At 69.3% G+C, this 44,428-nt stretch carries 40 protein-coding genes, 5 pseudogenes and 1 other annotated feature; of the genes and pseudogenes, 17 read left to right on the top strand and 28 right to left on the bottom strand.

Annotated elements, in window-relative coordinates; all coding sequences use genetic code 11:
- Positions 1 to 126: 126 nt before the first annotated feature.
- From istB to BN11_RS24925, 5 genes and pseudogenes are all read right to left on the bottom strand, one after another.
- The gene (gene istB, locus BN11_RS00915) at positions 127 to 921 is read right to left on the bottom strand and encodes an IS21-like element helper ATPase IstB (protein WP_201329189.1); all 795 of its coding nucleotides are present in this window, start codon (positions 919 to 921) and stop codon (positions 127 to 129) included.
- Positions 921 to 2,441 carry an IS21 family transposase gene (gene istA / locus BN11_RS00910; protein WP_048693240.1) on the bottom strand — a complete coding sequence of 507 codons (1,521 nt, stop codon included), beginning with the start codon at positions 2,439 to 2,441 and terminating at the stop codon, positions 921 to 923. Before istA ends, istB begins: the two co-directional genes overlap by 1 nt.
- Before the next feature lie 134 nt (positions 2,442 to 2,575).
- Positions 2,576 to 3,403 (bottom strand): IS110 family transposase, encoded by an 828-nt coding sequence (locus BN11_RS00905; RefSeq protein WP_053083954.1) that lies wholly within the window; start codon positions 3,401 to 3,403, stop codon positions 2,576 to 2,578.
- Between the two features lie 277 nt (positions 3,404 to 3,680).
- Positions 3,681 to 4,390, bottom strand: a pseudogene (locus BN11_RS24930) (IS3 family transposase); the annotation flags it as partial.
- Positions 4,014 to 4,145 (bottom strand) — a sequence feature (AL1L pseudoknot). Its footprint overlaps the pseudogene before it by 132 nt.
- A gap of 54 nt (positions 4,391 to 4,444) precedes the next feature.
- Positions 4,445 to 5,128, bottom strand: a complete 684-nt coding sequence (locus BN11_RS24925) for an alpha/beta fold hydrolase (RefSeq protein WP_053083952.1) — start codon at positions 5,126 to 5,128, stop codon at positions 4,445 to 4,447.
- On the opposite strand from BN11_RS24925, the pseudogene BN11_RS25740 reads away from it, so the two are divergent.
- Positions 5,010 to 6,383: pseudogene (locus BN11_RS25740) on the top strand (VWA domain-containing protein); the annotation flags it as partial. The gene BN11_RS24925 and the pseudogene BN11_RS25740 overlap by 119 nt on opposite strands.
- A gap of 41 nt (positions 6,384 to 6,424) precedes the next feature.
- Positions 6,425 to 7,237 carry a vWA domain-containing protein gene (locus BN11_RS00885; protein WP_083433427.1) on the top strand — a complete coding sequence of 271 codons (813 nt, stop codon included), beginning with the start codon at positions 6,425 to 6,427 and terminating at the stop codon, positions 7,235 to 7,237.
- A 121-nt stretch (positions 7,238 to 7,358) separates the two neighbouring features.
- On the opposite strand, the gene BN11_RS00880 is transcribed toward BN11_RS00885, so the two are convergent.
- Positions 7,359 to 7,730 carry a DUF2255 family protein gene (locus BN11_RS00880; protein ID WP_048693230.1) on the bottom strand — a complete coding sequence of 124 codons (372 nt, stop codon included), beginning with the start codon at positions 7,728 to 7,730 and terminating at the stop codon, positions 7,359 to 7,361.
- Positions 7,731 to 7,749: 19 nt separating this feature from the next.
- Here BN11_RS00880 and BN11_RS24915 point away from each other — a divergent pair, with 19 nt between their 5' ends.
- From BN11_RS24915 to BN11_RS00865, 3 genes and pseudogenes are all read left to right on the top strand, one after another.
- Complete coding sequence (locus BN11_RS24915; RefSeq protein WP_157043913.1) at positions 7,750 to 8,430, top strand: hypothetical protein; 681 nt, start codon at positions 7,750 to 7,752, stop codon at positions 8,428 to 8,430.
- 649 nt (positions 8,431 to 9,079) lie between these two features.
- Positions 9,080 to 9,685, top strand: a pseudogene (locus BN11_RS00870) (MmyB family transcriptional regulator).
- A 124-nt stretch (positions 9,686 to 9,809) separates the two neighbouring features.
- Positions 9,810 to 10,229, top strand: a complete 420-nt coding sequence (locus BN11_RS00865; protein WP_327152824.1) for a (R)-mandelonitrile lyase — start codon at positions 9,810 to 9,812, stop codon at positions 10,227 to 10,229.
- A 6-nt stretch (positions 10,230 to 10,235) separates the two neighbouring features.
- Here the strand turns inward: BN11_RS00865 and BN11_RS00860 are convergent, their stop codons facing one another.
- Positions 10,236 to 11,222, bottom strand: coding sequence for a YihY/virulence factor BrkB family protein (locus BN11_RS00860; RefSeq protein WP_048693220.1), 987 nt, complete (start codon positions 11,220 to 11,222; stop codon positions 10,236 to 10,238).
- A 92-nt stretch (positions 11,223 to 11,314) separates the two neighbouring features.
- Here BN11_RS00860 and BN11_RS00855 point away from each other — a divergent pair, with 92 nt between their 5' ends.
- The gene (locus BN11_RS00855) at positions 11,315 to 12,202 is read left to right on the top strand and encodes an aldo/keto reductase (protein ID WP_048693217.1); all 888 of its coding nucleotides are present in this window, start codon (positions 11,315 to 11,317) and stop codon (positions 12,200 to 12,202) included.
- A gap of 113 nt (positions 12,203 to 12,315) precedes the next feature.
- On the opposite strand, the gene BN11_RS00850 is transcribed toward BN11_RS00855, so the two are convergent.
- From BN11_RS00850 to BN11_RS00840, 3 genes are read right to left on the bottom strand one after another with little or no spacing between them, the layout of a single operon-like run.
- Positions 12,316 to 12,555, bottom strand: coding sequence for a helix-hairpin-helix domain-containing protein (locus BN11_RS00850; RefSeq protein WP_048693215.1), 240 nt, complete (start codon positions 12,553 to 12,555; stop codon positions 12,316 to 12,318).
- Positions 12,556 to 12,610: 55 nt separating this feature from the next.
- Entirely contained in the window at positions 12,611 to 13,642 is a 1,032-nt protein-coding gene (locus BN11_RS00845) for a pyridoxamine 5'-phosphate oxidase family protein (RefSeq protein ID WP_048693211.1), read from the bottom strand.
- Between the two features lie 11 nt (positions 13,643 to 13,653).
- On the bottom strand, positions 13,654 to 14,484 hold the full coding sequence (locus BN11_RS00840; protein WP_048693209.1) for a siderophore-interacting protein: 831 nt from the start codon (positions 14,482 to 14,484) through the stop codon (positions 13,654 to 13,656).
- A 157-nt stretch (positions 14,485 to 14,641) separates the two neighbouring features.
- On the opposite strand from BN11_RS00840, the gene BN11_RS00835 reads away from it, so the two are divergent.
- Genes BN11_RS00835 through BN11_RS00815 form a run of 5 tightly spaced genes read left to right on the top strand, consistent with a single transcriptional unit; the run spans position 14,642 to position 19,503 of the window.
- Complete coding sequence (locus BN11_RS00835) at positions 14,642 to 15,700, top strand: iron-siderophore ABC transporter substrate-binding protein (protein WP_048700535.1); 1,059 nt, start codon at positions 14,642 to 14,644, stop codon at positions 15,698 to 15,700.
- A complete protein-coding gene (locus BN11_RS00830) occupies positions 15,697 to 16,749 on the top strand; it encodes a FecCD family ABC transporter permease (RefSeq protein WP_048693206.1) in 1,053 nt (350 codons plus the stop codon). Before BN11_RS00835 ends, BN11_RS00830 begins: the two co-directional genes overlap by 4 nt.
- The gene (locus BN11_RS00825; protein ID WP_053083951.1) at positions 16,746 to 17,819 is read left to right on the top strand and encodes a FecCD family ABC transporter permease; all 1,074 of its coding nucleotides are present in this window, start codon (positions 16,746 to 16,748) and stop codon (positions 17,817 to 17,819) included. Before BN11_RS00830 ends, BN11_RS00825 begins: the two co-directional genes overlap by 4 nt.
- Complete coding sequence (locus tag BN11_RS00820) at positions 17,816 to 18,643, top strand: ABC transporter ATP-binding protein (protein ID WP_048693204.1); 828 nt, start codon at positions 17,816 to 17,818, stop codon at positions 18,641 to 18,643. Before BN11_RS00825 ends, BN11_RS00820 begins: the two co-directional genes overlap by 4 nt.
- 8 nt (positions 18,644 to 18,651) lie before the next feature.
- The gene (locus BN11_RS00815) at positions 18,652 to 19,503 is read left to right on the top strand and encodes a siderophore-interacting protein (protein ID WP_048693199.1); all 852 of its coding nucleotides are present in this window, start codon (positions 18,652 to 18,654) and stop codon (positions 19,501 to 19,503) included.
- A 63-nt stretch (positions 19,504 to 19,566) separates the two neighbouring features.
- Here BN11_RS00815 and BN11_RS00810 read toward each other — a convergent pair whose 3' ends face one another.
- From BN11_RS00810 to BN11_RS00795, 4 genes are all read right to left on the bottom strand, one after another.
- Positions 19,567 to 19,974, bottom strand: coding sequence for a PIN domain-containing protein (locus BN11_RS00810; RefSeq protein ID WP_048693196.1), 408 nt, complete (start codon positions 19,972 to 19,974; stop codon positions 19,567 to 19,569).
- A complete protein-coding gene (locus BN11_RS00805) occupies positions 19,971 to 20,183 on the bottom strand; it encodes a ribbon-helix-helix domain-containing protein (RefSeq protein WP_048693194.1) in 213 nt (70 codons plus the stop codon). The genes BN11_RS00810 and BN11_RS00805 overlap by 4 nt, the downstream gene beginning before the upstream one ends.
- 261 nt (positions 20,184 to 20,444) lie before the next feature.
- A complete protein-coding gene (locus BN11_RS24910) occupies positions 20,445 to 21,032 on the bottom strand; it encodes a S1C family serine protease (protein ID WP_235435314.1) in 588 nt (195 codons plus the stop codon).
- Positions 21,033 to 21,406: 374 nt separating this feature from the next.
- On the bottom strand, positions 21,407 to 21,745 hold the full coding sequence (locus BN11_RS00795) for a hypothetical protein (protein WP_048693191.1): 339 nt from the start codon (positions 21,743 to 21,745) through the stop codon (positions 21,407 to 21,409).
- A 70-nt stretch (positions 21,746 to 21,815) separates the two neighbouring features.
- Between BN11_RS00795 and BN11_RS25980 the strand changes: the two genes are divergently transcribed.
- Together BN11_RS25980 and BN11_RS24545 are read left to right on the top strand one after the other, a co-directional pair.
- Complete coding sequence (locus BN11_RS25980; RefSeq protein WP_407667953.1) at positions 21,816 to 21,944, top strand: winged helix-turn-helix transcriptional regulator; 129 nt, start codon at positions 21,816 to 21,818, stop codon at positions 21,942 to 21,944.
- A gap of 86 nt (positions 21,945 to 22,030) precedes the next feature.
- Positions 22,031 to 22,435, top strand: a complete 405-nt coding sequence (locus tag BN11_RS24545) for a hypothetical protein (protein WP_201329187.1) — start codon at positions 22,031 to 22,033, stop codon at positions 22,433 to 22,435.
- A gap of 89 nt (positions 22,436 to 22,524) precedes the next feature.
- Here BN11_RS24545 and BN11_RS00785 read toward each other — a convergent pair whose 3' ends face one another.
- The 5 genes from BN11_RS00785 to BN11_RS00765 form a co-directional block, all read right to left on the bottom strand.
- Positions 22,525 to 22,875 (bottom strand): hypothetical protein, encoded by a 351-nt coding sequence (locus tag BN11_RS00785; RefSeq protein WP_048693187.1) that lies wholly within the window; start codon positions 22,873 to 22,875, stop codon positions 22,525 to 22,527.
- 247 nt (positions 22,876 to 23,122) lie between these two features.
- Entirely contained in the window at positions 23,123 to 23,821 is a 699-nt protein-coding gene (locus BN11_RS00780; protein ID WP_157043910.1) for a hypothetical protein, read from the bottom strand.
- Positions 23,818 to 24,705: an NAD(P)H-binding protein gene (locus BN11_RS00775; RefSeq protein WP_048693182.1), complete on the bottom strand. Its 888-nt coding sequence runs from the start codon at positions 24,703 to 24,705 to the stop codon at positions 23,818 to 23,820. The genes BN11_RS00780 and BN11_RS00775 overlap by 4 nt, the downstream gene beginning before the upstream one ends.
- Complete coding sequence (locus BN11_RS00770) at positions 24,702 to 26,114, bottom strand: FAD-binding oxidoreductase (protein WP_048693179.1); 1,413 nt, start codon at positions 26,112 to 26,114, stop codon at positions 24,702 to 24,704. Before BN11_RS00770 ends, BN11_RS00775 begins: the two co-directional genes overlap by 4 nt.
- Complete coding sequence (locus BN11_RS00765; protein ID WP_012834365.1) at positions 26,114 to 26,398, bottom strand: PQ-loop domain-containing transporter; 285 nt, start codon at positions 26,396 to 26,398, stop codon at positions 26,114 to 26,116. The genes BN11_RS00770 and BN11_RS00765 overlap by 1 nt, the downstream gene beginning before the upstream one ends.
- An 85-nt stretch (positions 26,399 to 26,483) precedes the next feature.
- Between BN11_RS00765 and BN11_RS00760 the strand changes: the two genes are divergently transcribed.
- The 3 genes from BN11_RS00760 to BN11_RS00745 all read left to right on the top strand — a co-directional run bounded on the left by BN11_RS00760 (position 26,484) and on the right by BN11_RS00745 (position 29,339).
- On the top strand, positions 26,484 to 27,200 hold the full coding sequence (locus tag BN11_RS00760; RefSeq protein WP_012834364.1) for a TetR/AcrR family transcriptional regulator: 717 nt from the start codon (positions 26,484 to 26,486) through the stop codon (positions 27,198 to 27,200).
- A complete protein-coding gene (locus tag BN11_RS00755; RefSeq protein ID WP_048693173.1) occupies positions 27,197 to 28,192 on the top strand; it encodes a serine hydrolase domain-containing protein in 996 nt (331 codons plus the stop codon). Before BN11_RS00760 ends, BN11_RS00755 begins: the two co-directional genes overlap by 4 nt.
- Positions 28,193 to 28,874: 682 nt before the next feature.
- Positions 28,875 to 29,339 (top strand): hypothetical protein, encoded by a 465-nt coding sequence (locus BN11_RS00745; protein WP_048693167.1) that lies wholly within the window; start codon positions 28,875 to 28,877, stop codon positions 29,337 to 29,339.
- Positions 29,340 to 29,430: 91 nt separating this feature from the next.
- Here BN11_RS00745 and BN11_RS00740 read toward each other — a convergent pair whose 3' ends face one another.
- The 6 genes and pseudogenes from BN11_RS00740 to BN11_RS25735 all read right to left on the bottom strand — a co-directional run bounded on the left by BN11_RS00740 (position 29,431) and on the right by BN11_RS25735 (position 38,293).
- On the bottom strand, positions 29,431 to 29,907 hold the full coding sequence (locus BN11_RS00740) for a calcium-binding protein (RefSeq protein WP_083433426.1): 477 nt from the start codon (positions 29,905 to 29,907) through the stop codon (positions 29,431 to 29,433).
- A 59-nt stretch (positions 29,908 to 29,966) separates the two neighbouring features.
- Positions 29,967 to 30,296 (bottom strand): annotated as a pseudogene (locus tag BN11_RS00735) (AfsR/SARP family transcriptional regulator); the annotation flags it as partial.
- 164 nt (positions 30,297 to 30,460) lie between these two features.
- Positions 30,461 to 32,953 carry a hypothetical protein gene (locus tag BN11_RS24905; protein WP_235435313.1) on the bottom strand — a complete coding sequence of 831 codons (2,493 nt, stop codon included), beginning with the start codon at positions 32,951 to 32,953 and terminating at the stop codon, positions 30,461 to 30,463.
- Positions 32,954 to 33,429: 476 nt separating this feature from the next.
- Positions 33,430 to 33,630, bottom strand: a complete 201-nt coding sequence (locus BN11_RS25975; RefSeq protein ID WP_407667952.1) for a hypothetical protein — start codon at positions 33,628 to 33,630, stop codon at positions 33,430 to 33,432.
- Between the two features lie 707 nt (positions 33,631 to 34,337).
- Entirely contained in the window at positions 34,338 to 34,469 is a 132-nt protein-coding gene (locus BN11_RS25540) for a glycosyltransferase (RefSeq protein ID WP_268807064.1), read from the bottom strand.
- An 875-nt stretch (positions 34,470 to 35,344) separates the two neighbouring features.
- Positions 35,345 to 38,293, bottom strand: coding sequence for a helix-turn-helix transcriptional regulator (locus BN11_RS25735; RefSeq protein WP_162213131.1), 2,949 nt, complete (start codon positions 38,291 to 38,293; stop codon positions 35,345 to 35,347).
- A 157-nt stretch (positions 38,294 to 38,450) separates the two neighbouring features.
- Here BN11_RS25735 and BN11_RS00715 point away from each other — a divergent pair, with 157 nt between their 5' ends.
- Entirely contained in the window at positions 38,451 to 39,236 is a 786-nt protein-coding gene (locus BN11_RS00715) for a calcium-binding protein (protein WP_157043907.1), read from the top strand.
- A 415-nt stretch (positions 39,237 to 39,651) separates the two neighbouring features.
- Here the strand turns inward: BN11_RS00715 and BN11_RS00710 are convergent, their stop codons facing one another.
- The 3 genes and pseudogenes from BN11_RS00710 to BN11_RS00700 form a co-directional block, all read right to left on the bottom strand.
- On the bottom strand, positions 39,652 to 40,959 hold the full coding sequence (locus tag BN11_RS00710) for a hemolysin family protein (protein WP_048700529.1): 1,308 nt from the start codon (positions 40,957 to 40,959) through the stop codon (positions 39,652 to 39,654).
- 157 nt (positions 40,960 to 41,116) lie between these two features.
- A complete protein-coding gene (locus tag BN11_RS00705) occupies positions 41,117 to 43,843 on the bottom strand; it encodes a multicopper oxidase domain-containing protein (RefSeq protein ID WP_235435312.1) in 2,727 nt (908 codons plus the stop codon).
- A pseudogene (locus BN11_RS00700) lies at positions 43,840 to 44,428 on the bottom strand (hypothetical protein); the annotation flags it as partial. The pseudogene BN11_RS00700 and the gene BN11_RS00705, both read right to left, overlap by 4 nt.

The raw sequence follows: 44,428 nt of genomic DNA, 5'->3' as shown, positions 1-44,428 counted from the left end.
TGTCAAGGGACAGCAGGAACTGCCCAGTGGCGGACATGAAACCTGCCCGCTGACGGTCACGGGAACTGCCCGGTGGTGGCCATGGGATCTGCCCAAGGGGCTGCGGCCACTACCGACCAGGGGCATTCAGTTCAACGGGCTCACCCCTTGGCCGGCGAGTGCCTGGGTGAGTCGCACGCTGTCGCCGCTGGTCTGGCAGACGTGGGCGTGGTGCAGGAGCCGGTCGACGGTAGCGGTGGCCAGTGTCTTGGGCATCAGCTCGTCGAACCCGGACGGGTGCAGGTTCGAGCTGATCGCGACCGAGCGCTTCTCGTAGGCGGCGTCGACGAGCCGGTACAGGCCCTCGGCGGCGTCGACGGCAACCGGTAGCAGCCCGATGTCATCGACGATGACCAAGTCGGCTCGCAGGACGCGGGCGATGGCCTTGGTGACTGTGTCGTCGGCGCGATGGCGGCGCAGCAGGCCGCCGAGGTCTTCCAAGGTGAACCAGGCGACCTTCAGCCCCTGCTCAACGGCAAGTTGTCCGAGTGCTTCCAGCAGGAACGTCTTTCCGGTGCCCGACGGCCCGCACACGACGAGGTTCTCCCGGCGGTGGACCCATTCCAGGGTGCGCAGCGCCTGCTGGGTCGGCGCCGGGATCGAGCAGACCTCGGGCTGCCAGGCATCGAAGGTTTTCCCGGTCGGGAACCCCGCGACCGCCCGCCTGGTCGCTAGTGCGGAGCGTTCCCGACCGGCGACCTCCTCGGCGAACAGCGCCTTGAGCACCTCAGCCGGTTCCCAGCGCTGAGCCTTCGCGGTCGCGACCACCTCGGGTGCGTGGCGACGGATGTGGGGCAGCCGCAACCGACGCAGCAGATCCTCCAGGTCCGCCGGCAGCGCCGGCGCGGACCCAGCCGCCATCGTGGTGCTCCTGGTCGTCATCAGAGCGCCTCGTCTTTGCTGTGCTGGCCGAGTCGTGCCCAGGCGCTGGTGCCCTGGGTCAGCGAGCGATCCTCGCTGGCCCGGTGTTCGCCCGCCTTCGGTGCTCGGGCGTGGTGGTCCAGGATCGAGGACAGGTCGGCTTCGGCGAACCGGCCGTGCACGGCGGCGTGGCCCAGTGCCCAGTCGACCTCGACGGGGTCGAACAGCTTGGCCAGGGCGAGCGCTTCGGTCATCTTGACCCGCATCCGCGGCGTGCCCGCGGCGGCTGCCTCGATCAGCCACAGCCGGGCGCCCTCACCCAGGTCGAGGAACTCCGACTCGGCAGCGTTCCTGGCACGGGGTCGACGGTCCAGCGGTCCCTCGGGCTGGGGTGGGAAGTGGGCGTCGTAGATCTTCGGTGTCCCGGGGGTGGCCCGGTAGTGGCGGGCGATCTCGACAGGGCCGTCGGCGCCGACGTGGACAATCACGACCTGCTCCTCAGCGCCGACACCGTGGACCCGCACCCACACCGTGGCACCGAGCAGCTGATGTGGAACCGAGTACTGGCCGGACTCGAACGTCACCATCGGCGTGTTCACCGGCACCTGTCGAGTGGTGCCGAACGCGACCGTGTGCGGTGTCAGGGCGACCGGGTGGAGTCGGGCGCGCTCCTCGGCGAGCATCTCGACCGGCGGCCGCTTGGTGATCCGGTGCGGGCGGGTGTTGACCTTCTCGCAGAACGCCACACAGGCGGCCTCGAGCTCGGCGAACGAGTCGTAGGCCTCGCGCAGGTTGGTGTCCTTGGGGACGAGGTCGGCCTTGCTGATCTTCACCGACGCCTCGGTGCCGCCCTTGGATGCCGGGTCGGCCGGCACGCAGGTATGCACGCTCATCGAGTAGTGCTCGGCCAACGCGACCAGCTGCGGGTTGCGGACCGGGATCCCGGCGATGTGCTCGACCGTGACGGTCTTCTCGTTGTCGGTCAGCACGTAGGTCGGCACCCCGCCGAGTCGCCGGAACGTGACGTCGAGTGCGGCGAAGACGCTGGGCATGGTCTTGTCCCGCAGCGGCAGCACAACCCGGAACCGGGACCAGGCCAGCCAGGCGACGAACAGGACCGTCTTGACGCCGTCGACGACCGGGCCGTCGCCGTAGTCGTACTGCAGCCACATCCCCGGCTCGGTGATCCAAGGTCGGTGCACCCGCACCCGCCCGGCCCGGTAGGACTGCTTCACGGTCGCGACCGCGCGGCGGGAAGTGCGCTCCGAGCCGGTGTAGCCCAGCGCCACGAGCTTGTCGTGGGCCACGTCGGCGCGGACCTTGCCCTTGGACCGCTCCACCCACTCCTCGACCTTGGGCAGGTACTCATCGATCAGCATCGGCCGACGCGCGGCCTGATCCAGCTCACCGCCGGCGGCACGCCGCTCGACGTAGTGCTTGACCGTGTGGTGGGAGCAGCCAGCCAGCTCCCCAGCATCACGCAACGACCCAGTCAGGTCGTAGGCATTCAAGATTTCCATGATCTCCTCGGCAGACTTCAACTCATCCCTTCCTCGGGAGCGAACGGGCGCATCAGCACCGCTCATCGCACCCGAGGAAAGGGCCTCAACCGCGGACCGCGGCGAGGCAGACGACGTCGTGTCGGGCAGACCCCATGACCGTCAGTGGGCAGTTCTCATGTCCGCCAGCGGGCAGCTTCGTGGCCGTCTCCGGGCAGTTTCTCGTGGCCGCCGACAAGTAGGGCATCGACCGAGGACCGCATTGACGAGATGATCTCGAGCAGTCCTCGTGTCGCCAGCCCGAGGGCTTCCTCGACGGCCGGGGGTTGCCGCAACGTGGGAGCCTTCAATGCGGTCAGGGCGTGGTCGACCAGTGCGGGGTCGTTGCGGCGTCCACACTTGCGCAGTAGCGCCTCGACGCGACGTCGGGTGAGCCTGGAGCCCGCTGCGGGAGTGGGTGCTGCACCGAGGATGGTCGTGGCGGCGTGATGTGTCAGTTTCGGGAACGCCTTCAACGCTTGGGGATAGAACTCCAGCAGGACCGAACGCAGCCGGCTGGTCGTCTGGTGCAGCGCCCAGATGGCCTCCTGATGCTGGCGCGCCAGCGCCTTGATCGCCAAGGCGAGATCTGTGTTCCGCGGCAGCGGCCGATGCATGTGCTGGTCGGTGCGCAGGATGTGCGCCAATACGGCCGCGTCCCCCGCGTCGGACTTGCTCCCCGCTTGGACGTGCCGCTCCCGATATCGAGCCATGGCTCGAGGATTGATCGGATAGACGGTGAAGCCGGCACCGGCCAAGGCGACGACGAGCAGGTTCTTGTCCGTCTCGATCGCTACGGCCGTCTGTTCCGGGCTGCCGCCATTCGTCGTGATCAACTCGACCAGCGCCGTGTACCCGGCCACATCTGCACCGATCCGGGCGCGGGCGAGGACCTTGCCCTGCTCGTCCACCAGAGCGATGTCGTGATGGTCCTCGGCCCAGTCGATCCCGCAGGTGATGCTCATGCTTCCTCCTTCGTCGGATTCTTCGTGGCGGAGCTCTGGGCAGCGGCGGCGACCTAATGGAAGCGCTCAAGGCGCGGCATCTCACAAGCCGTGGACTGCCCAGCTGGCCGGCAGGGTCACCGTCTACGTTGAGACCTCGGTCGAGTCGATGAAGCCAAGAAGAGTGATCACCTGCAAGCAGCTCACCACCTGAGACTGCGACCGGATCGGTGAAATCTCAGGGACCCCTGCCGACCAGCACCGCTCGTGTCGCATCGACAGAACGGCCTTCCCATTAGGAAAAGTCGGCGACCCATAGCTGGTCGATCCTGGTGGGGTCCTCCCAGCCGCGTTTGACCAGATCCGGATGCCTCGGCGCCGCCTGGTCACCACGGGTGGTGACCGTGGTGTGTCGGCCGCGGACCACGCCGCGGATCCCGGCGATCCGCATCAGCCGGGCGACCTGGTCTCGGCCGACGTCAAGGCCGGCGCGGCGGGCCGCTTTCCACAGCTTCCGTGCCCCGTAGACGCCCCAATTCTCGCGCCAGAGCGTGACGAGCGCGTTGACCAGGTACGCCTCCTCCACGGCGGCATCCGAGACCGGAGTCGCCTTGTGCGCGTGATACGTGGACGGCGCGATCGTGATGCCGTGCTCGGTCAGCACGGCACAGATCGGCATGGGCGCCGAACTGACCCCGATAGGCGTCGATATAGGCCACGATCACTTGAGTCGGCGGTCGAGCTCCGCCTGAGCGAAAACGCGGCACTGGTGCGAAGGATGTCGTTCGCGCGTTCGAGTTCGGCGACCCGCTTCTTCAATGCCCGGACCTCGTCGGAGTCGATCCCGCGGACCGTGGCGATCGGGGCCCGAGTGCCATCACGACGTTCCTCGTCCTCAATCCAGTTCCGCAGCGTCGCCGGGTTCAGATCGAGCAGCGCCCCGACATGCCGCCGCGCGCCCAGCTTCGAATCCGCACCCTCCGCCAGACGATCGCGATACATCCGCATCGCCCGCTCCCGGCATCAACCGTGTTGCACGCACCCTCTGAACCCGCCCGGTCATTACGGCGTGTCGCGCACTCTCGACGGGGGTGTGTGTCGATGGGGGGCCAGTGCGAAGTCGCGGATGAGGGCGGCCAGCCGCTCGGGCTGGTCCTCGGGGATCAGCGTAGCGCTGTCCTCGACGACCTCGAGGCGGGAGATGGGATAGAGCGCCGCGAGACGGGGGCCTTGGGCGGTGGGCATCATGGTGTCCTGGGCAGCCCCGACGACCAGGACCGGCCGGACGAAGCGCCGCATCCGCTCGAACCACGACAGCAGGGTGGCCCGGTCGGGCGCGCCCGTCGCGAACTTCGCGAAGTCCCGGCGCACGCCCTTGTCCCGGCGGGCGGGACCGAACCAGTCGTGGAACAGGTCGTCCGGGATGCCGCGGCGGCTCATCGCGGCATACCCGAAGGGCAGCCTGCGGAAGGTGCGCGAGCGCATGAGGGCGACCAGGGCCCACATCCCCGCGGGGATCCGCGCACCGAGCTCGAGGAGCTTGGCCGGCCCGGGCGGGAAGTTGTCGAATGCCTCACATGCGGCGAGCACGAGCCGCCCGACTCGCTCGTCCCGGCCCTCGGAGATGATGAATTGCCCTCCGCCCCAATCGTTCAGCACGAGCGTGACGTCCTCGAGCCCGGCGGCGTCGAGTCGCGAGATATTGAAGAGATTGAGGTCATCCTCGTTTTTGGCGATCAGGGGCATCGAGCAGGGTCGTGGTCGAGGATGTGCCGCCCTTGCGCGACGTCACGATCCTTGGGACCCAGTCCGGCACCTTTGCGATTCCCGGAGTGGCGATGGCCCCGAGCAGCGGGCTTCGACGACGTCACCGGTCACTAGGGTGAACCGGCGAGGATCGGGTTCGTCAGGTCCGGACGGCAGGTCCGACGAGCGCCGGCCGGGGTCGCCGGCCGGTCGGTCGGGGCGCTGCGGTGACGCTGCCGCGGCGGTGGCACCGGTCACGGTCAGGGCGGCCACTGCCAGGGTCACGATGCGTCGCGCGGCCTTGCCTCGCATGGGTGCCTCCGTGGACTTGGGGGATGTCCACGCCAACGCTGGCAGGGGTGCGGTGCTTGGCGCGAGAGGGTCTGACCGGCGAGGTCGCGCCGTGGCGCACATGCGCCACCGCCACTGTGTGCGAGTCACGAACCGGTTACCGAAGGGAACGGCGGGGCGGGTGGCGTGCGTCGCAGCTGGCATGAACACACGATCCGCAGCGACGCTGGTCTTGGCCGGCTTGGTCCTGGCCGGCTGTTCGGCAGGGCTCGGCCCCGAGGGCGACCGCGTGAATGCCCGCTCCTACTACGACGACTATCAGGAAGCGGAGGCTGACGGCGCCAACAACTACTCGGTCGGCGCGGCGGCTCCCAGCGCGACGGGACAGGCCGCGGGCGCGGCTTCACCGCATCCCGCCGATGCCGGCAAACGCTACGGCTGGCCGGGAGTCACGGATGACAACACGTTCACCGACGAGGGATCGAGCCGCTGGACCCCGGTGCGCACCAGGCCACAGTCGACGTTCGCTCTGGATGTCGACACCGGCTCCTACCAGGTGGCGAGGACCTTCCTGCGGGACGGATATCGCCCTCCGGCAGAGTCGATTCGGGTCGAGGAGTGGATCAACGCGTTCGACTACGGCGACCCCGCTCCGATTGGCAAGGACGCAGTGAGGGTGGGGGCGGAGTCCGGCGTCTCGCCGTATGGCGCGCCCGGCACCGCCCTGGTGCGGATCGGTGTCAGCACGCGCACCGCGACGACGGCGCAGGGCCCGACGCACGTCACCTTCGTCGTCGACACCTCGGGTTCGATGGACATCCGCGAACGCTTGGGCCTCGTCCAGTCCTCGCTGGCTCTCCTCGTCAACAATCTCGAGCCGGAGGACACCATCGCGATCGTCGAGTACGGCAGCGAGGCGCGCCGCGTGCTGCCCCCGACGAAGGTCCGCGACAGCGACCGCATCGTCGCCGCGACGACAAGCTGCGCCCGAGTGGCAGCACCAATATGGAGGCCGGACTCGAGCTCGGCTATCGACAGGCCGAGGCGGCATACGACCCCGACGGCGTCAATGCCGTCGTCCTCGCCTCCGACGGCGTGGCGAATGTCGGTGTCACAGAATCGAGCACGCTCACGGACACGATCAAGCAGGCCAGCTCGAAAGGGATCCATCTCGTGACGGTGGGCTATGGGATGGGCAACTACAACGACACCCTCATGGAGCAACTAGCCGACCACGGTGACGGCTTCTATTCCTATGTCGACGACTTCACCGAGGCGCAGCGGCTGTTCGTCGACGAGTTGACGCCGACGCTCACGGTCGTGGCCTCCGATGCCAAGGCACAGGTCAGCTTCGATCCGGAGTTCGTCGGCAGCTATCGCCTGATCGGCTACGAGAACCGCGGACTCCACAACGACGACTACACCGACGATGCCGTCGACGCCGGTGAGCTGGGCGCTGGTCACGCGGTGTCCGCGCTGTATGAAATCAAGCCCGCCAACGCCGCGCCGGCGGCCGGCACGGTCGTCGGGACCGCTGGAATCCGTTGGGCGACAACCGATGGCGGCAAGGGCAAGGAAGTGCGGGCGGACATATCCTGGCCGCAGGCCGGGCAACAGTCGCCCAGTCTGCGTCTCGCTGCGCTCGTGGCCGCCACCGCCGAGTACCTCCGCGGCGAGGCGACCGGAGAGGACGCTGACCTGGAAGCACTGCGAGCGGATGCCCGGGCACTCGCGGCTGCCGACGTCAGCGGGGCCCGCCAGATCGAGCAGTTCCTGGCCGACGCAGCGAGCATCGATCCCTCGCGGGTGGGAGGCTGATCACAGGATTCGTGCGCGAGCGCAGCGTGACCCGGAGGAGACGCAGAGGCACGCGGCGACCGTGCGCACGACGGCGTCGGTCGGTCGTCGATCGTCGGGAAAGCTTCTCTCCGTTGGTTTTTCAGGCAGGACGGACTTCGAGGGTCGCCGACCGGGGGCCGTCCTCGAGGAGGTGATCGACGATGGAGGCATAGCGGCCGTACTTGCTGCGGAATGCCGCGTCGACCGCCGGCAGGTCCGTCTCGTCCGCGGCGACGAAGGTCACGTCCCGCGCGGTGCCGCGTGCTTCGAGCCGGCCGGTGCCGGTCGCGATCGCCCAGCGGAACCAGTCGGCGCCGCGGCCGTTGGTGGAACGGATGAAGATGCGTTCGTCGACGGGCACGACCCAGATGATGCGCGGCCGGCGGAAGGTGCCGTCCCGGCGCTGCGTGACGACGTGCACCACTTCGGGTGCCGTCAGGGCGCGATGGTCAGCGGGTGGCCAGGTCGTCATGGGTCTGATTCTTTCTCGTGTGGGCGATGGTGACCATTGTTGCGAGGAGGGCGAGCACGACATATCCCGCGGTGAGCGTCGGCAGGGTGATGACCCGAGTGAGTTGTCCAGCAACGAGGCTGGCGACCATCGCCCCGGCGTAGCTGGCGACGAAGACGGCGGTGAGGATCGAGGCACGCGCGGCCGGGCGGACCCGCCGATCATCGCGCGCACCGTGGCGCTCATGGCGATGCCCTGCGCCGCACCCGCGATGGCTGAACAGATCAGGAACGGCACGACGGTCCCCGCCACCAGCGCGGCGAGCAGCCCGAGCAACGCGAGCGTGAAGGCGATCATGCCGAGCCGCTGTGCGGCCGCCGCGGCCAACCGGCCACCGATCGGTGCGCCGATGATGCTCGGAGCCATGTATGGAGGAGAAAACCAACGCCACGACAACGGCATTCGACGTATGGAGTTGCTCGGCGGTGACCGCGGGCCCGAAGGCCTGGAACCATCCGCCCACCGCCCAGGTCGCGGTGACGATGCATGCCATGACTGGCACCTGTGCCCGGCTGCGCCGGGGCAGGTGGATGCGCGGACGGAGCGACGCGCCAAGCCCCGGGCGACGAGTCCCGGTCTCCGCGACGGCCAGGATGAATCCCAGGCAGACGACCAGGAGCGCGGTCATCACGACATAGACGACGATGCGCGCGTTCGGTGAGGTCTCCACCACCGCACCGGACACCAGCGCCCCGAGGGTCAAACCCAGCATCGGCGCCTTGCTTACGACCACCGATGCGAGCCACACAGGACGCTCGGGCGCCGAGTCGGCGACATAGGCCATGAGAGCAGCAAGGCCAGCCCGTCAGCGAGAGATCTGCATTGGTCAAGCCGTCGTGGGCTCGATAGGTGTTGTAGAGCGGGATCGGCGAGACCGGCGCGGCGAAGGCGACGACGAGGCTGACCGCGGCTGCCACGAAGGTGAACCAGCTGCGCGGGCGGACGGCCGTGGCATCGCGCGTCATGGCCGCATCTCCTCGGTCGAATGCTGTGGGCACTCATCCACCATGGACCGGCAGGGTGACTCAAAGAAGGCCGAGTGAGGTGGGCTCCTGGCACCCCCTTCCCGGACCAGCTTCTTCGGTGTGAGCCGCGCGCAAGCCCAACAGGACGTCAAGGAGTTCTTCGTCTCCCGCCGCGCCCGCCGCGCCCCAGGCGACGTCGGCCTGCCCGACCTCGGCGGCCTCCGTCGGGTGCCCGGCCTGCGTCGGCAGGAGGTCGCCGATCCGGCGGCCGTGAGTCTCGACTACGACACCCAACTGGAGCGCGGACATGTGCGCGGGGCATCCGATGTCGTCCTCACCGCGCTCATGGACGCGCTGCGGCTCAGCGCGATCGAACGCGGCTACTTTCTCGACCTCGTGCGCCAGGTCAACGCGTCCGGTCGCTCGCCACGGCATGGTGCCCGCGCTGACATGCCGCCCGGCCTGCAGCAGATGGCCGACGCCATGGCGGGGGTGACGGTCCTCGTTCGCAATCACCGGATGGATGTCATCGGCGGCAACGCCCGCGCCAAGGCCCTGTACGCGCCGGTGTATGCCGAACCGTCGCCCAATCTGTCGAGGCACGTCTTCCTCGATCCGGCCGCTCGGACCTTCTCACCGGACCGGGAGCGCATGGCGGACATCAACGTGGGCACGCTTCCCCTGGCCCTTGCCCGCTATCCGTACGATGCCGACCTCATCGCGCTGGTCGACGAATTGGCAGCGGCAAATGCCGACTTCCGGTAGCGGTGGCCCCAACACCCTGTGATGCAATTCGGCTCGGGCACAAAGGTTTTCGAGCATCCCACGGTCGGACGACTGGCATTGCAGCACGAACAGCTGCGGCTCGTGGCCGATGTCACGCTGGTCGTCAACGTCTACAGCGCGGCGCCGGGCAGCATCGACGCGCAACAGTTCGCCGCGCTGGGCTGACAGGTCGGGGGGTGCCACTGGCCCACCCCACGGGGGTTGAGCGGAAGGTGCACCGGCAGTCACAGTGGTGAGTGAGCGGCATACCTCTGCAGCGACCCTGACCCCACCCGAAGGAGCCTCACTCATGGCCATGGAGAAGCGCGGCATACCCACCACCACCCGCGGCCCGGCTGACTGGTTCACCGGCGATGTCCACGTCGAGAACTTCGCCACCGGCGCCGACGCCTCGCGCCTCGTCGCCGCCCACGTCCGGTTCACGCCGGGCGCCCGGACCAACTGGCACAGCCACGGGCTGGGCCAGACCCTGCACTGCACGTCGGGGACCGGCTTCGTCGTCACCCGCGACGGCGTCGTCCAGGTGCTGCGACCCGGCGAGACCGTGTGGACCCCTCCCGGCGAGGAGCACTGGCACGGCGCAACTCCGGACACGATGCTGTGCCACGACGCCTTGCTCGTCGCTCCCGAAACGGGGGATGCCACAACGTGGTTGGAGCCGGTGACCGACGAGCAGTATGCCGCCGCCCACCGCGCGTTGGACAGCTGAGCCGTGTCAGTCGTCGAGGTCGTCGTCCGGCGGGTCGCCCCGGCGCCCGAACTCGACGTGGATGCGTTCGTAGCTCTTGCTGCGCATGGCCCGCGCCTGCGCGGCATACGCCTGCTTGTCGGCCTCGGTGAGGTCGACATTGTCGGTGAACGGGGTGAGCAGGGCCCGCGGATAGAGCCGGCGTGCGTGGACGACGTTGACCTCGGCGCTGAGCACGACGACGACGGAGATCAGATAGATGAAGGCCAGCAGACCGATGACCAGGGCGAAGATGCCGTTCGTCGCGGAAGCGCCTTTCACCACCCGGCCGACGAAGACGACACCGAACGTCTGCAACAACTGCCACGCGAGTGTCGTGATGATCGCCCCCGCCACCTGATGACGACGCGCCGTGCCGCGCACGCCGATGCGGAAGCAGAGCATCACGATGCCCGTATTGATGACGAGCGTGAGCAAAGTCGTGGCGACCTTGGTCCACACACCCCAACCCGTCGTCGCGGCGGCGAACGTCGACACGACTGTCGTGGCGATGGCCGCGAGTCCAGCCGTGAGGATGAGCATCCCCGACCTCAGCCGCGCGAGGAACGGATTCGGACGGCTGTTGCGCGGGACCGCCCAGACCGTGTTCATGGTGTACTGCAACGCATTCCCGGCGCCCAGGGCACCGTAGATCGCCAGCGCCGACCCGATGGCCACACCGGCCGCACCACCGGAGAGCGAGCGCGGGTCCCCGAGCTGGTCGCCGATCACGGGGAACTGGCTCAGCGCGGAGTTGAGGACGTCCTCCTGCCATTCGGGGTGGTTGCGCAGCAGGATCGACAGCACGGTCGACAGCAGCAGCAACACGGGGAAGAACGACAGGAACGCGTAGTACGTCAGCAGGGCCGCCAGGTAGCCGCCGGCGTCGTCGAAGAACTTGTAGATCACCGCGAGCGGGAAACCGAAGACCGGGTGCCGGCGCTGCAGGCGGTCCACCCAGTCCACGACACCCATGGCGCAATCATGCCCGTAGGGTGGCTGGAGTCTTGACTCCGCGTCGCACACGAGCGGTCCGCAATGCCGCACCGACTCCTGAGAGGACCATCATGACCACCCCCACCTTCTCCCTCAACAACGGCGTTACGATCCCGGTGATCGGGCTGGGCGTCTTCCAGACCCCACCGGAGGAGACCGTCGCCGCCGTCAGGGCGGCGCTCGAGACGGGCTACCGGATGATCGACACGGCTGCGGCCTACGGCAACGAGCGCGAGGTCGGCGAGGCCTTGGCGCAAAGCGGAATCGAGCGCGAGGACCTCTTCCTCGAGACCAAGGTCTGGGTCACCGACTACGGCCGGGACGAGACCCTGCACGCCTTCGAGAAGGCCATCGGCAAACTCGGGGTCGAACGGCTCGATCTGCTCATCCTTCACCAACCCGACATCGGCAACTTCGAGAAGACGGTGGCCGCCTACGGCGCGTTGGAGGAATTGCTCGCCGATGGCCGGGTGCGGGCCATCGGCATCAGCAACTTCACCCCCGCCCTCCTCGACCGGCTGCTCGCCGAGACCGAGGTCGTTCCGGCGATCAACCAGATCGAACTGCACCCCTACTTCACCCAGGTGGCGAGCCGGGAGGCGAACGCGGCCCACGGCATACTCACCCAGGCGTGGTCCCCCATCGGCGGGATCTCTGCCTACCGGGGGACCAGCGCTGCGACGCCGACGTTCACCAACCCGACTCTCGTCGAGATCGGGGAGCGCCACGGCAAGACCACCGCGCAGGTGATGTTGCGCTGGCACATCCAGCGCGGGACGCAAGTCATTCCGAAATCAACACGGCCGCAACGCATTGCGGAGAACTTCGACGTCTTCGACTTCGACCTGGAGCAGGACGAACTCGCGATGATCGACGGCCTCGACACCGGCGCACGTGGGGGGCCCGACCCCGAGCAGCCGCAGCCCAGCTTCCACTCCTTCAACATTCCGGAGGCGTGACCACTTCCTCGGATCGACGCCGATGGTCGTTGCACTCCTGGCGTTACCGGCAGTAGGTAAGACGCTCTGGCGGTTATGACACCCAAACCGTCGTACCTATCTGGCGAAAGGCGTCAGCGGGTCGCGTCGTTCCGCACCGATGTACAGCCGACAACCGGGTCGTCATCGGCGGAAGCCCAGTCGTGGTCTGCCATCGCACTCCGAAGAGCGCCGATCGCCTTGGGGTCCATGCCATGCAACGCCAACACCGACCGCATCGGTATGCCGTCCAGCTCCTGCAAATGGGAGTATCCGGCCCCCTCCAGGGCGCGTAACGCCGGGGCACCGGTGCGTGGGAAGGGAATCTGCGGCATGTCGAGTCATGCTGCCATAGACGGACCGGAGCGCCGCTGCCACGTGCGAGCGCCGTCAGTAGAGGTTCTGGACGTAGTCCGCCTGCAATCCCGCGGCCAGGTCGGGCTCGTGCAGGGCGGGAATGGGTGCCTCCTTCGCGGACGCGATCGTGGCGTTGACGTGGTCGGTCCAGATCCGGCTCGCGCGGGGCAACGATCCCTGGGGCACGTGCTGCTTCGGATCCCACAGCCGCGCGGCACCGATCGCCGAACTCCGCTGGGCGAGAGCCGATTCGACCCGAACGCGCATGACGGCGACCGGAGTGTTGCCGCGCACCTCGAATATCGCCCGCAGGTCCGGATCGTCATCGACGACGGCGGTTCCCGTCACCTCGACGACTGTCTCCTCGCCAGGCATCAGGGCCAGGACGGAGACCTCGGGGCGCTCCAGGATGTTGTGGAAGGTGTCGCGGCGCATATTGCCCGGACGGTCCGGTATGCCGATCTCTCCGTTCCCGAGCAAGCGCACCAGACCGCTCGGGTCGCCCTTGGGGCTGATGTCTGCGCGGCCGGCGCCGTCCGCCGTGGCGATCGTGGCGAAGGGCGCGCGGGTGAGGAGACCGGACACGACGGGGTCGGCAAGCCCCGACCTCAGTACGCTGGATTGTGTTGTGCCGCTTCGTTCAATCGTCGCCTCGTGCTCGACCAGCGGGGACCACAGGCGCGACCGGAGAACGCACTTGGCGCAGTGCAGGAAGGCTTCCTCGACGATGAGGGTGTCAGCGTCGAGCCGGCCGTTGACGCGCAGGGTCTCGCCCCAGCCGGCGACGAACGCGACGAGCCCGGCAGGACGGCCATACCCGGCATGCGGCAGGCCGGGCAACTGCAGCCGGCCCGGCTCGAGGGTGTGGAAGACCCCGGCGGGTCCCCCGATGGTGTGGGACGAGAGCCGGCCCGCTTCGGAGAGGACGCCAAGGACACCGAAGGTGCTCAGCGACAACACATCCAGGCAGTGCCCATCCAGCTGCGAGATCGATTTCAGCATCGCGGTGGCAGGTCGCTTCCCGACCGCGGACTCGAGGGCGTCGAGGGTCTCCAGGCGCGTCATACGAATCGACGCTAGTGCGCCGCACCCGCCTTCCAATAGCCACAGAAGCTGATGTCCCCCTTGTCGATGCCCTGGGAGACCCAGTGGCGGCGAGCTCCGGTGGCCAGGTCCGACTCGCCGGCGGCCCAGGCGTAGCTCGGCGCTGTCGGTGGCGGAAGGGAGCGCAGCCGGGCGAGCGCAGCGGCACCGGGCCGGCTGGCCGGTGTCTGCCGAACGACCCAATGAACCACCACCCGCTCGGGAGCGTCCAGCGGCTGCCGGTCCTCCTCGGTCGGCACCTCGATCACGGCCAAACCGGCCGTCCCGCGCGGCAGGTCACGCAGGATTCCCGCGGCGGCCGGCAGGCCGGACTCGTCGGCCGCAAGCCTGACCGTCGCCCCCTCCGGCGCGGCGAACATGGTGCCCTCGTTGATGATCGCCACCTCGTCACCGACCGCACACTCTCGGGCCCAGATCGACGCCGGGCCTGCGGTGCCCTCGTCGGCGCAGCCGTGGGCAACGAGGTCGACATCGAGTTCCGGGCCGTCCGGCCCGGAGGGTCGGAACGCGCGGACGGTGTAGTTGCGGATGAGCGGCCGCCGGCTCGCGGGCGCGAGCATGAAGCGGGCATAACTCGCCTCCGTCAGCGAATCCGGGACATGTTGGAGGGACGCCCCGGCTGGAGCCAGGAACAGCCGGAACCACTGGTCGAAACCCATGTGCTCCCAGGCGTGAAGTCCGTTGCCGCCCAATGTGACCCGGGACATGTGCGGAGTGACAGCGGCACGTGACCGAACGGTCAGCCGGATCGCTCGGGAGTGCTCGGGCTTGCGGCGGTGATCCGCGGCGCTGCGGCGGGTCATGGTGCTCCATCCGGGATATCGCGGGTGTCGGGGACTTCGGCGCTGGGCTACATTGGCGCCGACCGTCATCTCAGCTTAGGTTAGCCTTACCTAATTAGCCTACTGGAGGAGATCGTTCGTGTTCCCGTCCCGCCCGCTGACTCGTGTGGCCACGCTGATGCTCGTTGGGGTGCTGGCCGCGTGTGGCGCCTCGTCCGAAAACACCGCCTCCACTGGTGCCGCGGAAGCCACCAGCGGGGGTGCGGCGACCGCACCCTCGACCACGGCATCGGGATCGTCGTCGGCGAAGTCCGAGGCAGCAGCCTTCCCGGTCACCATCAAGCACGCCTTCGGCGAGACCACCATTGCGGCAAAGCCCGAGCGCGTCGCGACGGTCGCCTGGGCCAACCATGAGGTGCCTTTGGCCCTCGGCGTCGTTCCGGCCGGGATGGCCAAGGCCACGTGGGGCGACGACGATGGCGACGGCATACTGCCGTGGGTCGAGGACAAACTCACCGAACTCGGGGGCGAGACCCCGGCGCTCTTCGACGAGACCGACGGCATCGACTTCGAAGGGGTCGCGAACACAAACCCCGACGTCATCTTGGCGTCGTATTCCGGTCTCTCCCAAGAGGATTACGACCAGCTCAGCGAGATCGCGCCGGTCGTCGCCTATCCCGAGACGGCCTGGACGACGTCCATGGACGAGATGATCACCATGAACGCCGAGGCGATCGGCATGAAGGGCGAGGGCGAACAGCTCGTCGCCGACCTGACGACCCAGGTCACCGCTTCCGCCGCGGAACACCCTGCGCTGCAAGGCAAGACGGCCCTCTTCGCCTGGGTCGATCCCAAGGACATGAGCAAGATCGGCTATTACACGACGGGTGACCCGCGCGCTGCCCTGCTCGAGCAGGTGGGCCTCGACACCGCTCAGGTCGTCAAGGACAACGCCGATGCGACGAACTTCTTCCAGGAAATCAGCGCCGAAGAGGTCGACAAGCTCGCCGACGTCGACATCATCGTCACCTATGGCGACGACACGGGCGAGCTTCTCAAGACGCTTCAGGGCAACGACCTGCTCGCCACGATCCCGGCGGTCAAGAACGGCGCCGTCGTCTCGCTCGTCGACAACACCCCGCTGGCCGCCGCTGCCAACCCGTCGCCGCTCGATATCCCCTGGGGGCTGAACGACTACCTCGACCTCCTAGACGCGGCCGCCGCGAAGGCCCCGTGAGACAGGCACTCTGCGCGCCGGGCCCGCCGGCGTCGAGGGTCGCCGAGCAGCGGCCCGCAGCCGGTTCGCGCCTGGGATGGCTGCTGATCTCCCTCGTCGTCCTGCTGGTCCTGGCCGCCTTGTCCGTGACTTTGGGGGCACGTCATGTCGCGGTGAGCGATGTCGTGGCCGCCTTGGGTGGGGACACCGGAACGGTCTCGCGCGCAGCAGTTTCCACGCGCATTCCTCGCACCGTCCTGGCGCTTGTGGCCGGCGCCGCCCTGGGTGTCTCGGGTGCGGTGATGCAGGGCCTGACCCGCAACCCGCTTGCCGACCCCGGGATGCTCGGCATCACCCCCGGCGCCTCGCTGGCCGTGGTCGGGTGCATCGCCTTCGTGGGGATGACCTCGCCCATCGCCACTGTCTGGGTCGCAATTGCCGGAGCAGCCGTCACCGCCGTGATCGTCTACCTCCTCGGGTCGATGGGACGCGGCGGCGCGACGCCGCTGAAGCTCTCTCTCGCCGGTGCCGCCGTCACCGCGTCCATCAGCTCGCTGATCAGCGCCATCCTCCTGCCGCGTGCGGACGTGATGAACTCCTTCCGGTTCTGGCAGATCGGTGGCGTCGGCGGGGCGGATTTCGCGCGGATCGGGATGGTCGCGCCCTTCTTGGCCGCCGGATTCTTCCTCTCCATGGCCGTGACACGCGGGCTGAATGCCCTCGCGCTCGGAGACGACGTGGCGGCCGGGCTCGGTGAGCACGTCGGCCTCCTCCGGTCGCTCGCCGGCATCGGGGCCGTCCTGCTGTGCGGAGCAGCGACCGCGGTGGCCGGGCCGATCGCCTTCGTCGGACTCGTCGTGCCACACTCCTGCCGGCTGTTGACCGGCGGCGATCACCGTTGGCTCGTGCCCTTCTCCGCGGTTGCCGGTGGCGGCTTGCTGGTGGTCGCCGACATCGTCGGACGGGTCGCCGGCCGGCCCGCGGAGATCGACGCGGGCATCGTCACCGCCATTATCGGGGCCCCCGTCTTCATCGCCATCGTGCGGCGGCAGAAGGGACGTGCGCCGTGACTGCCTCCACGTCCGTCGCGCCCGTCCGGTCAGTAGGTCGTGGTGCGACGATCGCCGCCCTGCGCGCAGGTCGCCGGCGGCGCAGTCGCCGGTATGCCGTTGCCGTAGCCGTTTTGACCCTGATCCTTCTCGTCGCCTTCCTCGCGAGTCTGATACTAGGACAACGCCATTACCCCCTCGGTGACGTGCTGCGGGTGATCGGCGGGCAGGACGTACCGGGCGCCTCCTACACGGTCGGCCGGCTGCGGTTGCCGCGGGCGGCGCTGGCCGTCCTCGCCGGAGCGGCCTTCGGCCTGGGCGGGGTGAGCTTCCAGACGATGCTGCGCAACCCGTTGGCGTCACCGGACATCATCGGCATCACTTCCGGGGCGAGCGCGGCAGCGGTCTACGCCCTCGTCATCCTGCACCTGGATCCCTCGGCTGCCTCCGTCATCGCCATCGTTGCCGCGCTCGGGACCGCGCTGGCGATCTACGGCCTCGCGGCGCGAGGCGGGCTGCACGGCACGAAGCTGATCCTCATCGGGATCGGCGTGTCGGCGATGCTGCACTCGGTGGTTTCCTATGTGATCATCCGTGCGGCGCAATGGGATCTGCAGACGGCGATGCGCTGGCTCAACGGCAGTGTCAACGGGGCCACCTGGTCGCGCGTGCTGCCGCTCGCGATGGCGATGGTGGCGATCATTCCCATCCTTCTGTCCAGGACCCGAGCGCTGACGCTGCTCGAGCAGGGCGACGACACCGCCACAGCCCTCGGCGTCCGCACTGGCCGCACGCGCCTGCTCACCATCGTGGGTACTGTTGTCCTGCTCGCCTTCGCGACGGCCGCCGCGGGTCCGATCGCCTTCGTCGCCTTCCTGTCGGGACCGATCGCCTCCCGCCTCGTCGGGACCGGCCGGTCGCTGATGGTGCCGGCAATGCTCGTCGGTGCGTCACTCACGCTGCTGGCCGACTTCGCTGGACAGTTTGCATTCGGCGCGCGATATCCCGTCGGTGTCATCACCGGTGTGCTCGGCGCGCCCTACCTGGTCTACCTCTTGATTCGGACCAACCGCACCGGAGGCTCCCTATGACGTCCGAACACACACTCGTCGCCGCGAATGTCACTCTTGGGTATGGCGATCGGACCGTTGTCGAGGACCTCACCTGGGCTGTGTCGCCGAGTCGGATCACCGTCATCGTCGGCGCGAACGCGTGCGGCAAGTCCACCGTGCTGCGCTCGCTGGCCCGGCTGCTGACCCCGACCGAGGGCCGGGTGCTGCTCGATGGGAAGGTGCTGCACGACCAGCCGACCAAAGAGGTTGCGCGACAACTGGGTTTGCTTCCCCAGTCGCCCACGGCTCCCGAGGGCATCGTCGTCGGGGACCTGGTCGCCCGGGGGCGCAGCCCGCATAAGCGCATGCTGAGCAGGTGGTCCGCCTCCGACGACGCGGCGGTAGCCGAGGCTCTGGAGCTGACGGACACCGACGACCTCGTCGACCGGCCCGTCGACGAGCTCTCCGGCGGGCAGCGCCAGCGGGTCTGGATCGCGATGGCCCTGGCTCAGCGCACCGACATACTGCTGCTCGACGAACCGACGACCTATCTCGACGTCAGCCACCAGATCGAGGTACTCGACCTGCTCACCGACCTCAACCGCGAGCGCGGCACGACGATCGTCATGGTGCTGCACGAGCTGAATCTCGCTGCGCGGTATGCCGATCACCTCGTCGCCATGAACCGCGGCCGGCTCGTCGCAGAGGGCCCGCCGGAGCACGTCCTGACTGTCGAGACGGTGCGCGAGGTCTTCGGTATGGAGTCGGCGGTCATCCCGGATCCGGTCTCCGGCAAGCCACTCGTGCTGCCCGTTGGCCGGCACCACGCTGCCCGCCATCCCCGTGTCCCAGCCTTCACATAGGAGTCCCGATGCCTGCTGCCGCCGACCTCTGCTGCGCCAAGATCGTCCATCGCGACAACCTCACGCCGGGGATGGTTCGTCTCGTGCTCGGCGGGGAGGGTCTACGTGGTTGGACGAGTAATGGGTTCAGCGACGCGTACTTCGTTGTCTGGCTGCCCCGTCCCGGTGCGGCGTATGCCGCCCCTTTCGACGTCGAGAGGATCCGGGCCGAGCATCCTGAGGAGTGGTGGCCGGTCCACCGGCACTACTCGGTGCGCAGCTGGGACGCGGCCTCCGGCGAGCTGACGGTCGACTTCGTCGTCCATGGCGACGAGGGGGTGGCCGGTCCCTGGGCACGCAAGGCCCAGGTCGGCGACCAGGTCATGGTGGGACGGCCGGGCGGGGCGTACATCCCGGACCCGGGCGCGGACTGGCACCTGATGGTCGGCGACGAATCCGCCCTGCCCGCCATCGGTGCGGCCCTCGAGCAGCTCCCCGCAGGTGCCGAGGCGGTCCTCATCGCCCTCTGTGACGGGCCCGAGTTCGAGGTCCACCTCGACAGCCTGGCGACCGTGGAGGCGCACTGGCTGCACCGCTGCGGCGAACCCACCGACGCGCGATTGCTCGTCGATGCGGTGCGCGCGTTGCCGTGGCGCGTCGGCCGGGTGCATGCGTTCGTCCACGGGGAAGCCGGCGAGGTGCGTAAAGTCCGGCGGCACCTGCTCGGCGAGCGCGGTATGCCGCGGGCCGACCTCTCGGTCTCCGGCTACTGGCGCCGCACGATGACCGACGAGGCGTGGCGCCGGGTCAAGCGCGAATGGAACGCCGACGTCGAGCGGGATCTCCCCGCCGACACCGATCTCGCCGCCAGGCCCGGATGAGTCCGACCCACCCCGGTCGGCGAGGGTCGAACCGGGCCGGCGTCATCTCGTGGCTGCTCCTGCTCAGGGCAGGATGCGTGGCGCCGAGCCATCGGAGAAGCGCAAGATCTGGAAGTGCCTTCGGTCCAAGGTGGCGATGTCGCGGGTCTGATACGCCTGAGCCAACACCATATTCGACGCTTCGGTGATGCCGATCGGGATGTCGGAGTAGGTCTCGACGAGACGGGTGGCGGCCCGGATCCGCTCCCGGTCCATGAGGGCGAGCTCCCACGCACCGCCCGACAACTCCGACAGCACGCCCTGCTCGGCGTCCGATCCGTGCCGGGTGAGGACGAGATAGTCCAGTTCGGCGATGACGAAGGGTGACACGATAAGCGGGTCCCTGCTGCCCTCGATGATGGCGGCGACCGCGTCGTGCTGAGGTTCACCGGCATCGAAGTACGCGAGCAGTGCGCTGGTATCGACAATCACGTGCCGAAGCCCTCGGCGAGCACCTCATCGACGCGATCCGCTATCGATTCCTGGCCCCGGAAGAGCCCGCCCCGAGGCGCCACCGGTTGGCTCAGCAGCGCGGTCCGCAATGCCCCACGGATCACCTCGGCCTCGGACACCCCGCGCCGCCGGGCCTCCAATTCGACGGCGCCCTTGATGTCCTCCGGGAGATACAGGGTCGTCTTCATGCCATATATGGTACCTGTTATGGCATCGAGCCCATGCTTCGGCGTCGGGGTTGGGTGTGGGCGGCATCCGCGACCCTCGAAGGGCGAGGAGGAGCACACCAGCTATGAGTAGCGGCGATGTGACCGGGCAAAGCGGCCGATCAGGCCTTTACTGCTAGCCCGTGTGTCCCAATGCCGCTGTGCCCAGCGTCGCCGCGCCCCAGCGTGACTCGTATCGGTCGGCGCAGCATCAGGCCGTGCCGATGAGCCGCTGGGCGACCGTCATCGCGCGGTCGATCGGGACGGCGAATCCGATCCGATGGAGCCGGACCCGCGGCTGAGGGTGGCGATGGCCGTGTTGACCCCGACGACCTCGCCGTCGAGGTTGACCAAGGGTCCCCCGGATCTGCCGGGGTTGATGGGCGCGTCGGTCTGGATGACGCGCTGCATCGCCGAACCGCCGAGTCGCGCCTCCCGGTCCACGGCGCTCACGAGACCCCCGGTGACGGTCCCCTGCAGGCCCAGCGGCGAGCCGACGGCCAGCACGCCCTCACCGATCTCGAGGTCCGCGGACTGCCGATCGCCGCCGGAGGCAAGGCGCCGGAGTCGCGCACCCGGACCACCTCGATGTCGTTGGCCGCGTCGCTGCCCACGACCTCGGCGCTCACCGTGCGCCCATCGTCGAGAACCAGGCACCGCCGAGACGCGGCGGCGGCGATCCTGCCAAGCGTGGTGCAGGTGCGCACCGGGTCGGGTCAGGCTCCGGTTTCGTCCTGGACAACCAGGGCCATGTGATGACCAATCACCATGTGGTGCAGGGTAGTTCGCGGGTCCGGCTTCACTATCCTCCGACTGGTTTGGCCAGTCCATCCCTTGTACTAGGCGCATGCGGTGTCGGTCCGCCACGCTCGCGGGATGACGACAACCATCACTCCACTTGCGTTGAGCGAAGCGAAGGCTCGGTTGCGCGCGGTGTGGGATCGGCTTGGCGACATCTCCTTCGAGACAGGTCACGTGGACGTGTCGTTCAACGCACCCCGAGACTTCCGGTCCCTGTTCGCGTCAAAGTACGGACCGACGGTCGCGGTCTATCGCAACATCGACCCTGCCCGGACCACAGAGCTCGACCACGCCATCGACGACCTCGTCACGTCGTTCACCCGACGCCCAGGGGCGGATGAAGTGGCAATACCTCCTCGCCGCCGGAACACGCCGACACTGATGGGGCCGGGCCGACTGGTCCGTCACAGGGCTGCGAAGACCGGGCGCAGACCATTGAGGTAGACCTCGGCCACCGCTGAGGTGGCCCCGGATGAGCCGCCCGCTGCCCCGGCGCGCCCGGACTGCATCGGGTCCGGTTGGTCGACCCGTGTGGGTCGAGCGATCTGAGCACCTCGCTCAGGCGTGGGCACTGGGGGAGGCGCGCCGGCCCCGACCACGGCGAGTCCACCGAGGACCGACATGGTCAGCAGCACCGGACTCGCCCAGCCGTCGGCGAGCAGGGCTACTGCGAGCGTGAGCAGCCCGGCCGGGATGGTCAGCGACAGCAGCCGGCTGCCGATGCCGAGGCGGTGGTCGCGCATCCGAGTCAGGATGACCGACGAGACCGGCTTCACCTACGGCCAGTACTGCCCCATCTCGTGAGCCCTCGAAGTGCTCGGCGAGCGCTGGTCGCTGCTCATTGTGCGCGCCCTCATCTGTGGCACAACCCGGTTCCACGACCTCGCCCGTGGCCTGCCCACGCTCTCGCGCACCCTGTTGGCCAAGAGCTGCGCCAGCTGACGCGGGCCGGCATCATGAGCATGCCGGCGGTCAGTACGTTCTCACCGAAGCCGGGCGTAGCCTCGAGCCGATCGTGTTCGGCGTCGGTGCGTGGGGGGGCCAAGTGGGCCCTCGAGGATCCTCGCCCCACCGAACTCGACGCCGAACTCCTGGTGTGGTGGATGCACGACCGCCTCGACCTCTCAGGTCACCCCGGTGTGCGGCAGGTGCTCAAGATCGAGTTCGTTGATGACCCGCGTGAGTTCTGGGTCGTCGTGGAGCGGGGTGTGCCGTCGGTCTGCAAGACCGACCCAGGGTACGACGTGGCGCGCACAGTCCGTGGACGGGTTTCCGACCTCTACCGGATGTGGCTCGGACGGGTGTGGCCCTCCCTTGCGCACCGGGACGGACTCATCGACGTGCACGGCAGGGCCGACTGGACCGGCGACCTGGACCGGATCCTGCGACTGAGCCCGGCGGCGGCCCTGGTGACCGCGTCCCGTCCCGGATGACCATGGGAAAGCGGAGCGATCCGGCACGGGATCCGCTACCGCCCTCTCCAAGTTGAGGACCCGCCCGAGCACGCGTCACTCGATGGTGCTCATGCTGCTGGTTCAAGTCGCTGTGGCGCCGGGCGGGTCCGGACGCGGCGGCGCGCGAGGTGGCTTCCCAGCACCACCAGACCGACGCCAGCGGTGATGACGAGCAGGTTCACCACGCCGTAGCCAGCGAGTTCGTGGGGGCTGAACTGGACGGGAAAGCCGTTCGGTTTGGGGCCGAATGCCTCTCCTTCGAAGCCTTGTTGGGGTCCAAGCCACTCGAGGAGAACGGCGAGCGTCTGGTAGGCGAAGACGGTCGCGTCTAGTGCGAGATAGGTGAGGATCGCCAGACCACGCTGCTTGATGAAGTAGCCGAGCGCGAAGGACGACGCGAGGGTGAAGATGATGTTCACGGGAGAACTTTCTTGACGGGCGGAATCGCGCGGTGCTCGTTTCCGAGCCCGACCGCGGCTGGGTGTTGTACGGGGGTGAGGTGGAAGGTTCGGCGTAGTCGGCCTGCGACGGCGGCAGGATCGGGGGCTGTGCCGGTGTGGGGCGATGCTCGAGGTCGTCACGTCTGGGCTCGGCGGCGTGGCGACCCTGCACCGTTTTGGCAGCGGAGCCTCGGTGTAGCGGTCTCCGATGTGAGAGGGGTGGCCATCAGCGCGAGCGGTCTCGGCGCCATAGCGCCACGCCAGCGCCGGCGAAGCCGAGGGCAGCGACCCACAACCCGATTCCGGCCGCGACGGGGCCAGGCATGAACGGGTGAGTGAACCCGCCCAGGGCCAGGCTCATCCCCGCCCAGGCTGGCGCCGCGTGGCTGCGCCACAGGGCCAAACCAAGCAGGAGCAGCCCGAAGGTGATCCCGATGATGAAGGACAGTCCGGCGAGCAGCATGATCGGGTGTTCCTCGATCGCCGCCTCAAGCTGGACGACGGGGTCGACAGGAATGTGTTTCTCCACGATGAGTGCCGCTGGGAACACCGGGCCTTGCAGGTTGGTCAGACCGACCAGCAGTCCACCGCCGGCCACCACGGCTGCTGCGGTGGTCAATCGCGGTGCCCCTCGATATGACACCCAGATGACAGCAGCGACGGCGGGGAGAAGGAGGAACATGAAGGGGACGGTGAGCCACTCCATCAGGTGGATGCGGCCCGGGTCCTGAGTTGCGACGGCGACCTGCTCCGGAAGCGGCGCGTCACCGGGGAATGGGCTGATCAGGTAGAACGTGCCCATTGCCACCATCGGGATGGGGGCCACGACGGCCAGCAGCCGCCGCAGGATGTCCGGAGCGCGTCCACCGGGTGCGCTGGCCTGGATCACTGGCTGCGAGGTTGCTGCGTCTGCAGGGGTGGTCATGATGCGCTCCGGGTTTGACGTGCTGGTTTGAAGGCGGCGGCGTTCTCGGCGAGGAACGCACCCACAGGGCGTCCCGGCCTTCCGAGCACGTCGGTGACCGCCGAGGTGGTCGCCGCCTGGGCTCCTGTCCGGAGCTGGTCGAAGATGGCGAGGATCTGATCGGTCACGAATGCGGGGACTCCTCTTTGATCCAGTGACTGCCGCACCTGGTCGTCGGTCCCGCCGGCGTAGGCGATGGGGCGTGCAGCGACATCGGTGAGCAGTTCGGCCAGCTGGGTGAAGGTGACGGCCTGAGGTCCGGTGAGTTCGAGGACACGCTCGGTGGGGAACGGGTCGGTGGCGAGCAGGTGCGCCGCGACCTCGGCGACGTCGGCTGGATGCACCATGGCGACGGGGGTGGCGAGGGCGGGTGCCGGCAAGATGTCGTGGTCGCGGACCTGGTCGGCATGCCCGAGCACATTGGCCATGGAGAAGCCCGGCCGCAGCGCAACGTACGGTACGCCGCTGCGCTCGAGGTGGGACTCGATGGCGGCGTGCCATTGCCAGAACGCGACCGGGGAGGTCTCGTCCGCGCCGCGGGCGGAGAGCTTGACGATCCGCCTGACGCCGCACGCGGCGGCGGCGTCGATGACGGCGCATTCGTGCTGGACCTGATCTGGTGTGTTGGGGCTGGCCAGGAACACGCTGTCGACCCCTGTCATGGCGGCCCGCAGGGTCTCGGGGTCGCCGAAGTCGCCGACTCTGGCCTGGATTCCCGGATGGGTCGCCGCGAGTCGTTGTGGGTCTCGCCCGAAGGCGAGGGGTCGGTGCCCATGGTGGGCTAACGCGGGGACGACATGTCGGCCGATGGTTCCGGTTGCGCCGGTGACGAGGATGGTTTTCATGAGGGTGCTCCGTTCTGATGGATGGATGGGATCGAGGAGGGTGCGTGTGGAGGGATGTTGCGGTTGAACCGGAGCACGTTGTGGGGGTCGTGCTCGTTCTTGAGAGCGACCAAGCGCTCCCAGTCCTGCGGGGTGTAGGCGGCGCGGACTCGTTCCGGCGTGGCGTCGCCGTCGAGGAAGTTGAGGTAGGTGTCCCCGGTTAGGTGCAGGCGCAGGCTGGTGAAGATCCGCTCCTGGGTTGTGCGCACCGCGGCCACGGCGTCGGGCGTGGGGGCCACGCCGATGCAGTTGATGCTGAACCGGGCGCTGGTGTCCGCCATCGGGTGCGGGCCGCGAGGTGAGGTATCCATGGCGCCGCCGAGTTGCCGCATCTCGCACATCACCAGCGAGGTGCCGAGGTGCGGGATGACGTGTTCTTGCAGTGTCGAAGTCACCTCGTCGGTGATGTCGGTCAGTGACTCTCCGCGCTGGACGAACGGCAGCGGGCTGGTGGGGTCGAGGCTGACCCCGTCGAGATCGGTGGCCGCTCGCTTCGTCCAGGTGTCGATGTCGGGGTCGCCGAGCTGGCGACGCAGTTCGTGCACGTGGTCCTCGCCGGCTGCCAGGTCGGGGAAGCAGCCGCGGGCTACGACGAAGCGACGACCCCGGAACAGCTCCGGCACACTCGGCGCGTCGGGCAATCCGCTCAGCGCAAGCGCGCTCATGGCATCCGCGGGGAGCGAGGCCGACCAGCTGGCGTACGTTGCGATCACCTCGCTCGCCCGGTCGACGGGGTAGTAGAGGCTGCCCGCGTACACCCCGCGGATCGGGTGCAGGTCCAGGGTCAGGCTGGTGACGACTCCGAAGTTGCCGGCGCCGCCCGCCACCCCCCACAGCAGGTCGAGGTCGTCGTCACGGTCTCGGCGCAGCGTCCTGACCCGGCCCGACGCGGTGACCAGTTCCGCGCCGCGCACCGAGCTCGAGGCGAAGCCAAGGCTCCGGCTGAGCCAGCCGAAGCCGCCACCCTGGGTGAAGCCGACGACGCCGACCTGCGAGCTGGACCCGCAGATTCCGACGAGACCGTGGGGTGCGCACGCCGGGAGGACGTCGGACCAATGTGCTCCCGCCCCGATCGTGGCGGTGCGTCGCGCTGCATCGATGCAGACCGAGCGAAGCGAGGCCGTGTTGATCAAGACACCGTGTTCGCCGACACCGGCGACTCCGTGACCGGTCGCCATCACGGCCACCCCCAGCTCCTCTCGAACGGCCCAGCGCACCGCGTGGGCGACGTCGTGGACGTCGGCGGGGGCGAAGACGGCGGCAGGCCGGTGGACCGTAAGCCGGTTCCATGCCGACGTCGCCGCGGCATGCTCCTGGGTGCCGGGCGTCAGCGGGTGGTGACCGATGTGGTTGTGGGTGAGTTGAGACATCAATCCTCCTGGACTGAAGTGAGGGTGCGGGTGGGGTAGGCGATGCGGAGCCCGAGCATGAGGGCGGTGATCACGAAGGAGAAGCCGTGCAGAAACCAGATGGGTCCCGCCGGCAGGCTGATCACGTACACCGAATAGAGGAGGTTGCCGACGTTGGCCATCACCAGGCTGGTCAGGCTGTACGACGCCAGGTCACGAGTGCGCACGGCCTTGAACAGGGTGGGGACCTGGCTCAGCGCGAACAGCGCGGCCGAGAAGGCGCCGAATGCGGTGGTGAGCGTCATGGACCCCCCTTTCGATAGAAAGCGACTCCACCCAATGTAGATACTGGTAGAGTCTGTGTCAACCCAATAGAAGGTCGGTGATCTGATGGCGACGTCCCAGAACCCCCGTCGCGACTACCACAGCCCCCAGCGCCGCGCCCAGGCCGAACGCACCCAGCAACGAGTCGTCGCCGCGGCTAGGGACCTGTTGACGAGCAAGGGGTGGGCCGCGATGACCATGGCGGAGGTGGCCCGTGAGGCGGGCATCTCGAGTGCGATGCTCTACAAGATCTGCGCGACCAAGGCCGACCTGGTGAAGCGGGCCTACGACATTGCCCTGGTCGGTGACCAGGCCGAGGTCGCCTTCCGGCACCGGCCCGAGTTCGTTGCGGTGCTCGAGGAGCTCGACCCGGCGGCAAAGCTTCGCGGCTACGCGGGTCTGATGCGCACGGTCGCAGAGCGGGTGCTGCCCATCTACAGCCAGCTGGTGGCCGCCGTCACGGCCGGCGACGGCGACGATCAGTTGCGCGAGCTCGTAGCCACGGCTGATGCCGAGCGGCTGTTCGGCGCCCGAGGCATCGTCCGCGACCTGCAATCAGTAACCCCCTTGTCCCCCACGCTCGGGCAGGCCCAGGCCGTCGACCTGGTCTGGATGGCCATGTCGCCCGAGTTCTGGGCGCTGCTCGTCCGCGGCCGCTCGTGGAGCTGGGACCAGGCCGAGCAGTGGGTCGGAGATCACCTCATCTCCACGCTGACCGGTCAGGCGCCCGACTCTGTACACGGCACGGACGGTGTGGATGGCAGGACAGGGGTGAGGTCGTGAGTCTGGAAAGTGCACTCGACCAGATCGCTGCGGACGTGCGCTTCTCCGGGGTGATCCGTGTCGACCGCGAGGGAGCGCCGGCCGTCAGCCGCGGCTATGGCATGGCCCGGCGCGACCTGGGAATCCCCAACGGCCCTGACACCCTGTTCGGCATCGCCAGCGGCACGAAGAGCTTCACCGCGCTGACGGTGATGAGCCTCGTCGAGAGTGGCGAGCTCACACTCGACACCACCGCGCGACCACTGCTCGGGAACGATCTGCCCCTGGTGGACGACGCCGTGACCGTGCATCACCTGCTTCGACATAGGTCGGGCATAGGCGACTACCTGGACGAGGAGCAGGTCGGCGACCTGAACGAGTACACCCTCGCAGTCTCGCCGCATCGGCTGGCGACGACCGAGGACTACCTCGTGGTCCTCGGCGGGCAGAAGCAGAAGTTCACCCCGGGCGAACGCTTCGCGTACAGCAACTCCGGGTACGTCGTGCTCGCGCTGCTGGCCGAGCGCGCGACGGGTGTCGTCTTCCAGGACCTGGTCATGGAGCGGGTATGTCGGCCCGCCGGCCTGACCGACACCGCGTTTCTGCGTTCCGACGAGCTCCCCGGTCGGGCAGCGCTGGGCTATCTCGATCCGGGGCTGAGCACGAATGTGCTGCACCTCCCGGTGCGGGGCAGCGGCGACGGCGGGCTCTCCACCACGGCCGCCGACCTGGCGGCCCTTTGGCGCGCGCTGCGCGCAGGAGCCATCGTCTCCACCGAGGCGGTCGCCGAGATGACACGCGCGCACAGTGACGCTCCCGAGGAATCGATGCAATACGGCGCGGGGTTCTGGCTCGACGTCGACAAGGACCGGGTGTTGGCGATGGGCGGTGACCCGGGTGTTGGGTTCCTGTCATGGAGCCAGGCCAACAGCGGCATCAGCGCATCGGTGCTGTGCAACCAGACGTCGGGCGCCTGGCCCACCGCGCAGCGGCTGTTCGAGTTGCTCGGCTGAGGTTGGCCAGGCTCAGGCACAGCGACCCGGTGGCCGGGGCCGTGAAGGCAAGGGTGGAGCGCGGACTCGGCCTCAGGGCAAGGTCCGTCGGCGTCCGCAGGCCGAACCGGCGCCGGTACCGATGCAGGTGAGCGGCCGGTTCCGCGCGCCGCTGGCTATCGGCGCCCGGTTGACCCGTCCGGACCGCTTTCACCGGGACCGGGCCGACATTCGACACGAACCAGTGGGCCTCGCCTTATCGCCGGCCGAGGATCCTCTTTTCTGGGGCGACGAGGTATGCCGCCGCGCTGGCCTGCACGAGTCGCTCCTGCGGGCCGCGGCGCTGGCGCACCCCACCTGGACGACGAGGCCGTGCTCCTCCCTGGGCCCGCAGGTGGTAGTTGACCCGCTGACGCAGTATGCCGAGCCCGCACCAACGCTGCTGGCCGATCCCGGCTGGGCCAGGACTTGCACCCGGATCGGCTCGAGCGCCGCGGCGGCAACCGTCGGCTCGGCGATCACCTGGAGGTCCTGCACGAGGCACATCTCCCAACTGACAGCCATCACCGTCAGGTGTCCGAAAGGGTCTTATGCGACCGAGCGGGGTGACTAGGCGTTGTGATCCGGTGCTGACGGGGCTTCGCCACTCTCGTGGACGTGCCCGATTCGCGGCACACAACAGATCATGGCAAGGAGCCGATCAATGTCCATCATGTCCATTTCATTGCGTTCTGCCGCCACCGCTGCCGCACTCGCGGCAGCCGTGGCGGGAGGTATCGCGGCAGCGGGGCCGGCGAGCGCGGTTCCGGTCGACCGGCCGATCATCGACACGGCTCGGCTCGACTTCGGTGGGGCCTTCTCGCCCGGAGGGCCCACGAGCGGCGGCCGGCTGCAATGGGACGTCGCCGGCGGCGTCATCACCCCGAAGCTGACCGGGAACTTCCGTGTCCAGGCAGGCACCTGCGGGAAGGTGAGGATGGTGTACTACCGTCCGAACCACACCGTCCTCGCCGCCCGCGAGACGAATGTGGTCTGCGGCCAGAGCACCACTCCCATCCGCATCGACAACTTCGCGGACCCGCTGGCCCGGCACGTGCACATCAACCTCGACCGGCGCAACAACGACGGCACGTTCACCACCGTCGGCGCGAGCGTGCAGAGCCTCTAGCGGTCGGCACCCGCACCGGTAAGCCACAGGGCGGACGTCGGTGGCGGACCGCTCGAGAGAGCGGACCCGCCACCGACGCGCAACCGGTCGATCAGTGCTCGACCCGGAACTCCTTGTCCGTCCCGTCGCGAGACGTCACGATGTCCCAGCCGGCGCCGCCGTTGACGTAGTCGTCGCCCAGGCCACCGGTCAGCAGATCATCCCCGGTCCCCGAGTCGACCCAGTCCCGCCCGGCGCCGCCGTCCACGCGGTCGTTGTGATCCTGGCCGAGGACGCAGTCATTGCCCGTCCCGCCGCGGACGATGTCGCGGCCGGGACCGCCGTAGATGGTGTCGTGCCCCCCTCGGCCGTCGATGCGGTCGTCACCGGCCAGGCCACGGATGAGGTCGTTGCCGGGGGAGCCGGTCAGGACATCATCGCCCGGCCCGCCGATGATCGTCACGCCCGTTGGGGCGCAGGGGAATCCCGGTGGAGCTGGCGCCGGCCCCATGCTGTATGCGGCCGGCGCGGCCACCGTGGTCATCAATAGCGCAGTCGCGACAGCGATTCGTCGCTGTGTTCTGGTCATCGGTTTCCTCCTTGTTCGGATGCCGGCGTCGAGCGTGTGGGAAAGGCGTCACAATGGCGTCACAACGGAGGCGGCAGCGCTCGCGCCGGGAGCATCTCGGCATCCGGGACCGGAGCGTCGATCTCCGCCATCGCGTGTGCCCACCGCGCGAACGCCCTCCGAGCCTCCCCGTGGCGCCCGGCGCGCAACAGGGTCCGGACACGCGAGCGATGCACCCGCTCGTCATACGGATCGAGCATTAGCAGCCGCACGAACAGGGCCTCGGCGTCGCCGGTCCGGCCGGATCGCGCATACGACATCGCGAGGTGGCGCAAGCAGCGAGTGTGGGCAGCGCGCGTCTCCTCCCGCAGCCCGTCCGCCCACGGCTCGTCGGGTTCGTCCTCGAAGGCGACCCCGGTGTATCAGCGGTCGACATCGCGCAAGATCTCCTCAGCCCGTTGTTGCTCGCCCGTCTCGAGCAGCAGGAATGCCGCATCTGCGTCCGCGAGCAGGTCGTCCGCGTCCACAGCCACGTGGCGTAGGTCCAGCCAGAGCCCCTTCCCGTCGGCCCCGATCAGGTGATCCGGTGCGGCGGCCCGGCCCGGATCGAAGACGCTTCGGACGGTCGCGAGCAGCACCGAGAGCCGGTGACCGGTGCGGGCGGGGTCGTCGTCGGGCCAGAGCGCCTCGCAGAGCTCACCACGGCCGATCGGCCGTCCGCGCCGGGCCGCGAGCAGCTTGACGAGGGTGCGGGCCTGCCGGGAGCGCCAGGCCGACAGGGGCACCTCGGACCCGTCGATCCGCACGCTGAAACCACCCAGGACACGTACGACGACCCGGCGGGTGTGCTGGTCGGCATCGAGCGGCCAGCCATGAATCTCCCCCGGTGGCGCAGCCGGGCCGCGGCCTCGCGGGCGAGGGAGCGGGCCGTGGCGTCAGCCCCGGGCAGCCGGAACCGCAGGACGTCGAGCCGGTCCGCGCTCGGCCCCGCCCCGCCGTCGCGCCAGATCGACCAGGCCTGGTCGTAGCAGGCGTGGGCCTCAGGGATGTGCCCGAGCGCCGCGTGCGCGGCGCCCGCCAGTTCGAGGGCGTCGGCGAGCAAGTCCACCGCAGCGTCGGCGCGTGCCTGGGTGATCGCCCGGGCTGCAGCCTCGGTGGCCCCGTCGGGGTCTCCGGCCGTCAACTGCACCCACCCGTCCGCGATCTGCGCCGGGACGCGTTCGGATCCCTGGCCCGCGGCCAGCGCCTCGCGGACGGCACTCCTCGCAGCCTCGAGGTCCGCGGCGAGCAGGACCCGGGCAAGCCCGGCGAGCGCCTGCACGAGAACCTGCCGCTCGCGTGACCCGCGGGCCGCGACGATCGCCGCCTCGTAGGCAGCCCGCGCTTGCTCACGCTGGCCGAGGTCACGATGCAAATCACCGAGACCGAGCATGCCGATGCCCACCTGCCCGGGGATATCGGCCCGACACCTCGCGACGGCGCGCTGCAACTGCCACCGCGCCTCCTCTACCTCCCCCACTCGGGCGAGCGCCTCGGCAAGGTTGTGCAGCGCGGCAACCGACTGGGCCCCGGTCCGGCGGGCGAGGTCGGCCGCGGCGAGCGCGTCCCGGCATACCGGCACCGCCTCGCCGTAGCGGGCACCGGCCAGCAGCGCGAACCCCTGGTTGCCGAGGATCCTGGCGAGGTCGAACACATCGCCACTGGCCCGGGCGGCCGCCGCGGCCTTCGTCAGATGAGTCTCCTTGCGCACGCCGGTGCTGATCTTTGCCATGGCCTGGTGCGCGTGCGCGAGGCCGAACGGGTCGTGGCGGTGGGCGGCGATCTCGAGGGCCCGTTCGGCCTCGGCGCGGGCGTCGTCGGGATATCCGATGAGCGACGTGAGATTCGCCCGGACCGTATGCCAGATCGCGGCCTCGACATCGTCGCCGACCCGGTCCCGCGGCACCCGGTCGAGGATGCCCAGCGCCTGGGTCAGTTCGCCTTCGCTGTTGGCCAGGATCGCCAGGCGCCGCGCTGTCCGGGCATCCCACGTCGTCGCCTCCGCAGCGGCAACGACCGGACGGTATGCCGCGTGCGCCCGATCGGTTTGGCCCGTCGCGTGCAACGCCTCCCCTAAGGTTCCCCGGGCACCGGTGCTCACGAAAAGGTCCGGGCGCCGGTCGGCGAGCGCGACGATGGCTGCCGCGTCACCGTGGGCAACCATCCGGGTGCCTTCGCGCGCCATCAGCGTGATCGCCGCCTCGACGTCGTGCGCCATCACCCGGGCACGCGCGGCCGCAAACGGATAGTCATGTGCGGCATACCAATCGGCCGCGCGGGTCCAGACATCGGGGCCGAGCTCGGCAGGTGGGGGCTCGGCGAGGACAGGCGCGACGACGGGGACGACCTGCTGGTCGGCCGAGGTCGCGAGGCGTGCCCTGACGGTGGGCACCACGAGACCGACCCGGACGAGCCAGGACAGCCCATCGGGGGGCGGATGGGCACAGACCTGCGGGGCAAGCGCGTCCCAGAGTCCTCCCGTCAGCGGTCCGAGCACCTGCATGCGGGCCAGCGTGTCTGCGAGGTGCGGGGGCAGGCTGGTCACCACCTCCCGGCGCAGCCAGCGCGCCGCCGGGGCATCGGGAGCCACCATCGCGGCGAGGACGTCGGCAGCCGGATCACGGGCCAGGACATCGGCGGCGAAGTGCACCAATCTTGGCCAGCCACAGGTGATCTCGTGCACCCGGACCGCGGCAGCGGGGTCGGTGACGCCGTAATCGCCGCGCAGGACGGTGGCCACGTCGTGCGGCGACAACGCCAGGTCCGCCGGGCCGCGCTCGACCAGGTCCGAGCCCAGCGCGTCAAGGATCTCCGACGGTAGAGGAACGCGGCTGGTCAGCACGTGCGGTATCCCGCTGTCGGCCGACCTGAGCCGGCTGGCGAAAGCGGCCACCTGGTTGTCGGTCAGGTCATGGACGTCTTCCTGCACGATGGGCACGCTGGAACCGGACGGCGGCAGCCACCTCGGCACGGCCCGGCTCTTGCCGTAGCCGGCCGCGGCGATGACGAGCAGCCGGTTCATCCGCACCCCACCGCAGGGTGGGCAACTCCTGCGGGCGGGGTTCCTCCCCGGACGCGCGAGGAGGCATGCCGCGCGAACCGTGCTGCACCGCCGAACCTGGTCACCCTCACATTTACCCACGGGACACGCCCGGCCGGGTGACTTTTTTCGGTTCCGGAGCTGCCGGTCAGGTGGACGCCATCCCTCGCGGGGTCCACCCGAACGCGTGGACCGCCGTGCGCTCAGGACTGGGCGGCCTCACGATGTGCGCGCGGGCTCGACCGGCCGCCGCCGGCTGACGCGCCGGATGGGCCAGCGGACGGGTCGGACAGCGGCCGGGTAGCCGAGGCCAGCACGATGCCGGCATACCCGTGCGCCGGCTGGTCGCTCAGCTCGAACGCCGCCACCGATGTCGAACCCGGTCCCCACGCCCCCTCGAGCACCCGCTCCCTCGTAAGGGACTCGCGACGCTGGATGTCGATCGGGGAGGGCTCGGCCAACCCTTAGCACCGGAGGGTATGCCGGACGAAGGGCCGCCAGTCGTGGGCGCCGGGCGCGGCATCGAGCCACCCCCGCACTTGGGCACGGTTTGCCGGCAGGTGCTCGGCCAGGTCGATCTCGTCCGCGACGTCGGCGACGGCGAAGACGTGCCCCGAACGCCCCGACGAGGTAGGGCATCTCCTTGGCGGCCTCGGTCGCGACATAGCCGCACGCGGCCGCGATCCGGGTCTTGCGGTCGCTCCCGGACCGACGCCGGGCCATTTCGTATGCCGCCTGGCTCACGACATGCGTGCTGAGCCCGGTCCGGTCGAGGAGGGCCACGTTCGCGCGCATGGCGGGAACGAGGCCGGCGAGCCAGCCGACGTAGCTGAGGCCGAGAAGGCCGACGACAACGGAAGTGCCCAGACCGTCCAGTGCGCCGGAGGCTACCGCGGCGATCCCGCAGGCGGTGGCAATGGCGTCCAGGGCGTATGTCGACGCCGCCGTCGCTGCCGCGGACGCGAGCCACCGGGTCGACCCTTGCGTGGTGACCCCGAGCCTCGTCCTCACGATGCCCGGCCGGACGCAGCGGCGGGGAGTCGGGCGGCCACCTCGGGCCGGCCGAGTAGTGCGGCGGGCGCGTCGAGCAGTCCGCCGATAGCACTCGCGCACCGGGCCAGGACCGGGTCCCAGTTGGGCGGCAGCAAGAAGAGCCCGATCGGCTGCTCACCTACCAGCCGGCCGTCCGTGGGCCCAGGGTGATCCGGGGCGCGCCTGATGAAGCTCTGACGCGCGACCCGTCGAACGATTCGGGTAAGTCAGGGCTCGACCCGGACCTTCCTGTCGGTGCCGTCGCGCGAGGTGACGACATCCCAGCCGGGCGCCGCCCGGTCAGGTCGTCATCGCTCAGCTTCTCGATCCGTGATCGCGTCTAGCGCAGCGGAACGTACAGGCACGACACGCAGGCGGCGGTCAGCTCCAGACAGGTCGACAGGCCGCCCTGCGCGACGGCCAGATCCGCGGCGGCGAGGACCGCGGGCAGACCGGGCACGAATCCGACCACGCACATCCCGCGGCGCATCAGATCGACACCGACGCCGCTCCCGCCGACGGCGACGACGCAGACCGTTCGTCTCGCGGTTGACGAGCACGGGGTCGCGCCTCATCGGCCCGCGTCCGCCGCCCTGCACCACGACCAGCTGCGCGCCCAGGTCCCCCTGGCGATCCGCACGCCGTTGTTGAGCGGACGCACGGCGTCCGCGCCGCCGTGAATGACCCGGGCCGGGCACCGGACGGCCTCGATGAGGCTTGAAATGACGACTCCGCGTTTCCATGCCCGACGATGCGGCCGCTGACTGAGGGCGGGGCGACTGAGGTAGGCGTGGCCGCAATCTGAGTCGCCCTGCCGATGTAGGCGTGCCAGGTGGAGGCCCATCGTGCTGGTCATCCCGCAGTCATCCGGACCCCAGCACACGAGAAAGGCCGCCACCATGGACGACATTGCCGCCCCGGCCGGAGTGGCGGCCACCGCACTGTTCGCGCTCGGTTATCTGCCGATGGTCCTCCGGGCGCTGCGCACCAGGGACCTCGTGTCCTACAGCCGGGCGAATCTCGTGCTGTCCAATGTCGGCAATGCCCTCCAGACCTGTTATGTCCTCAGTCTCCCGATGGGACCGATCTGGTTGCTCCATTCCGTCAACGTCGCAGTCTGGGCGCTGATGCTTGGTTTGCACATGCGTCACGGATCAGCAGGAAGCACAAGCCCGAGCTGCACCACGGCGCGGGGAACATCGGGCTCGCCGGGGCATTCGAGTGGTCCCGATGGCCCCACGCCTAACCCCCACAGAAGGACTGGGCGCGTGCCGGAAGCGGCGGGGTCGTCGCGTGATTCGATCCTTTCGAAGGCGGCTTCCAGGAACCGTCGGCGCGCAGCACCGGTCAGCGCATCCCGAGCCGGTGCGCGACCCGGGCCGCCTCCTGACGACTGGATACCTCCAGCTTGCGCAGGATGTTGCTGACATGCACGCTCGCGGTCTTGACACTGATGAAGAGGCCGGCGGCGATCTCGCCATTCGTTCGCCCGGCGGCGACCAGCGCGAGCACCTCGAGTTCGCGCTCCGTGAGCTGGTATGCCGCGAGCGCGTCGCCGCCAGGCGTGGTTGCGGCGACTGCAGGACCGGGTGGCGTGACCAGGTCGATGCGGTGCCACCCCGCTAGGCGTTCGAGCTCCCGGGCGAGCACCGGGAGCCCGATGGCCATCGCGCTGTCGTAGGCCCGCCGGATGGCGTCAATGGCCTCGCTGTTCACCCCGCGGTCGAGCCGTGCCTCCGCCTCGCGCCACGCGGCATACGCACCGTTGAGCGTGTGACCGACCGTGGCCCACGCGGTCGCACACGCGCGCCAGGCATCGGGGGCGGCGTCGAGTTCGATCCGCCGCCGCTCCGCATCGCACCACGCCTGCACGGCCGCGTCCGTCGGCAGATTGACGCCACCCGAGAAAGCGTCGTCCAAGGGGGTCAGGGCATCCTTGATCTGCTTTCGCGACACCGGATCACGGTGCACGTCAGCGCGATCGGCAAGAGCTCGCAGGCCCAAGGCCACAAGCATGGCCCGGAAGGGTTCTTCACCGGTGCCGGTGATCAGATCGAGTGCCTCGACCACGATCTCGTATGCCGCGTCGAAGCGGCCCGCCCACAACTCCACCTCGGCGGCGGACTCGGCGGCCACCCGGAGCCAGGCCTCGGGGGCGCTTTCGCTCTCCATGACCAGCCGGGCTTGTTCACAGCGGTCACGGGCGATGTCCAATTCACCCCGGGCCATCGCCAGGCGCCCGGCTTGCAGAAGCGGTGGGGCGGCCATAATTCCGCGAGGTTCGCGCCCGATCGTCTCGGCAACCACCGCTGCCGCGTCGTCGAGCCGGCCGCGGTTGATCAGCGCTTCGACGGCGTTGGCGCGCAGCAGGCCACCGAATTGGGTCGCCAGTCCTGCCCGGGCGACCACGTCGCTGCCCTCGCGGGCCACGGCGGCGACCTCGTCCAGCCGGCCGGCCTGCCCCAGGGAATGGGTGAGGTTGACATAGGCGAGGGCGACATCGTCGGCGCCGCCGAGCTCGGTCGCGATGTCGAGAGCGCGGCGTTGCTGCCCGATTGCGTCCTCTACGTCGCCCCGCAGCAGGGCGACCATGCCCAGGGCGTTGCGCACCAGACCCTCGGCCCGTCGCGCTCCCGTCGCCTGGGCCGCTTGCAGGCCGCGGCCAGCCCAGTTCTCCGCCTCGTCCGCGCGAGACCAGCCGGCCAGCAGGCACGCCATCTCGGCGTAGATGGTAGCCGCCAAGACCGACGCGACGGATTCGGCAGCGCTCCCCGCATTCCCCGAATCCTTTTGGGGGGGAAGTGCATCGAGCGCACGGAGATACCATTCCTCCGCCTCCGGCCCGCGACCGGCGACGAAATGGTAGGCACCTAGCCGTTCCGCCAGTTCGCTGTCCGGTGGGACATCTCCGGGTGCCTCCAACGACGCGAGCGCGTGGCCGATGGCAGCGTCGGTCGAGCCGGCAAGATAGGCAGCCTGCGCGGACCGGGCACACAGGTCGCGGCGCAACTCGGTCCGCCCGAGGACATCCGCCAACCCCAGCGACCGCTCGAAGGCACGTTGCGCGTCAGTGAAGGCATACATCGTCTTGGCCGCCTCTCCCGCGGCCACGGACGCGGACAACGCCTGCGCCGCGTCGCCCGCGCCGAGCCAGTGGCGGGCCAGTTCTCCCGGCACCGGATTTGGCGCCGCCGCCAGGATCTCGGCGCAGCCACGGTGCAGCCGTGATCGCTCGCTCGGAAGCATTCCAGACCACACGGCTTCGCCGAAGGCCGGGTGGGCGAAGCCGAGCGTCCCGTCAGCGCGCACTTCGAGAACGGCCTGCTCGATCGCCGCGTGGGCGTGGGCCTCGACGTCCGGGACCGCTCGCTCCAGGATCTGGGCCACGAGCTCGGCCGGCGCCGCGCGGCCGAGCGTGCTCAGGACCTCCAGGACACGGACTGCCTGCTGGGATAGGACCCCCACGCGCGCTAGCAACAGTTCCTGCAACGTAACGGGCAGCGCGTCGGTAGGTGCCCCGGGACGGACGAGATGCTCAAGGAAGAGCGGGTTCCCGGCAGCTCGATCCACGGCTGCCGACAGGCGATCGGCGCTCATCGGGTGCGGGTCGGTGCCGGCGATCCGGCTCGCCAGCTCGAGCGCATGTTGAGCGTCGAGCCGGTGCACGGCCAGACGTTCGACGATGGGCAGCCGCGCGAGTTCAGCCAGCCACGACGCCACGGGGGAGCCAGCGGGAATGTCGTGATCCCGGTAGGTCACAAGGAGGAGGACGCGTTCGCGCAGCAGATTCGTCGCGAGATAGCGGACCAGGTCGAGGGTCGAGCGATCCGACCAGTGAATGTCCTCGACGACGTGGAGGGTCGGGGCGGCGGCCCCTAGCTTGTCGATCAGGTCGAAGACCGCTTGAAACAGCACGAGCTTCGTCGATGACGTCACATCCGCCGAGCCACTCGCCTCGCTCGCGGCACCCCAGCTCGGCACCAGGCGTGTCAGTTCGGGAGACCGGGCGACCTGTTGGCGAACCGTGCCGGTATTGCCGAGTCGGCGCAGCGCCTGGATCAGGGGGGCGAACGGCAGGGCTTCTTCGACGGCGGGCAGGCACACGCCATACAGCGGGGTCGTCGTGCCGTCAGCGATCAGAGCCCGCACCAGGGCGGTCTTGCCGACTCCGGTCTCCCCGGCGACGAGCACGATGCCGGGCTCGCCGGCGGCGGCGCGAGCCACGGCCGCCCGGAGGACGCCCATCTCTCGGTCGCGGCCGACGAGAGATCGGCCAGGTGCTTCTTCGCCTGCCACGAGTTCCATGATGGCCCCGAGCGCTCCTGCGGCGCCGGGAGTTCTCCGCATAAGGCACCAACGAGCCGATCTGAGGCAGGTGCCTCATGTGACCGGCGTGACCCATTCCCTAGCGTTCTCCGGGTCAGCAAGCAACCAACTCCGAAAGAAGAACATTATGCGTAGCAATGCAACCCGCAAGGTCGTCCTGGCTGTCGCGGTCGCCGGATCAGCCCTCGCTGGCCATGCCGGAATGGCCCAGGCAACCGCGCCGGCCATCCAGATCCCGGGCACGCCGGGCAAGGATGTGCACGTCGGTGCCGACAACGACAACGCCAACAACACCTTCATCCAGCCTCCGGGCGTGACCGCCAAGCAGCACATGGACAACACCGACCTGCTCTTCGGCCGCGGTGGTGACGACCTGCTCATCGGCCGTCTCGGCGGCGACACCCTCGTCGGCAACGCCGGTCACGACATCCTCGTCGGGGGGCCGGAGAACTTCCTCGCGCCCAACAGCGACGTGCTCCTCGGCGAAGAGGGCGACGACGTCAACATCTGGGCTCCTGGCGACGGCAGCGACGCCTTCTCCGGCTTCACGGGCAGGGACACGATGATCTTCGCTCCGTTCACCCAGGTCGTGAACGGGACACCGGTCCTGCAGTACTGGAACGGTCGCAAGATCCCGCGGGTCAAGATCGACGCCTCCCCGCAGTTCTCCTGCACGCTCGTGAAGGTCCCGCCGAGCCAGAAGCTGGGCTTCGACTTCCTCGTCCGATTCAACGTCAATGGTGTTCCCGCAGTGACGGTTCGGCAGTCGAGTGTCGAGACCGTCTACTGTCCGAGCGGGAATGCCGGTCAGGCCCTGGTGGCTGACCTCACCTCGGCTCACCCGGCGTTCAAGCCCGTGGCGCTGAACCACATCTACGGCGTCGTCGGCGCGATCCTCGCTCCCTCACACTGAGGCCAGGAGTCGACGCTCGCGATCCTCGGGTCCCAACCGACGACATGGGCACGAGCGTCCGTGGCACTCCGCTCCGCGACAGCCGCCCAGCACGTCGATCACGTGATCGTCACCGCCGGGACGGCTGTCGCGGGGGCAGCCGGCGCGCGGAATCGACGTGCCTGCGCCCGGCCCAGTCGTCATCGCCGATCCGCAGGCCTTGGCCCGGGCGATCGGCACCGACCTGGCCAACGCGGTCCGGCTGGCCCCGGCGGCAGCGAGGTCACCGGGGCGCGTCGGGATCGGTCGCTGCGCGTCTTCGGCGACCTCGGCGTCGGCAGCACGTTCGTGTTGTGGCTCCCCGACCGCGGCGCCCCCCGCAGTGAGGACTGCACGACGCCCCCGGACCTCGACCCGCTCGGACGCCGCTGACGAATCAGCCGGGCGACGAGCCGGCGGCCGTGTCCTCGGCCGGGTCGATCACGCGCACGGCGACTTCGCTGATGCGGTTGCCGGCCATGCTCACCACCTGCAGCTCGGTGTCACCGACCGTGAGAGATTCGCCGGCCTGCGGGATCCGCCCGAGCTCGGCGAAGATCAGGCCACCCAGGGTCTGATAGCCCCCTTCAGGCAACGAGATGCCCAGCTCCTCCTCGACGTCCGCGATCGTCGTCCCCGCATCCACTCTCGTCAGATCGCGGGCGGTCCGTAGCGACTCCGGCGCGTCATACTCATCACGAATGTCGCCGATGACCTCCTCGACGAGATCCTCGAGCGTCACGATGCCGTCGGTGCCGCCATACTCGTCGACGACGATCGCGAGATGCGTTTCGCTCTCCCGCATGGTCGCAACCGACGGCAGGACCAGCTTGGTGCCCGGAAGCATCAGGATCGGTCTCGCGACGTCGGAGACCGTGCGGTCGTCGGCGGCCGGGAGACCGAGCAGATCGCGAATGTGCAGGAAACCGAGGACGTCGTCGAAGTTCTCTCCGATCACGGGATACCGCGAATAGGGCAGGGTCCGCACGCGTTCGGCAGCCTCGGGCAGCGGTATGTCGCCGCGCAGGAAGGTGACATCTCCTCGCGGTTTCATCACCTCGGCAAGGGTTGTCTCGGTGACGGTGAAGACATCGCGCAGGATCTGCCGCTCCTGCTCCTCCAGTTCGTGGTGGGTGGAGACGAGCTCGCGCAGTTCCTCCTCCGTGACCTTGTCTGCGGTGGCGTGCGGGTCACCGCCCAGGAGCCTGACGACGGCATTGGTCGAGAGGGACAGCAGCCAGATCACCGGTCGCATCAGCGTTGCGAACCGGTCGAGCACGGGCGCGACGGCCAGGGCAATACCCGCGGGCTTCTGCAAAGCCAGACGCTTGGGCACCAACTCGCCCAACACCAGGGAGAGATAGGCGATGAGCAGTGTCAGCGCGACGAGGGCGGTGGTCTCGGCCGCTCCCGGTCCGAGCCCGAGCCGTTCGAGGTAGGGCGCGAGATCGGGCGCCAGCGTCGAGCCGCCGTATGCCGCGGAGAGGAACCCGGCGACCGTCACCCCGATCTGCACGGCTGCGAGGAAGCGGTTGGGATCGCGGGCGACGTCCGCCACCCGGGCACCCCGCTCGCCGCGCCGCTCCAATGCCGAAAGCTGCGACTCCCGGAGCGAGACGAGGGCCAATTCGGTGGCGGCGAAGATGCCGCCGATGACCACGAACACGAGCACGAGGCCCAGGTTGATCAGGGTCTGGCTGTCCATCGGCCCGTTCACCCCCAACCCGGAGTCGGGAGTGAACGGCGTGGACTTCGAGGGTCATCCATGGGGCTCAAGGATACGTGAGCTCTCAGGCTGATAACCCCGCCAAAGCCTGCGACGACACAGGTCACCCCTGTGCGAAGCCCGGCCGACCGGCAGGCTACGGAGCGACGTCGAGAATGCCGTGGGCGCCGCGTTCGGCGTCGACCATCAGGTGGCTGACGATCGGGTAGTGCCCGGCCTCGGGCATCTCGAGTTCGACGAAGCCGCCCTGCGCTGGCGCGAGGGCGAGCACCTGCGATCCACCGGCCCCCGATCCGCCGCGCTCCGGATCGCCGAGCAGCCAGGCGCCCTCGGCGAACACGGTGTCGAACTGGCCGCCGACGATGTGGAAGGAGGACGGCCGGTTCGGGCCGGCGTCCAGCACCCAGATCCGCACTCGTTCGCCGGCCGTCGCCGCGAGCTGATGGTGGTCGTACTGACTGGCGATTCCGTTGAAGGCCATGGCATCCGGCGCCTGCGCCAACACCTTCTCGGCCGCCACCTCGCTCGCGGATCCCTTGGCGCGCGACTCGCCCAGGAAGATCTCCGACTGGACCAGCACATACTCCCGGTCGACCTGCGGCAGGTTCGGCGGGTCGATGATGACCGCGCCGTGCATGCCGGCTCCGATGTGCACCGACATCGGCATCGTCGAGCAGTGGTACATCCAGATGCCGGAGTGGGTGGCGGAGAAGGTGTAGGTCAGTGACTCGCCCGGCGGGATGGTTCGCATCGGCCGGTCCGGCGCGAGCATCCCCGCGTGGAAGTCGATCGAGTGTCCCTGCGTGCCGTCGTTGACCAGCGAGATGACGAACCGGTCGCCGACCTTGCCGCGCAGGGTTGGGCCGGGTGTCACGCCGTTGAACGTCCAGCGCTTCTGCCAGACGCCCGGCGCCACCTCGAGTTCGACCTCGCGGGCAGTCAGGGTGAGCCGGTGCACCGTGGCATCGGGCGCTGGCGCGAGGACTGGTGACACGGCCGCGAATCCGGGGCTGAAGGAGCCGTGCAGGTCGACGGGTGCGCCCGAACCTGCCTGCACTCCCGAACCTGACTGTGCCCCAGCGGATTGCTGCGATCCATGCGCGCCGTGACCAGCGGCGGTGACCGGGGGCGTCCCCTCGACGACGACGCTGAACACCATCCCCATCTGCCGGTGGCCGACGACCGCGCACCACCCCTCGAGACTCTCGCCGACGACGCCGGCGTCGAGGGTGCCGCTGCGGCCCGGCCGCAGCCTCCCGGTGCGGGTGCCATTGGCGAGCACCAGGTCGTGCGTCGTCGTCGGGTCGGTGTTCGTCAGGTCGATCACGAGCCGGTTGCCCGCGGGCACGGTCACCGAGTCGGGTATGAAGCGCATCCCCTTCGCCTCGACCCGCACCCTCGTCGTCTCTCCGGTCGCGGGCACGGCGCTCCCCGCGCTGGTGACGGGGAAGCCGGCGGCCCCGGGATCCGCCGCGACGCCGAGCGCGACCGCCATGCCGAGGACGGCCAACGCGGCGACGAGTTGCCCGCTGGACCAGACCGACCGCGCGCCTGCCGGCTGCACCGGCCCCCGGGGGGTCGTGGGTAGCCCGCCCCCCGCTCGGACAACGTTGCGAGAGCGACGGATCGCCATGGCGAGCAAGGGCAGGAAGCAGAGGTATGCCGCGAGCACGAGTGTCGTCGTGAGCACCCGGACGATGGACGGGATGGGCAGCAGGCTGAGGATCAGGCCGCCGTTGATCAGCGCCAGTCGAGTGGTGCCGAAGCGCCCCAGCGTGTCGGTCGCCGTCCGCACCGCGTTCGGGCCGCCGCCGAGGACGACCGGCACGAGATAGGACAGTGCGCCGGTGAGCAACTGTGGCGCGAAGCCGGCGGCGAGCACCGCGGTGGCACGGCCGTGACCCTCCGCCAGTTCGGCCCAGTCGTGGCCGCGCAGGAGCACCACACCGGTCCATACGAGCAGGACCGCGAGCCACGCCAACGCGGCTGCGACCGACAGCGCACCGAACTCCCGAGGCGGCCGGCGGCGCGCCGGCCCCCACAGGGCGCGACCCCACCAGAGCGCGGAGGCGAACCAGGCGAGGACTCCGGCCCCGGCGACGGGCATCCACCCCATGAGTGCGCCGCCCACAATCAGTGCGATGGCGCCGAGGAAGAGGGGCAGCGCGCCGCGGGCGAGGGCCTCCGCCCGGTCGTCCATCCGCGAGCGCAGCATGGTGGGCCACAGGGTGACGAGGGTGCCCGTGACGGTCAGCCCGATCCAGCCGAGCGCAAGAACTCCGGTGTGCGCCAACAACAACCGGGCCTTGAGTGCGTCGTCCGGGCCGCGCGCCAGCAGCACTCCGAAGGTCGCTCCAACCGGCACACAGAGCGCCGCCGCGACGTAGTAGCGAATCGTCACGCGGAAACGCGCGGCCACCGAGGCCCGCAGCCGGCGCCACAACTGCAGGCCATGCCAGAAGACGGCGACCGACACCCCGGCAGCCCCGGCCAGGGCAACCAGCCAGCGGTCCAACAGCACTCCGGCCACGACGACGCCAACCCCGGCGAAGAGGAGGATCGCGCGCCGGTCCTGGATGCGGCGGCCGTCGACATCGGGACCGGTCTTGAGCAGGGCCTGGCTGAAATGGGTGCTCCACACCATCGCCGTGTGGGTCAGCGCACCGAGTAGAACCAGATGCACCATCAGCCAGCGCGAACGCTCCACGAACGGGTGGACGAAGGTCACCAACGCGACGGCGATCAGCCAGAGCAGCGACGGAAGATCGCGCCACGGCCAAAAGCCCTGCCGCCCTGCCGATTTCGGCTTGCGGACGCGGGGGACCGCTTCGACGAACTCGTCCTGATCCGTCTTCATCGTCATGCTGCTACTTCCTGAAATCTCTGCACGCGTCCACCGATGACGCAGGTTGCTGCAGCCCCGGCCAACGCCAATAGCGCTGCAACAGTGAGGAACCCGGACGCCTGCCACGCCAGGCCGTGCCCGAGGACCAGCCCGGCCGCCACCCGGAGCGCCAGCCCGAGGTGCAGCAACCCGAGGGGCAGCCAGAGGATCGGCCGGTACGGCAGCTTGACCCGCAGCACGGCCGGCAGGATGACCGGCGCGTGCGCCATCACCATCGACATGGCGAAGCCGAGGAAGCAGGCATGGACGAGCACGTCATACCGCTGGGGCGACGCCGGCTGGCCGCCGGCCAACCACATGGTGCCGGCCACCGCGAGCCAGAAGTAGCCGGCGAGCATGGCGGCCGCGGCATACCGCGGCAGACCGTTTCGGCGAATGGTGCGGCGCGCGACGTCGTGGCGAATCAGCCACGCCACCAGCACGATCAGGGCGCCGCCGAGGAACCGGCAGCCGACGGCCGGCCAGAGGGTCGCGGCCACCACGCCGGCGTGCACGGCAGTGGCGAGCGCCAGCAGCGTGGGTCCGGCGGGGGGGGGGGGGGGG

The sequence above is a fragment of the Nostocoides australiense Ben110 genome, assembly GCF_001050535.1.
In the GTDB taxonomy this organism is placed as follows: Bacteria; Actinomycetota; Actinomycetes; order Actinomycetales; family Dermatophilaceae; genus Nostocoides_A; species Nostocoides_A australiense.
Note: the sequence above shows the minus strand (reverse complement) of the source record. Positions and strands in the feature narration are given on the sequence as shown.

Excerpts from the sequence above, each read along its gene's own strand:
- istB (WP_201329189.1), bottom strand. The coding sequence starts at position 921 with ATGACGACCAGGAGCACCACGATGGCGGCTGGGTCCGCGCCGGCGCTG.
- BN11_RS00905 (WP_053083954.1), bottom strand. The coding sequence starts at position 3,403 with ATGAGCATCACCTGCGGGATCGACTGGGCCGAGGACCATCACGACATC.
- BN11_RS24925 (WP_053083952.1), bottom strand. The coding sequence starts at position 5,128 with ATGCCCCTGATCGCCAAAAACGAGGATGACCTCAATCTCTTCAATATC.
- BN11_RS00885 (WP_083433427.1), top strand. The coding sequence starts at position 6,425 with ATGGAGGCCGGACTCGAGCTCGGCTATCGACAGGCCGAGGCGGCATAC.
- BN11_RS00880 (WP_048693230.1), bottom strand. The coding sequence starts at position 7,730 with ATGACGACCTGGCCACCCGCTGACCATCGCGCCCTGACGGCACCCGAA.
- BN11_RS00865 (WP_327152824.1), top strand. The coding sequence starts at position 9,810 with ATGGCCATGGAGAAGCGCGGCATACCCACCACCACCCGCGGCCCGGCT.
- BN11_RS00860 (WP_048693220.1), bottom strand. The coding sequence starts at position 11,222 with ATGGGTGTCGTGGACTGGGTGGACCGCCTGCAGCGCCGGCACCCGGTC.
- BN11_RS00855 (WP_048693217.1), top strand. The coding sequence starts at position 11,315 with ATGACCACCCCCACCTTCTCCCTCAACAACGGCGTTACGATCCCGGTG.
- BN11_RS00850 (WP_048693215.1), bottom strand. The coding sequence starts at position 12,555 with ATGCCGCAGATTCCCTTCCCACGCACCGGTGCCCCGGCGTTACGCGCC.
- BN11_RS00845 (WP_048693211.1), bottom strand. The coding sequence starts at position 13,642 with ATGACGCGCCTGGAGACCCTCGACGCCCTCGAGTCCGCGGTCGGGAAG.
- BN11_RS00840 (WP_048693209.1), bottom strand. The coding sequence starts at position 14,484 with ATGACCCGCCGCAGCGCCGCGGATCACCGCCGCAAGCCCGAGCACTCC.
- BN11_RS00835 (WP_048700535.1), top strand. The coding sequence starts at position 14,642 with ATGCTCGTTGGGGTGCTGGCCGCGTGTGGCGCCTCGTCCGAAAACACC.
- BN11_RS00820 (WP_048693204.1), top strand. The coding sequence starts at position 17,816 with ATGACGTCCGAACACACACTCGTCGCCGCGAATGTCACTCTTGGGTAT.
- BN11_RS00815 (WP_048693199.1), top strand. The coding sequence starts at position 18,652 with ATGCCTGCTGCCGCCGACCTCTGCTGCGCCAAGATCGTCCATCGCGAC.
- BN11_RS00805 (WP_048693194.1), bottom strand. The coding sequence starts at position 20,183 with ATGAAGACGACCCTGTATCTCCCGGAGGACATCAAGGGCGCCGTCGAA.
- BN11_RS24910 (WP_235435314.1), bottom strand. The coding sequence starts at position 21,032 with ATGGACTGGCCAAACCAGTCGGAGGATAGTGAAGCCGGACCCGCGAAC.
- BN11_RS00795 (WP_048693191.1), bottom strand. The coding sequence starts at position 21,745 with ATGCGCGACCACCGCCTCGGCATCGGCAGCCGGCTGCTGTCGCTGACC.
- BN11_RS00780 (WP_157043910.1), bottom strand. The coding sequence starts at position 23,821 with ATGACCACCCCTGCAGACGCAGCAACCTCGCAGCCAGTGATCCAGGCC.
- BN11_RS00775 (WP_048693182.1), bottom strand. The coding sequence starts at position 24,705 with ATGAAAACCATCCTCGTCACCGGCGCAACCGGAACCATCGGCCGACAT.
- BN11_RS00770 (WP_048693179.1), bottom strand. The coding sequence starts at position 26,114 with ATGTCTCAACTCACCCACAACCACATCGGTCACCACCCGCTGACGCCC.
- BN11_RS00765 (WP_012834365.1), bottom strand. The coding sequence starts at position 26,398 with ATGACGCTCACCACCGCATTCGGCGCCTTCTCGGCCGCGCTGTTCGCG.
- BN11_RS00760 (WP_012834364.1), top strand. The coding sequence starts at position 26,484 with ATGGCGACGTCCCAGAACCCCCGTCGCGACTACCACAGCCCCCAGCGC.
- BN11_RS00745 (WP_048693167.1), top strand. The coding sequence starts at position 28,875 with ATGTCCATCATGTCCATTTCATTGCGTTCTGCCGCCACCGCTGCCGCA.
- BN11_RS00740 (WP_083433426.1), bottom strand. The coding sequence starts at position 29,907 with ATGACCAGAACACAGCGACGAATCGCTGTCGCGACTGCGCTATTGATG.
- BN11_RS25975 (WP_407667952.1), bottom strand. The coding sequence starts at position 33,630 with ATGTCGCGACCGAGGCCGCCAAGGAGATGCCCTACCTCGTCGGGGCGT.
- BN11_RS00715 (WP_157043907.1), top strand. The coding sequence starts at position 38,451 with ATGCGTAGCAATGCAACCCGCAAGGTCGTCCTGGCTGTCGCGGTCGCC.
- BN11_RS00710 (WP_048700529.1), bottom strand. The coding sequence starts at position 40,959 with ATGGACAGCCAGACCCTGATCAACCTGGGCCTCGTGCTCGTGTTCGTG.
- BN11_RS00705 (WP_235435312.1), bottom strand. The coding sequence starts at position 43,843 with ATGACGATGAAGACGGATCAGGACGAGTTCGTCGAAGCGGTCCCCCGC.